Source organism: Halonatronomonas betaini (assembly GCF_015666175.1).
Classification (GTDB): domain Bacteria; phylum Bacillota; class Halanaerobiia; order Halanaerobiales; family Halarsenatibacteraceae; genus Halonatronomonas; species Halonatronomonas betaini.
In genome coordinates, this window is the sequence record NZ_JADPIE010000003.1 from 1 (window position 1) to 57,671 (window position 57,671).

Consider the following 57,671-nt stretch of genomic DNA (forward strand, 5'->3'; position numbering starts at 1 on the left):
AAACAGCAGTATGATATAATTATATTAAGGGAAAGCGAGGAAGCTATGCCTGAGAAAATTACTGATGGTAAAGTTAAAAAAGGTTATGCAGTTGATGATGGTGATGTTCAAGAGTCCATAGAGTTTTATCTGCATCTTGTCCAGGAAGAAGAAAAGAATAATTATCTTGAGAATGTTGAAGATGCCAGCAATGATGAAGTTACAAGCAACATTGTAACGCCAACCAATACTAAAACTCCAGGAAATGAAGATGTTAATAAAGCAGAGGTTAATGACTCAGGGGTCAAAGATCCAGCAACCGTGAAAAATCCCCATGACAAATTATTCAAAAATTTATTTTCAAGTCCGGAATTTTTCAAAGACTTCTTGAAGGTAAGTGTTGGTGAAGACTTTGCAGATAAGTTGGTTGCTGGCAGTTATGCAGAGGCAAAGACAGATTTCATCGGCAGAGATTTGCAGGAGTATTACAGCGACATCATATATACAGCCAGAGTAGGGAAGACCGAGTATCAGTTCGCATTTTTAATCGAGCACAAATCCTATCCAGATAAGCAGGTAACATTCCAGATCTTAAATTACCTCCAGAAGATGCTTGAGAAAAGCTGGAGCCAAAAGAAATTCATCCAGCCAGTACTGGCCTTTCTTGTCTATCATGGCGAAGGCAGCAGCAGACTAATAGATTTCGATGCAGAATACAGCCATCTCCCAGAAGAGATAAAGTGTGATCTATTCGGCGTAAAAATCAGAGAAGTTAATATAACAGAGCTGGACCCCAATGCGATAAGCAATAACCTGCTCTATATTTCTTATCTGCTGGTAAGTATCAACCGTGCAGAAGATAAAAGACATCATATCGAGTTCATCCTAAAGCAGATGGGCAATAGCAAAGACAGGAAATTAAGTGAATTCGCCAAAGAGAAATTAGATATAGTATTATATTACCTCTTTAACATGACCGAATTGCCCTATCAAGAGCTTAAAGAAATTATTGAAAAATATTTTACCGAGGGGGTAGATGAAATGAAAACAACAGCTGACCAATTAAGAGAAGAGGGAAGAGAAGAAGTAAGGGGAGAAGAATTAATAGAATCAATTAAATTAATGTATGAAATGAAATTTAACAATAAAATTTCAGATGAAATAATAAAAGTTCTTGAAAACCTAAGTGTGAGTGAATTACAAAAAGTAAGAAACATGATACCAGAAATGGATTCCCAGGATAAGTTTGAAGAATTTATAAGAGAATAAACCTCCACCCTAAATCATCAGGCCAGAGCCCCAGCCCTGGCCATTTTTTTATGCCAGATCAAATAAATTTTCAAAACCTAAATTATATATAGCAGATTCAAACTAAAACCTACATTATATATAGCTATTAAAAGTATTCCTACATTATATAAGATAAATAACCTGGTACCTCCACAGCAGCCAGATCCAGCAACACACCTCTAATCTTTCACCTCCAATAGCATATCTCCTATATCAGATCGCCAGGCCCTTAATTATTAATTCCAATCAACCCACCAATCACAGCCCTGGCCAGCTTTCTAAAATAACCCCCATCCTCCAGCAACTCCTGGTCCCTGGTGCCAGTCAGAAAGAGAGGCTCAATCAACACCGCGGCCATCCTGGTCGCCTGCAGCACATGAAACCTGTCGCTGGTCTTAACGCCCCGGTCAGGCAGCTTCAGCCGATCAACCATCGCCGACTGCAAGGCCCTGGCCACAACCTCCCCGGTCCCACTCCCGGGGAAATAAAAACATTCAGTCCCACTGGCCCCGGCGCTAGCCGCCCCATTATGATGCACAGATAAAAAGAGATCAACGCCATAGCCATTGGCCAGCTCAGTCCGCCTGCCCAGGGCCATATCATAATCGCCGCCCCGGAGCATATAAGCATCCAGGCCAGCCTCAAGTGCCTGGCCAAAAATCTCCGCCCCGAGCCTGAGGTTCAAATCCTTCTCCATTATTTTATCGCTTTCAGGCCTGGAAATAACGCCGCCGGCTCCAGTATCGGCCCCGGTCTCACCACCTGACCTTATATTACCGCCAGCCCTGGCCACAGCCCCAGGATCACCGCCCCCGTGGCCAGCATCAATCGCAATCGACCCAATCAACCGCCTGCCCCTCAACTCATCGCCCTGGCCCATAATCCCATTAACATTTCCATCCATTTTACCGCCTCCTAAAAAATTTTTTAAAATCCAGCAAAAAATCATTAAATGCACCCACCCCCTGTATTTATTCCAGCCAGAAGGTGATAGAATTAAAAAGTAAGTTAAAAGACCTCCAGAATCTCTCGCCCCGGGGCAAGGTCTATAGCCAGCCAGGCTATCAACCACCACAGCTACCCCAGAGAGAGGAGGCAGCCGCATGGAGGAGATCATCGAACTCTTTGTCAACTACGGGTTCCCGGCAGCAATCTGCATCCTCCTATTAACCAGGGTAGATAAAATCCTTATCTCCCTGGTCGAATCTGTCGCCACTGTAAGGGCCATCCTGGAAGAACGCTCGGCCAAAAAGTAAGCCGGCCAGGTTAAGGTTACGGCCAGCCTCATCGCTAGCCAGGCCAGAATTGACCGCCAGCCCTGGCCAAAGTCACCAGTCAGGAGCCAGGCTTATTTACGGCCAGAACCCCTCAACCAGGAACCAGCTGCACCGGCAGAAGCTACCGCCAGTCAGGCGCTAAGCCATCGCCGGCCAGCTGAAAGAACCACCGCCAGCAGGCCAGCTCACCGGCCCTGGCCATCATCACCGCAGGCAAGGCCAAAAGCAACCGCAGCAGGGAGCGCCATCCCAAAGTCAGCCGGATTCCAGGGAAGAACGTCTGGCAAGCGCACACCAGCCGGATTCCAGGGAAGAACGTCTGGCAAGCGCATCGCCAGCTGGATTCCATGGAAGATAATCCAGCAAGCGCACACCAGGCAGGACTCCACCAGAACCAGGCGAGATTCCTGGAGAGACCACCTGGCAAGCGCACACCAGGCAGGATTCCACCAGAACCAGGCGAGATTCCTGGAGAGACCACCTGGCAAGCGCACACCAGGCAGGATTCCACCAGAACCAGGCAGGACTCAAGGGTCACCAGGCCAGATTCCACCAGAACCAGGCCAGAATCAAAGATCACCAGCCCACTCCCTGCTCAACAGCCAGCGGCTCAGCCTGCACCACCCAAAAAAGGAGAGGATCACCATGGCAAAAGTAACCGCACCACTCTTTTCAATCGAGGCCTCAGGCAAATTCGGAGACTCCATGGTCTTCGGCAAATGGAAAGGCATCAACTATGTAAGAATGCATACAAAGGCCAACCAGCCCAACACCAGAGCCCAGATCGCCGTCAGAGACAAATTCCGCCAGGCAGCCGCACTCTATCAGCGCCTGTCCGGTAGCGACAAAGCCGCCTGGAAAAGAAAAGCCGCAGGCCAGCCGCTAACAGGCTACAACCTCTTTATCAAAAGAGCCAAGGCCATAATCAACTCCATGCCCGTCTTTAACCTGATCTCAGCCGTCGAAATCGAAGAAGAAGCCACAGACAGCTGCACCATCAGCTTCATGGTCGATAAAGACGGCCCGGTCGAAATCAGATACGGCAACACACCGACAGCCCTCCATAACAGCACAACAGTTATGGCCGCAGCCGGCGAAATCAACTTCGCAGATCTAGAAGACCTGGATCCAGAATCAAACTACTACTTCACAATCGACCAGGAGACCCAGTATCTATTTCCACCGACCACAATCGACTCATATACAGTCGGTGCCGAAGGCGCCAACGCAGTCCTATATGCCGTAACAGCGGTCATCGCCGGCAGGGAGACAAACCCCAGCATGGCCCACATGAGCTCAGTCCCGGACTTCGACGTCTTCGATGACGACAACTTCGTCGAAATCAACTGGCAGCCAGTCGATGGCGCCGAAGAATACCGCATCTACCGGATGGAAACAACCGGTGACCATCCAACAGGTCTGGTGGCCATCAACCAGTACTCCAGCTTCCAGGATACCGGCCTTACACCAATCAAACCAGACATCATCCCGGCCAAAGAAAATACCGCCCGCCACTTCGCCGGCGAGGCCGGAATCTACAGCTTCCAGACCATCTAACCAACATCTAACCAGGCACTAACCAGACTCTAACCACCAACTAACCAAACCAACCAGATAACTATCCCCTGAAGAGCCTGGCAATCGCCAGGCTCTTATTACGTTAAACCGCCACCAACCCTACACCAACCCTACATCACCACTTCCCCCCCTCAATCTGATAGGCTGCCGAAAACCCACAGCCGCCATCCTCCTCCAGCATAAACCAGTACCAGGCCTCCTTATCCAGGCCATCAATCATAAACCCGCCAGCACCGGTATCAAGAGTAAAAGCCTTCTCCAGCATCAAAATCCTGTTATAGCCACCACCGACCCCCCCAATCTCCCTGTCGGCATAACAGGAATAATGGCCCCCGCCAAAGATCACATTATAAGTCGCCGAACTCTCGCCATAAAACCCCACATCCAGCAGCCGGCCACCCTCAACCCTCAGACTATCACAGGTATGGATATCAACCCCATAAACCGGCAGAAACTCCTGGCCGCCATAAAGCGCCTTCATCGCCTTCTTCATAAAAAGGTTATGGCCATTAATAGCCAGCCCCGCCGTCATCTGATTATAGGCCTCCCTGTCAGCTTCAGTCAACAGCCTGGAAAGCCCGGCCGCCTCCCTGAAAATATTCCTGCTCTTTTTCACAGCCTCACTATTTCCCCCATCATGTTTGACATAACTCCTCACCAGCTGCCTCCCATTCCGCTGAAAAAAGACCACCTCGTCATTTAACTTACCACTTGCCGCCATCGACATCAGCGGCGCCTTAACCTCTGCCATAAAAATCATCTCCTCTCATAATTTAAAGCCATGCCTCAACCAGCAATCCTCGCCTCAACCAGCAATCCCAGCCTCATCTTAAGCTAACTCTCGCCCCAACCAGTCACATCATAGCTTCGCCTCAAACCAACTCCCGCTCCGGGATCCCGGCTAATCGCATCAAGCCCCAAGCCCCAGCGCCTCGGCAATCAACTCCGCATCCGGCACCATCTCCTCAAAACTCCCGACCAGCTCCAGCTTCCCACCATTAGCCCCGCAGATACTGCAAACTTCAGCCTCCAGCCCGCCCTCGCCAACAATCAAAACCAGCTGATTCCCACAGCTATTACATTTAACAATTATCACCATCATCAATTCCCCCTTATCATAATTTAAAAAACAAGATCCCTGCCCTCGGCACCGCAGATAACACACTGCAAATCATAAAGATCCTCGCCATCATAAAAACCAAACTCACTGAGCTGGCCGCAGTTCTCACAGTAAATCCCCTCAAGCATCCCAATCACCTCCCTTCAGCCATAACCAACCAGCAAAGCTATCCACTAACTAAATTATACTAACCATCTGCCTGGCAAAAAAGAACCACCGGGAGCATTGAATGCAAAAACTTAAAAAAATAAATAAATTTATAAAAATAAATAAAATTACAAAAAACCACTTGACACAATTTATAGAATATATTATAATTAATTAGTTTACTTTGAGAATAACTTCTAAATACTAGATAAAAATACCATGTAAAATATAATAACCAACAAATAAAATATAATACCCATAATATTCTTCAGAGCAAACAAAAAATTATCAGCAGCATAAGCCCCGGGTCACCGGCAACAGATGCCCTGGGGCAAAAACATGCCTGAAATCAGAGAGAGGAGTGATCATAATAACAGGGAAAAATAGGAGGACAGGCTATAGATTCACAAATAACCAGCTCCAGGATTTCTTCAAAGGCAAAGCATTAAAACTCAAGCGTCCACCCTCCAAAAGGGAGATAGACGCCGATCCAGAGCTACCATCGTACTCCACCTACCTCCGCCGATTCGGCGGCAAAAGCAATATCTGCAATATTTTGCAGATAGATAATATCCCGGCAGATATCCACCGGCAGCTCTGCCAGGACTGTACCCTAAACCCCACAAGCTGCAACCAGGACCCATTTGACTGCGCCAGCGAGGCCAATCTCTATTACCGGTCCACAAACTCAAGAAAACTAATATAGGTAGCTGGTACCCCCCTTAAACATCGCTAATATTAGCAGCACCAACAGTTGACACCAGTTATCAACAGGTGCCAGGCACCTAAGGCATAACCACGAACCACCTGGCCAGACCGATACGCCAGGGAGGGCATAACCATGCCAAAAGTTGTGATATATAACACAATCATAAAATAAAAGATTAGGAAAAAAAGGAAGAGGTGTATAAAATGACAACAAAAACAGAGACCAAACCAGCAGAAAGAGAGACAAAACCACATATCAACCCGTTTGTACAAATAGACAGTAGAGTGGCCAGAGACCCGAAGATTCCGGCAACACAGAAGGCCCTCTATCTCGTCCTTAAAAGCTACAGCTGGCAGGATGGCCACTGCTATCCCAGCCAGGAGACCCTGGCCAGTGATCTAAATTTTAGCGACAGGACAATTAGAACCTGGCTTAAAGATTTAGAAAAATATGGCCTGATAAAAATCGTCCATCAGGGGATGAATGAACCAAATATCTATTATCTAAAAGATATAAACTCGATTTACAAAGAAACCGACCGGAAATCTCAGGTAAGTGAAAATAAAACCGACCGGAAACCACAGGTAAAACCGACCGGAAGCGGGTTTCCCCCTACTAATAAGCACTTGACTAATACTCAGTATATATGCCAGCCAGAGGCTGCAAATCAAAACCAGGAGACCCCGCCGGCAGACTCTCGCACCGAATCAGAATCACACCAGGGGCCAGAATCACCGCCGGCCTCAACAGGCCCATCAGCGGACCAGCAGTCATCGACGGGCCTGGACCAGGCCCCAGCAGAACCAGGAGCACCACAGGATCCAGCAGGATCATCAGCGGCCGGATCAGCAACAGAACAAGAATCACCGCCGGCCTCACCAGACCCATCAGCGGCCCGGCAGATCAAAAAAGCCAGGAAGATCCCTGGCAAAAGAGGCTACAAATACCCGGCCCAGTTCGAAGAGTTCTGGCAGGCCTATCCCAGGTCCAACGGCAAGCGGCCAGCCTATTTAAAATGGGAGAAGCTGGTCATCAACAAAAAGACACCGCCAGAGGAGATCCTGGAGGCAGCAGCCAATTACCGGGACCTCTGCCAGCTAGAGGGCAGGAGGCAGAAATTCATGCTCCACCCCAGGACCTTCCTGGGCCCGTCAGACCACTGGGTCGATTATCTCAACTCCGAGCTGGAGGCAACAGGCCAGCTGGCAACCCTGGAGGCCGCCAGAAAGAGGAATCAGGGCCAGGCAGGCCGGTCTTCAGGCAAGGCAGGCCAGAAAGCAAGAAAGCCAGGCCAGCAATCAACCAGGCCAGCCAGCCCGGCCGGAGCTAAGAGCCGCCGCAACACCAACAGCACCTCAAAGAGCAGGGCCAGGGCAGCAACTTCAGCCTTCAGCCTGCCGCCAGTCAGGGCCATGCCGGCAGACTTAGCCAGGGAGATCGACCAGGAACTAATCGAAATCATAAAAAGCAAAAACCAGAGCAACAACAAAAATCAGAGCAAGACGCCGAAAGGGGCAAAATAAAAATGGAAACTAATATGAAAATGGTAGAAAGAACAGTCATCGGAATCTGCTTAAACGACAGAAAGAACGAAAAAGGCCTGATCTCAGAGCTGATGGTCGAAATGAAATCAGAACACTTCACCGACCCGGCCTCAATCAGGATCTTCAACTATATAGAGGATAACTTCGCAAAGGGCAAGCCAATAGCCATAACCAGAATGCTCTCAGAGATCGAGATCCCTGAAAGCTATTTCGACTTAGGCTTCCTCCAGGTCGAGGAATTCGATGGGCTCCTGGACAAGCTAAAAGATGAATATGCCAGGCGCCAGCTTAACACCGCTTCCAGCCAGCTGGCCCGGCTGGCAGCAGAAAATATGTCAGCCGATCAGTACCGGTCGAAGGCAATCGAGACCGTTTTTGCCTGCACCGATAACACCTATGGCAGCAAGGAGATCTACAGCTTTTCCCAGGCCTTAGGCCTGGTCCAGGCAGACCTCACTAAAACAGCTGAGGGCGAGCCACAGGGCATCAAGACAGGCTTCTATAGCTTCGATAAGACCTTTGGCCGGCTCAGCCCCGGCTACCTGGTTCTGCTCGGCGGCCAGACATCCATGGGAAAATCTGCCCTCGCTCTCAACATCAGCTACAACGCAATCGCCAGCGGCAAGCGGGTCATGTATCTCTCCCTGGAGATGACAGCCAAGGATATCAGCCAGCGGCTCCTTTCCAGGCAGGGCAAGATCAAGGGTTCGGTCTTCCATTCAGATAAAGTCAGCGAGGCCACCCTCAAAAAGGTCGAAGAGTCAATCGACCAGATAGGCGATTACCCCCTCTATATCAGCGACAAGCGAGGGCTGACAGTCGCCGAGATCAAAGCCCAGGCCATCAGGGCCAAAAGCCGGTACGGCCTGGATATGCTGGTTATCGACTACCTCCAGAATATCGACCATGTCGAAAGGGGCAATATTGCCATCTCAGTCGGCGAGACAGTCAAGGCACTAAGAGACTTTGCCGGAGATTTAGAGATCCCGATCCTGCTCTTATCCCAGGTCAACCGTCAGGTAGATGGCCGCCCGGAGATGAGCCACCTCCGGAATTCAGGAGTTTCAGAGGAATCAGCCGATATCGTCATGTTTATTTACAGGAGCGACTATAAGGAGGAGACCAGGCTCCAGCATTCCCGGGAGGTCCAGGAGGCCGAGCTGATCATAGCCAAGGGCCGGACCAGAGGCGTCGGCTATATCCCCCTATACTGGTATCCCAACTACCAGCTCTTTAGGGACAAGCACGAGGTAGATGCCGAAGAAAAATACAGACAGTCAATCTCCTAGTCCCATTATGGAGGAGATTTCCAATAGAAATAGTATTATAGTAATAGAGGTTAAAGAAAATTAGCACAATTTACTCACAAAGGCCTGACCTGAACTCTAGCAGTCTACCAGGTCAGGTCTAAAATCAAATTATCCTAAGGAGGAGAAATAATAAGATGTTAAAATTTTTAAAAGAAACAAAGGAACAGGTCCAGGAGGAGCTCAAAGAAAATTTCAAGGAGAGAGCCGACGGCAGGAATATTAGCATGTTACTGGAGAATAAGGTCAAGGGCAAAGAGCACCAGCAGCTGGCCGCAGAAAATAACCTGACCAGGACCAGGGTCAGCCAGCTCTGCAAACCAATCGATAGAAAGCTAGGCCGGATACTCCCGGCCAGGGAGATAGAGATAGTCACCTGCCTCGATGAGATCTTAGGTGAGGATAAACTACTCTACCTGCCAGAGGCCTTAGGCCAGGCCAGGCCTGGCAGTAAACCAGCTACTTCAGCCGGCCAGGCCCAATCCGGCCAGGCCCAATCCAGCTCAGCTCAAACAAGCAAGGCCCAACCGAGCCTGGACCAGGAAAGCCTAAAGGAGCTGACAGAGGTCATCAGGCTCTATAACTTCTGTGCAGGCCGCAAGCTCTACCTCATCGCCGATCTCTTTATCAGCCGGCTCAAGCAGGCCGAGGTCAGGGAGCTGCTGGCGGCTAAAATCAGCAAGGGAGGGGCCGGTCTAACTGTTAAAAGGGCAAAGGTAGCCCTGGGCAGCAGAGGGCTCAGCCAGGCCGGTTTTAAGGCCCTTATGAGCTGTTTCAGGCATTTCCAGCCCTATGACGGCAGGGTCTATCATGCCCTCAATAAAAATGAGGTGGCCGCAGCTATCCTCTGGACCTATTTTCCAGATGGCCTCAGCCTCAGGGACAGCCAGCAGATGCAGGAATTCAGGGAGATCTTTGCAGACTTCATTCAGACCACCGGGCTCAACCATACCAGCAACTCCATGGAGACCCTCTTTAAGAACGATCAGCAGTATTCTATCAACATAGGCAACCTGGTCTTTATCCATAAAGACCGCCTGGAGGTGAACGAGGAAGCCTTAGAGGAGGTCAGGGCCTTCATCGAAGCCGACCTTGAGGTAATGGAGGAGACCAACATCCAGCGGCTCTACCCGGAGTTCAAGGGCAGGCCAGGCTTTGATTTTATCAAATCGGAGACCATGTTTTTTGCAATCCTCAGGGAACGCCTCGGCGACCAGTTCGTCTTCCATAACCGGGACCGGATCCTGCCAGATAAGATGCGGGGCAAAAAAATCAAGTCCAAGGGCCAGCTGATCAAAGAATATATCGAAAGCCATGGCGGCACAGTCAAACAGAAGCAGACCTGGAGGCATTTCGCCAACCAGTACGGCTGGCATTACCCCCAGTGCAGCAAACAGGTCTCCATGAATGACTCAATCGAGACCAACAAAGACCTGGGAGTCAAATACCTGGTGATCAATTAAAGCCTGCTCAATTAATTGCCTGCCTATTAAATTAAGCTTAAAGAACAGCTAGCCCCTGGGTTAAAAAATTAAGCCTGGGGGCTATTCTGATTTTATAGGTCTATGTTTTAATTATGTAAAAAATCATAAAGTTTCTAGCTTAGTCCAGTTATCTATAAGTTGTCTAAAAATAACTAAAGTTTTTTAAATTATTTCGAAATATATGCAGGAAGTATTAAATTTACAGAGAAATAGATTAGGGAAGCCTGGAATTATTCTAGTAAAAGTATAAAAATAAGGGAGCTGAACTAATTGCGGAAAAAATTATTATTATTAATCTTTGTTGGGTTGTTGGTCTTTAGTCTATCCGCCTGTGATAATGGCCTTGTAGATGAAATCAGAGAGGATAGCGAGGAAAACAACGAATATATTGAACATGAAGATTATGAAATTGTTGAAGGTTCAATAGTCGGAGGACTTTCAAGTCATTACTTAGCAAGTTCAGCTAATATTTCATCTCAAAATAATGGAAACCCTCATAATTATATTGCAGATGAGATCTGGGCATTCCCGATTATTACTGACGATTATGGCTTTGCAGATCTATCATTTTTGCAGTACAAAACTATATTCCCGATAAAAAATAATGGCCAGTTTAATATTGAATTAGATAATCTTCCGGATTTTGATAGATTCTTATTTGTACTTGCTGATTCTGAAGCAGAAGACCGAAGAGATAGAATTATAGATTTTGTTTCAATTAGAGGAAATAATAATTTAAGAACAATTCCAGCCAGAGGAATTACCGAGGGAATAGCTTTAGGAAACTTAAATAGAAATAATGATGAAGCAGTTAGCAGCGTCAGACTTGAAGAATTAAGAGACAGATTTACAAATCATTCTTTAGAAGAGCTGGAAATTATTGCAGCTACAGATAACGCCCTAAAAGCCCTGAAAAACTATTATGTAAACTACAATGATGAGACAGGAGAAGAATTTTCTTTTAGCTTTTCATATGGTGGTCATGGTTATATAGAAGAAATTAATAATAACTATATCGATGTAGATTTATACGAGTGGTCAAATCCATTATTTCATGTAAGGACAAATATGGGAGATGAGAATCCTAAAAAGCTTATTCCTCCTGCTGGCAGTAGCAATAGTACCCTGGATTTAGGTATCAGTCATGATGGAGGCAGCTATTACTCTTATTTTGGAACCTTCCATGAAGAAATCTCTGAAGGTTTCTGGACCCTTAAAGAAGACAACGATGAATTAGGATATTTTGATTTTTCTTTTACATTAGATTTTGATGATAACGATGTACCTTTAACTATATTGCCATCAGTTAAGTTAAACACGGAAGATGAAATTGTTAAAAGTATTTCTATTAAATGGTATATCAATAGTTCTGAGGGTTTAACAGAAGTTAGGGATATTGATATTTTAGAAGAACTTGTAATGGGAGCTTTTGTTCAATTTGATAATGGCATTACTATGCCAGTTGAGGTAGGACAGGATATTACTGAATTTAACTCTGAAGTTGAGTTTAGAGATCAAATTGACTGGGAAGGTTTGCATATGGACAACTTCCAGAAACTAGATTATAGTTTATTTGGTATTTCATTTGAAATGTCTTTTCAAGCAGAACATTAATTTGTAACTATTAATTATTTAAATTTTAATAGTTATTTAATATCAAAACATGACCCTGCCAGGGCTTTTTCTGGCAGGGTTTTAATTGGTTATTATTTTATTTTTAAGATAAATAACATCCGATTGATTTTTCTTAAAATTACTACTGCAAAATTTTCTTTGATATTTCCAAATAATGCTTGACAAATACAACTCAATTTAATATCATTAGGTATGTCAGTTCAAAAGTTGAACAAGGTGATATAATAAGATTGGAGCTATACATAATGCAGGAACAGGAATACACAATTTTAGAGGCCTTAAAGGAGCTTGACAGCCCCAGTCAGAGGCAGTTAGCCGAGGAGACAGATCTCTCTCTAGGCAAGGTAAATGCCATAATTAAGAGGCTGGTCAGCAGAGGGCTCTTACAGGTCGAGCGGCTCAATACCCGCCATTTTAAGTATATTCTGACCCCAGGTGGGCTAAAGGAGCTGACAACCAGGTCCTTAAATTACATAAAGAAATCCTATCAGGCAGTCCAGCAGCTCTCAAAGGTGATCAGAGCCCATGCTCTCAAAGCCAGGGAAGCCGGCTGGCAGCTCTACCTCTATGGCCCTGACGATGAGATCGGCGAGCTGGCCCAGAATATCCTCAGTGAAGAGGGGATTGATTACACCAGGCCGGCAGAGATCGCTGAGATAACAGGCGGTGAATATGCAACTGTGCTTTACTGGCTGCCAGATGATCATATTCAATTGCTTGAGCAGTTTGGTGATTTTGAGACTGTTAATTTAGTTAATGTTTTGAGATTAGAATAACTCATTACTATTAAATTTTAACTTGATTAAAAAATAATAAATTTGGGGTGATTAAAAATTAAATTAAAACAAAATATCAAAAAAATTAGACCGAATATAATATTTAAAATAACAATTCTTTTTTTATTGCTTTCATATATTTTGACTTATTTGATTGATGCCAGAAATATATTTGGGTTACAGGATTTTTTAATTAATAATCTAGATACTCCATTTTTTTGGTATCATTGGTTTTTAACGCCAGTTGAAGAACCTTTACAATGGTATATGCTAGGAGCAACATTTTTTGTGTTTTCATTTATAGCTGGAATTGCTTTTATGAATAAAGATAAAAATACATTTAAATTTTGGGGTTTAATGAGTTTAGGTTTATTATTTATGTTAGTAGAAGATGCCGGTGATGTCAGGCATACATATAGAGCTATTATAACTAGAATATTTGAAGCAGAAGGCTATGGTTTTATGGGGACAATTTTTGAACTAGTTTATTTTTTAATAATTGGACTAATCTTATTGTTTGCAATTTATAAATATTATTCAGTATATAAAGATTATAAAAATACTAAATTATATCTTGGTCTTGGATATGTATTTTATGGTTTAGGAGTTTCGGCTTCTTTTGTTGGTTCAGCTTTTAATCCAATTTTAGGATTTAGTGTTTATGAAAGAATTGGTGTAATTTTTGTTGAAAATATTTTCTTAAATAATCAACAAATTATTGATGCCTATATATTAGCTACTGAACAAACAAATATTAATTTTATGTTTATGGATAGAGTTTTCGAGGAATCTTTGGAGTTGCTTGGTGCTGCAGGTCTTCTATGTTCAGGTTTATATTTTTTAATTGCTTACCTTAATAAAAATGAATTATTAAAATAAGAAGTAATAGTGGTGGATATTATGGCAGAAAATAGAGAAGTATAAAGCTAGCTAGTGATAACTGCTGAAGAGAAAAGTCTTTCTTTTAGCAAGTTAAATGCCATAGTTAAACTGCTTAGTAGTCGATGGATATGTGAATCGAGCGGCTCAATACCCGCCATTTTAGGTATATTCTGACCCCAGGTGGGCTAAAGGAGCTGACAACCAGGTCCCTAAATTACATAAAGAAATCCTATCAGGCAGTCCAGCAGCTCTCAAAGGTGATCAGAGCCCATGCTCTAAAGGCTAAAGAAGCCGGCTGGTAGCTCTACCTCTATGGCCCTGATGATGAGATCGGTGAGCTGGCCCAGAACATCCTCAAAGAAGAGGGGATTGAATATAGCAGGCCGGCAGAGATTGATGAGATAGCAGGCGGTGAATATGCAACTGTGCTTTACTGGCTGCCAGATGATCAGGTTGAGTTGAGTGAGCGGTTTGGTGATGATGGGGTTGTGAATCTGGTTAATGTTTTGGGGGTTTAGTGATTTGTAATAAATAAGTTATTTTAAATTTATATAGAGGTGAAATATGTCAAGAAATTTAAAAGATAATACGGTACAAGGAGTAAACTGGAGTTTTCTAAAAGTACTTACTACAAATGTTTCACAATTTTTGGTTGGAATTGTTTTAGCCAGATTAATTGCTCCAGATAAGTTTGGACTTATAGGTATGGCAATGATATTTATAAGTTTTGGAAATATATTTTCAACTTTTGGTATTAAACAGGCAATAGTTCAAAAGAAAAATTTACTAAAAGAAGACATAGCTACTGGTGTATTATTGTCTTTAATACTAGGGCTATTAATATATTTAATTACATATTTTTTAGCGCCATTGATAGCATTATTCTTTAATGAAGATATTGTTACAAATTTAGTCAGATTTTTAGGTTTGACATTTCCGGTAAAAGGATTAACTGCTGTTGGTTTGGGTTTATTAATGAGAGAATTCGATTTTAAAAAAGTATTTATAGTTTCTTTTACTTCATATATATTTGGTTATGGAGCGGTTACCGTTCCTTTAGCTTTTTTTGATTATGGTGTCTGGGCACTAGCAATTGGAAGTTTATCTCAGGCAACATTACAGACTTTAATAGTATTGTTTATCACTAGAAATAAAGTCTCTATAGGTTTTAATCTTCAGTCAGCTAAAGATTTATTATTTTTTGGAGGCGGAGTATCAGGAGTTAGCATTTTTAACTCAATATCTGGAAAAGTAGATTACTTAATAGTGGGTAGGTTTATGTCAGCAAATCATGTAGGTTTATATACAAAGGCTTTTAATTTAATGCGAGTTCCTTTAATAGCCTTTTCTCATGTTTTAGGAAATGTTTTATTGACATCATATAGTTCAATGCAAGATGATAAAGATCTTTTAAGAAGGTCTTATTATAAATCAATTGAAATTATTAATTTATTATCATTTCCACTATTAACAGGGATGGCAATAAGTTCTTATTATATCATTGTTGGACTTTATGGGGTTGAATGGGTAGGAGCTGTTCAGGCTTTTAGAATTTTATGTTTTGCCGCATTCTTTAAAGTAACTTTACATTCATCTGGAAGTGTAGCTAAGTCGCAGGGATATGTTTATGCTGAGGCATTAAGGCAGATGTTTTACGCCATAATAATAACTGTCGGTGTTTTAATTGGAGCTCAATTCAACTTGATAACAGTAAGTATTGCAATTGTAATTGGTTCATTAAGCTTTGCAATAATGATGTTTAGGTTATGCTTAGATATAGTCGATGGTGAATGGATTGATTTATTAAAAGCCAGTAAAGGTGGTATTGTCTTAAGTATACCAGTTGCTTTATCAAATTTTATTACTATATATATATTTGATTTATATGGCGCTCCTTATAATTATACTATTGGATTGTTTATATTAATTTTAGTTTCTGCAATATCATTATTTATGGGAGTTATATTAATACCAAGTAAATATAAAGGTAAAGGTTTGAAATGGATTTTTAATTTATATGGGAAATATTTACCTGATAAAATTAATGATATAATTTTAGGGTTTTTATAAGGAGGACTATATATGAGTGATTTTATATTAAGTAATGAAATTGGAGATGCAGAAAAGTTTTCCGATTATATAAAATCTATTTACTCGAATAAAGATATTATATGGACAGGGTAATTTTCTTTTTGAGTAAATAAGTTTGAATTTCAAGCGGCTGGTGAGTCGTGGGCTGCTGCAGGTTGAGCGGTTGAATAATCGGCATTTGCGGTATATCTTAACGCCTGGCGGGATAAAGGAATTGACTGCGAGGTCGTTGAATTACATAAAGAGGTCTTATAGGGCTGTGCAGGAGATTCCGAAGGTTATAAGGCACTATGGGTCAGGAGTCCAGGGAGGCTGGCAGAGAGCTTTGTATATATGGGCCTGACGATGAGGTTGGCGAGTTGATAGGTAATATACTGAGCGAAGAGGATATGGCCTATTCCAGGCTGGTTAATATTGAGAAGATTGAGACGGATGATGGGGTGGCGATACTTTACTGGCTGCCTGATAATCGGCTGAGTTGAGTGAGAGGTTTGAGGATGATGAGGCTGTGGTGCTGGTTAATGTTTTGATTGGTTAGTAAGTTTAAGATTATAAATTGTTTCAATAATATAAAATATATATGAGAATAAGTGAGGTTTTGAGATAATGAATTCTAATTTACTTTTTGGAATAGTTGGTGGTATGGGACCAGAATCTACTAATAATCTGTATAAAAAAATTATAGAAAATACACCAGCAAAATATGATCAAGAGCATATAGAATTATTGATTTATAGTAATCCTAAAATACCTGATAGAACTAAATCTATTATTAATAATAACTCTGATGCATATAATTATTTATTTAGTTCCTGTGAAAAATTAGTTGAAGCAGGGGTTGATTATATTGCGATAGCTTGTAATACAGCACATTATTATATAGAGGATTTAAATAATTCATTTAATACACCTTTCATTAATATGGTTGAAGATACTGTAAAGAATCTATCTCAACGATTAAATGAAAATAATAAGGCAATATTATTAGGAACTAGAGGAACAATAGAATCAAAAATTTATCAAAGGTTTTTAGAAAGAGATAATATTAACTATAAAGCTCCTCATAACGAACATATAAACAGTTTAATGGATATAATTTATTCAATAAAAAGTAAAACTTATAAAAACAAGAAGGATTTCATTAATATAATAAATGAGATATTAAATGATTTAAATTATTGTAAAAATGATATAGTTATTCCAGGGTGCACAGAACTATCATTAATTTTTGATCAAATAGAAATTCATAATATAAAATACATAATTCCAGAGGATATTTTAGTAAAAAAAATTATAAAAATTCATAAAAAGGTTGGGAATAAAATTGAAGCAATTTATTAAAAATTTCATAAAAAAGTATGATTTCCTTTACAGTGCATATAATAAAATTAGAAACAAATATATAAGATGCATTTATATACCATTAGAAAAATCAACGAATTATAAAAATGAAAAAAAAGTCTTTGAAAATAAACATGGATATAAATTAAATTTAAAAGATCCCAAAACATTTAATGAAAAAGTGGTTTGGAAAAAACTATATAATCGAAACAAATTATTGACTATTACGCAAGATAAATTTCTTTACAGAAAATATATTAAAGATAAATTAGGGTCTAAAAAGGCTAATGATATATTAGTGCCATTGATTCATAGTACTAAAGAACCTGAAAGTATTTCATTTAATTCTTTGCCTGATGAATATATTATAAAACCTAATAATGCAGCTGGTAGATATTTTATTAAAAGAAAAGAAGATAAAATAAACAAAGAAACAATTATAAAAAATTGTAAAGAATGGCTTAGCAAAGTGTATGGTATAAAACTGCATGAATGGGCTTATAAAGATATTGAACCTAGAATTCTAATTGAAAAATTAATAACTGATGAAAATGGGTCGATTGCTGATGATTATAAATTCTTTTGTTATAATGGGAAATGTAAATTTGTTCAAGTGATTTCAAATAGACATGTTGATGAAAAGCGTTCAATATATACATCTGATTGGGAATTTTTAGATATTAAATATAAAGGATATAGATCTGTACCTGGAGTAATAAAACCTAAAAATTATAATAAAATGATTGAAATTGCTGAAGTTTTATCTAAAGATTTTAATTTTGTTAGGATTGATATGTATAATATTAATGGTAACATCTTTTTTGGAGAATTTACACATTATCCAGTTTCAGGTCATGGGAAAATAGAGCCTGTTGATTATGATTATGAGTTTGGTAAGTATTGGGATATAAATAAAGATGAAGCAAGAAAGTAAGATTAAAAGAAAATACAGTTCAAGGTGTTAATTGGAACTTTTAAATGTACTTACAAAAATGTGTAACAGTTTTTAGTAGGAATTGTTTAAGCCAGATTAATTGCACTAGAAAAGCTTGGCGTATTTATCATTTAATCTGGAGGAAGAATTTTTTGCAGAAATACAATTAAGTAGCTATCTCAGTTTGTATCTGGCAGTAGTTACCATTTTAGTTTCTGGGATTATCGCTTATTTCCTTTACCAGGTAGAAATACAGCAGAAAAAAAGGAAAAGCAACAACAATTAAATCAAAATAAAGAGATGATATTTTTCTTTTTTGATAGAGCTATTGAGTAGGCTTTTAAAAGTCAGCAGGAAACATTCTGGAACAGTTTTGATTTTGTAGATATCAATGAAAATATCTTTACCAGAATAAATTCTATAAAGAATCTCTTGAATAATGAGCAATTTATGCTGCTGAATAAGATAATGGATAAGCTCAAAAGCTTATCTGAACTGGAATTGGTTGATAATTATCCGGTTATTAGAGATGCGGTTGCTGACTTGATGAAATTAATTACTGTGCCTGAGTATTCGAGCTTTCAATTTCAGCTTAAAAAAGCGGAAACAGTCTATGATCTTTTTAATGAAAGAGCTATTGTAATATATAATATTCTTGCACCTGATGATAGGCAGCAGATTTATTTTAAAGATAAGATTTTTGATCAAAATAACAATCTAATATTGGAAAGAGATGGCGACAAAACTAAAATTTTTAATTCTGATGGCCGCCAGATATGTGATGCCGTATTTGATAGTCAGGGAATTGTTAAAGGTAATGCTGAGATTTTTGATTATGAAGGCAATTTAAAATTTGAGGGAGAGTTTGAAAATCATCAGTGGAATGGCCAGGGAGTCGAATATCTTTATGATAGGATAAAAACTAAAGAAGGTACCTGGCAGGAAGGTGAGCTCGTTGATGGAGTTATTTATAATGTGCTGTTAGAAGATGAAGAAACATTATTTACAGACGAGCCTCAATTTCTGCATCAGTCCGAACATCTTTTTTCTTTAGCTGACACTGATAATGAACTTTTAGTTGGCCATTTAAAAGTTAATGATGGAGATTATCATATTATGCAGAATAGTTTAAAAAAGGCCAAAGAGGCATTGGAATCATAAATATTGAATCGTCAAAAATTAATAATACAGGCTGAGTTGTTTGCCAGGATATGAAAAATAGCTGAAAATCTTTGACAATCAATGGCAAAATATAATATAATTGAGGTCGTAGTTTAAGTTGTAAACAGAGGTGATTTGAGGTGGAATGTGATAGTTAGGTTTTGGGAGTTTTGTTCCCAGTTTATATTTTGTGGGTTAAGTTAAAATTTTTCTATTGTAATGAGAGCAGGTGTAATTTAATAATGAAAGAAGAACCTTTGGTAAGTGTAATAATTCCTACATATAAAAGGCCTGGTATGCTTGGTAAGGCTATTGATAGTGTTTTGAATCAGACTTATGATAATATTGAAATTATTATTGTTGATGACAACGATGACAATGAGTATAGAATTGATACTGAGGAGTTTATGGCAGATTATTTAAGCGAATATGATAATATTAGGTATATTAAACATGAAAAAAATAAGGGTGCTTGTGCTGCTAGAAACACTGGAATAAGAAAGTCTAAAGGTAAATATATTACTTTTTTAGATGATGATGATCGTTATTATAGAGATAAAGTTAAAAAACAGGTTAAAGCATTAAATAAATCAAAGTGTAAAGTTGTATTTTGTGCTCATAAAAAATTTTATATAAGTAAAACCAAGGATATTATTTCATCAATTCAAAAACCTTTTTTACCGGAGTTTAAAAAAGAAAAATTGTTTTATAAAAATATTTTAGGTCCAACATCTGTAATAATGATTGATTCTTCTGTTTTTGAAAAAATAAATTATTTTGATGAAAAATTAAAATCAAGACAGGATTTGGATTTATATATTAGATTATCTCAATATTTTGATTTTGAGTTTATTGAAGAACCTCTAGTGAAGATGTATATACATGATAATGAAAGAATTTCAAATAATACCAAAGGTAAAATTGATGCACATGAATATTTTTATAATAAATATCATAAAGAGATCAATGAAAACAATAAAATTAGAAGTTCTTATTTGAAATTACTAGGTGATTTATATTATCAAAATAATGATTATGTAAATTGCAGAAAAAATTATATCGCATCTTGGAAATATAATAAAATGAATATAAAGTCATTGATATTGTATTTAACAGTTTTAATAAATCCTAATTTTAGAAATTATATAACTAATGTAAATAAAACAATTAATGATAAGTTAAAATGATTCAAGTATTAAAATATGATCACAATAAGTTTAAAAGTATTAAATAAACTTACAATCAGAAAAATTGTCATTTGTTTGGTAACTGTAAACGCTACGATGATAATTTCAAGAAAATTATTGTTGATCTTTATCATTCAGGCAGTTCAGTATCTGACCTGGAAAGTGAATATGGAGTAACAAAAGTAACAATATATAAATGGATCAAAGAATACAGTGAAATAGAGATTGATAAAAAACACAACAGTAACTAATAAAGAAATGCTAAAGGTTTAAAAAGAAAATGAAATGTTTAAAGACTTAATTATGAATATATATTTAGAAAGCAAAAAACGTTATGGTGCTCCTAAAATAACTATTAAGCATAAAAAATTAGGGCACAAAATTAGCGTTAAAAGAGTCCAGAGACTGATGCGAGAACTAAATATTAGATCTATTGTAAAGAAGAAATACAAACATTACAGCAGCAAATTTAATTTTAAAAGAGGCATAAACCTCTGAAAAAGAGATTTTAACGCATCAGGAATTAATAAAAAATGGGTGACCGATATTACATATATTCATACTTTAAAAGACGGCTGGTGTTATCTTGCCTCAGTAATGGACCTATTTACAAAAAAGATTGTTGGATACTCATTTTCTAAGACAATGGATACTAAAATAACTTTAGAAGCTTTAAATAGAGCTTATAACAAACAGAAACCAGAAAACAAAATCATTATTCATTCAGATAGAGGCAGTCAATATATATCAGATATTTTTAGAAATAAAGCTAAAAATCTAGGTTTTATTCAATCCTTTAGTTCTAAAGGCAATCCATATGATAATGCAGTAATAGAGTCATTTCATGCAATTCTTAAAAAAGAAGAAGTCCATCATAACAAATATAGAGATTATCATGATGCCTCTTTAGCTATATTTCAATTTATTGAGGGGTGGTATAATAGAAATAGAATACACAGCAGTATTGATTATATGACTCCTAATGAATTTGAAAAGAAAGCATTATCGGTATAACAGAAAGTTAAACTATTTGTGTCCAGGTTATTGACTTAGTTAGATCCATGTTTATTAAGATCTTTATTATTTAAAGCCTTAGTTTTTTATGAATTTAATTTAAGTGTAAAAACGAAAAATACAAGAAAACGTTTGATTAATAGTATTTTTTATAAACTTATTATTTATAGGACGTGTTAAAATGAGAATTTTATATATAATTATTGTTTTTTTGGGATTTACATATTTTTTATTTAAAAAGAGATATTTTGATATTTTTTCTTTAGCTTTTTTTAGTTATTTTATATATTTTTTACCAGCATTGTTTGGATATATTAATTATCCTGAAGGTAGTCAAGGTGAATTATTAGATGAAACTTATTTAGTTTATATTATAGTTTTAACTTCAGTAATAATAGGAGCTACTTTATTTGATATTTTTAATAAAATTAGTTTTAAAAAAATAAAAATAAATATCAATAATATTAAAAACAAAAAATATTATAATTGTTCAATGTTTGTGTTTATTATCTTTTTTTTGTTGTTCATTTACTTGAATTTTAATGAGTTAATATCACCAGGAAAGCCAAGTTTTGGTCGAACACATCATATGTTTACATTAACCATTAGTATAAGTATTTTGATTACATATTTATTAAATAGAAAGAGAACCACAATTTTTTTGTTGGTTTTATTGCTTATAGATGTATATGGCGGTAATAGAGAGGCTTTTGCAACTGTTTTTTTGTCTTTATTCGTGATTTATAACTATAAAAATTATGGAAAAGCAAAAATGGGATTTAACATAAGCAACTATATATTAGCCATGAGTTCTGGGGTTTTTTTATTCTCTTATAAACATATATATCAAGCTGTTTTAAGAGGAGATTGGGATTTAGTCTTTAATAGAATTACTTCGTTTGAATTTTACATTAATAGTATTACAGATTCTGAACCATTTATTACTCAAATGATATTAAATAAGACTATAGAAGAGTCTTTTGAAATTGGAATTGAGTATTTATTTAGTTTTATTGTAATTATATTTCCATTATCAAATTATTTATTTAATATAGATATTTTCACATTTAGCTCTGAATTTACTAAAACTTTTTATCCAGATATAAGTTTTGGTTTAGCTAGTAATGTTTTTGCTGAAATAATTGCTTTGAATGGATTTTTTTCATTATTTATTTTTATTATAATTAATTTAATTATAATATCTATTGCTTCATACTTTCTAATTTATATTGATAATGTTTTGATTAAAAGTGTTTCGATTTTAATGTCAAGTTATTGGGTGTTTTTTTTAAATAGAACAGGTTTGCTTTACCAACTTACTATTCAAAGAAGGCTTATATTTTGGTTTATGTTAATATTAATAATTTCATATTTTACTAATTTAATAAAATTTAATTTTAGTTTGAATAATTAGTTCAATTTATCATTGCAATTTAAGAAAAAGAAAAATTATTTATTTCTTCAGTTATAATTTTATATTTTATTTTAAGGTATTCTAATTATATAATTGGTAATAATCGAATTATTCCTTTTGAAAATATCTTGTTTTAAGGGTGATGAAAATAAAAATAATATTCTTTCTATCAAATCTTGATGGTGGAGGAGCTCAAAGAGCTGTTGTCAATGTTATAAATAATATTAATAATAACTTATTTGATATAAAACTGGTTTTATTAAATTATCATAAAGATCAAGCTTATTCTAACTTAATACCAGAATTTGTTGATATTATTGATTTAAATACTAGAGGAAGATATTCAGTTTTTAAAATTAAAAATTTAATTCAAAAAGAAAACCCAGATATTTGTGTTGCAACTTTACCTCAAGTTTGTAAAGCGGTTATGATAGGACATTTACTTTCCAATCATAATTCTAAAGTTATTTTTAGAGAATCAAATTATAGACCTAAAAAAAATATGAGTTCAATTAATTTTTACTTAATGAAGATGACATATAAATATTGTGATTATGGAATAGCATTAACTAAAAAATTAAAAGATCAGATGATTAATCAATATAATATAGGTCATGAGAAAGTAAAAATAATTCATAATCCTATTGATTTAAATTATATTAAATCACAAATTCAAAATAAAAAAATAGAAATCAATAAACAACACTTTAATTTAGTAGCTTGTGGTAGTTTAATCAAACAAAAAAATTTTTCAATGTTAATTAAGTCAATAAAACTAGTAAAAAAAGAAGATAAATATAATAAAATTAAATTAAATATTTTAGGAACTGGTCCATTAAAAAATAAGTTAGAAAAATTAATTAAAGAAAATAATTTGATAAATGAAGTGAGTTTATTAGGATATAAAGAAAATCCACATAAATATATGGCAGAATCTGATTTGTTTATTTTATCTTCATTTTATGAAGGTATGCCTAATGTTATATTAGAATCTATGGCTTGCAAAACTCCTGTTTTATCAACGGATTGCCCAACAGGACCAAAAGAAATTTTAGGAAATAATAAATACGGGTGGATAGTTCCTAATAATGATATTGAAGCTATGGCGAACAAAATTAAATATTTATTTGAGAATAGAGAAGAATTAATAGAAATGAAGGAAAAATCAAATGAGAGGATTAAAGACTTTGATGTATTGAAAATAGCAAAAAAATATGAAGACTTATTTTTGAGTTTTAAGTAATTATGCTCTTGTTATTATTATTAATTTAGAAAGGGTTTAAATATGATTAAAAAGAAAATATGTATTATTAGTACAGGATTAGGTTTTGGTGGAGCTGAGATGATGCTTTATAGACTATTAAAAAATATAAATAAAGATAAGTATGAGTTTTTAGTTATATCCTTACTTGATCGTCCTGGAGACTTAGAGGAGAAAATAAGAGATTTAGGAATTGAAACTATTAACTTAAATATTAATAACAAAATTCAGTTTTATAGATTAATTAAATTATATAGAATTATAAAAGATTATAATCCAAATATTTTACATACTCAGCTGTTTCATGCTAATATTGCTGGCAGGATTTTTGGCAAACTAGCAGGGGTACCATATATAATATCTAGTATAAGAAACAACAAATTTAAAAATAATTTAAGATATAAAGCGATGGCATTAACTGATAAACTTGCTGATGTCACAACAGTCGTAAGTGGGAATGCTGCTGATGATATGATAAATGCTGGGGCTTTATCTGAAGAAAGAGCAAAAGTATTATATAATGGGCTTGATGTTGAAGAATTTTTAAGTTCAATTAATACTGATAATTTGGAAGATGAATTAAAATTGGAAAAAGAAGTGCCTACTATAATTTCTGTGGGGAGCTTGACTGAACAAAAGGGTTATGATGTTTTATTGGATTCTTTACATACCTTAGATGATAAAGAGTATAATTTTAATTATATAATAGCCGGAGAAGGTAATAAGAGAGAGTTCATTGAGCCAAAGATATCAGATTATAATTTATCTGAAAAAGTCAAATTATTAGGGAGAAGAGATGATGTTGCCAGTTTATTATCAATATCAGATATCTTTGTTTTATCTTCAAAATGGGAAGGCTTGCCTGGTGTTGTAATAGAGGCCATGGCTGTAGGGTTGCCTGTAATAGCAACTGATGTTGGTGGAGTTAATGAAATTATTGATGATGGGGAAGATGGGTTCGTTGTTCAACCTAATGATCCAGAAGAAATTGCTAATAAAATTATTGAAGTTTTGAGTCTGTCTGAAAAAGAAAAAGATTTATTAAGTGAAAATGCAAGAAATAAGATAAATAATAAGTTTCATGTAGATATAATGGTTAAGAATTATGAAGATTTATATGATTCATTTAAGTAAGGGGGAATTTATAAATGAAATCAAATAAAATTAAGAATACAGCGATAATAGGTCTCGGCTATGTCGGCCTTCCATTAGCAGTAGAAATGGCTCAATCAGGTTACAATGTAACAGGAATAGATATAGATGAGAATAAGGTTAATAAATTAAATAATGGTGAATCTTATGTTTTAGATGTATCAGATAATGATTTGCAAAGTGTTTTGGACAATGGAAAATTTATAGCAACAACAGATTACAGTAAGATAAGTGAGGCAGATGCAATCAGTATCTGTGTGCCAACACCTTTGAGGAAAACAAAAGACCCTGACACATCATTTATAATATCAGTTGTTGATGAACTGATAAAATATTTAACAAAAGATACTTTAATAATACTTGAGAGTACTACATATCCAGGGACAACTGAAGAATTGATCCAGACAAGAATTGAAGAAGAACTTGATTTTAAAGTCGGTGAAGATTTTTATCTCTGCTTTTCACCTGAGAGAGTGGACCCAGGTAATAAAGAATATAATACCCAGAATACACCTAAGGTTATTGGTGGCACGACTGAGAAAGGACTTGAACTGGCTGTTGAGTTATATGGTTCTTTTCTTGAGAAAATAGTTCCTGTAAGTTCAACCCAGGTTGCTGAGACAGTTAAGTTGCTTGAAAATACCTTTAGAAGCGTTAATATAGGGTTGGTAAATGAGATGGCTATGATGTGCGAGCGAATGGGCATTGATGTTTGGGAGGTAATTGAAGCTGCAGCCACCAAACCATTTGGTTTTATGCCGTTCTATCCAGGGCCAGGAATTGGTGGCCACTGTATACCGCTGGATCCAATGTATTTATCCTGGAAAGCTAAAACCTATGATTTTTATAATAAATTTATTGACTTAGCCAGCGATATCAATGGTAATATGCCAAGATTTACAGTCCATAAGATAGGTGATATCCTTAATGAAAGAGCAAAGGCTATTAATGGCTCTAAAATATTAATTTTAGGGATGGCCTATAAAGCAGATATTGATGATTTAAGAGAGTCGCCAGGCTTAGAATTATATCGTTTACTGGAAGCTAAAGGGGCAGAGATAGATTATCATGACTCCTATGCAGAAAGCTTTTTAAATGGCGATGAGAAGGTTTATACGATAGATTTAACAGCAGACACTCTAGAAGAATATGATTGTGTTGTGCTTTCAACAGATCATAGTAATTATGATTATGAATGGATAACAGAACATGCTGACCTAATATTAGATACCAGAAATGCCTTTCATGGAATCAGCAGCGATAAGATTTATAAACTTGGAGCACCGATAGATGATAATAAGAGAGTTAGTCCGCTTTTTAGATAATTATATAGAAATGGAGTGAATTGATTTGGCAGATAAGATATTAGTAACTGGAGCAGCCGGCTTTATCGGCTTTCATACAAGCAAGAGGTTATTGGAAGAAGGCCATCAGGTAATTGGCCTTGATAACTTAAATGATTATTATTCAGTCGAATTAAAGAAAGATAGGCTTGATATCTTAAAGGATAATGAAAGGTTCACTTTTGTTAAAGGTGATTTAGAAGATAAGGAATTGGTTGAAGATGTCTTTGAGAGTTATAAGCCAGAGGTAGTTATAAATCTTGCAGCCCAGGCAGGAGTACGTTATAGCCTTAAAAATCCACATGCCTATGTGGATTCTAACCTTGTTGGTTTCATGAATATTTTAGAGGGCTGTCGCCATCATGATGTTGAGCATTTAATCTTTGCATCTTCCAGTTCAGTTTATGGTTCAAATGAGAAGGTTCCATTTGCAACCAGCGACAATGTTGATCATCCGGTAAGTCTTTATGCAGCCACCAAGAAATCAAATGAATTGATGGCTCATAGTTATAGCCATTTATATGATCTTCCTGTTACAGGTTTAAGATTCTTTACAGTCTATGGGCCCTGGGGCAGACCTGACATGGCGTTATTTATCTTCACCAGGCTAATGCTAGATGACAAGCCAATAGAAGTATTTAACCATGGCGATATGAAAAGAGACTTTACCTATGTTGATGATGTCGTTGAGGGTATCTATAAATTATGCTCACAGCCTGCCCAACCAGATGATAGCTGGGATGGGAAAGATCCTAACCCTGGAACAAGTAAAGCACCATATAAGATATATAATATAGGAAATAATAGCCCGGTTAATCTGATGGACTTTATTGAATGTATTGAGAATGAGCTAGGAATGGAAGCTGAAAAAGACTTTAAACCGATGCAGCCAGGTGATGTTAAGATGACCTATGCTGATGTTGAAGATTTAATGGAGGATATCGGTTATAAGCCGGAGACATCGCTGGAATATGGTGTGAGGATGTTTATTGATTGGTATAAAGAGTATTATGGAGTGTAAGTGATGTCTGAGAAAAAGATTGCTATAATTGCCAGTTATGCCAGTTCTCTAATAAACTTTCGTGGAGAATTAATAAAAAAATGGGTTGAGATGGACTTTAAAGTTTATGCACTGGCTCCTGATATAGATGATAGCACAAAAAATGAATTAACTAATATTGGAGCTATTCCTAAAGAAATAAATTTAAACAGAACTGGACTTAATCCATTAAATGATTTAAAAACCATCTATAATCTATATAAAACTTTAAAAAAACTTGATGTAGATATAGTCTATTCTTATACTATTAAACCTGTAATTTATGGTTCTATAGCCAGTAAACTGGCAGGAGTTAATTCTATTAACTCTTTAATAACTGGACTTGGCTATACTTTTATCGGGGAGACTTTGCCAGAGAAAGTTATAAATAAGCTGGCTCAATCACTATATAAAGTTGCATTAAGTGCAAATAATCTGGTTTTATTTCAAAACCCAGATGATCAGAGATTATTCATAGAAAAAAGACTTGTTAAAGAAGAAAAAACAGGAGTTGTAAATGGATCAGGAGTAAATATTGATCAGTTTGATTTTAGCTCTCCAGGGGCTGAACATATTAGCTTTTTAATTATCTGCAGACTGCTAAAAGCTAAAGGTTTATATGAATATATTAAAGCTGCTGAATTAGTTAAGGATAAATACCCTGAAGTAGAATTTGATATAGTTGGACCATATAATCCAGATAACCCTGACAGTATAGAAGAAAATATATTAAATAAAGCTATTGATAAAGATATTGTGAACTTTCATGGCAGAGAGGATGATGTCAGACCATATATTAAGGATTCCAGTGTTTATGTATTGCCCTCATATAGAGAGGGTACTCCTAGATCAGTCTTAGAGGCAATGTCGATGGGAAGACCTATAATTACCTCTGATGCTCCAGGCTGTCGAGAAACAGTTATTGATGGTAAAAATGGTTTTCTAGTGCCTATTAGAGATCATAAAAGTCTTGCTAAAAAGATGATTTATTTTATTGAAAATAGAGATGAGATAGTTAAAATGGGGCATGAAAGCAGGAAAATTGCAGAAGAAAAGTATGATGTACATAAGGTTAATGAGGATATTGTTGAGAAGATGGGGTTGTAGGTTTTAACCTTTGTGAAATTTGTTAAGAGATACCGACGGTTAACCGTCGGGTATATGGCAGGTGGTTATATGAGAAAACTACAATTAATAATAAAAAGAATACTGGATATAGTTTTATCTGTGCTAGGGCTGGTGGTTTTAAGTCCATTATTTATAATTATTTCGATAATGGTTTATTTTAAATTAGGCAGTCCTGTTTTTTTTGTTCAGAGGAGACCTGGTAAAGATGAAAAGATCTTTGATCTAATAAAATTCAGAACAATGACAGATGAGCGAGATGATAATGGAGAATTATTGCCTGATAGAATTCGTTTAACTAAGTTTGGTAAGTTTTTAAGAAGCACCAGTATTGATGAACTGCCAGAGCTTATAAATGTTATTAAAGGTGAGATGAGTTTAATTGGTCCCAGACCATTACTGGTTGAATATATCGATAGATATAACGAATTCCAGGCTCGGAGACATGAGATGAGGCCAGGAATAACAGGTTTAGCCCAGATAAATGGCCGTAATGCCTTAACCTGGGAAGAAAAGTTTGAGTATGATATAGAATATATCGATAATTATAGCTTATTGCTGGATTTTAAAATTATTATTAAAACAATTATTCAGGTCTTTAAGAGAGATGGAATTAACCAGAAAGACAATGTAACGATGACTAAATTTAAAGGGTCAGAGAACAATAATTCTTTAGATTAGGAGAATTAATATGAGTAAAACATATATAATCGGTGCAGGAGGACATGGCAAAGTAATCCTGGATATCTTAGAAAGGCAGGGCTATGATATTGCTGGCTTTTTAGATGATGATGAAACTATTCATGGCACAGAGATTAATGGCTATCCTGTTATTGACAGTGTGAGTAAGCTGGAAGATATAGCTGCAGAAACAGTTATAGCTGTCGGCCATAATCCCACTAGAAAGAAATTATTTAATCAAATTAATGAGTACAAGGATATTGATCTAATCAATACAATCCATCCAGAAACTATTATTAACTCACATGTTGATATAGGGTCTGGAAATATGATTGTTGCCGGAGCAATAATTAACTCAAATACAGTTATAAAAGATAATGTAATAATTAATACCGGAGCTACTGTTGATCATGACTGCTTGATAGAGAGTCATGTTCATATCTCACCAGGGGTTAATCTCGGAGGCAATGTAACTGTCAGAGAAGGCTCACATATAGGGATTGGAGCATCAGTTCTGCCAGGGATTACAATCGGTGAGAATGTAACAGTTGGAGCCGGGGCAGTTGTGATCAGCAATCTGGAAGCAAATAGCGTATATGCTGGGGTGCCAGCAAAGAAGATAAGAGATTTATAATAATATAGTTAGGGTTGATATAATATGCCTATTAAGTCAATTGAATTCAAAAATTGTAAATCATTAAAAGACATTTTTCTGGATATTGATGACATAAATCTTCTTATTGGAGAAAATGGTACTGGTAAAACTAATGTAATTAAAGCATTGGATTACTTTTATAGTAATTTGACAGAAGATAATTTTAATGAGGATTTTCATGATAAAAATAATCCCTATAGTCAATATTTTGAAATTTCAATTGAATATGATTTGAGTTTGATTGAAATGGAAAGCCATAGCATTAAGGATAATATTTATATTAATAGATTAATGGAATTTAAGGATGATAATTTAAATGATGATTCTTTCAAACTTATTTTAAAACAGTATAAGAATGAAAAACCTGAATGGAATTATGGATTTAAAATAAGACAGGCTGTGAAACATATTTATCCTTTTTATTTGTTTAGGTCAAATAACATACAGGTTTCTGACTGGCAGCTATTATGGGATATTATTGGAGATTTAAGTAGATTATCTGTGGAATCCAAAGGTGATATTAGAAACTATATAAAAAAAGAAGTCTTTAATACAGAAGATCAAACTGATAAAGGTATTATTAGTAAAGAAAATAAAGATGTTGTTGAATTTTTAAGCAGTATAATGGATAATAGGGATATTGATGTTAGAGGATTTAATACTAAAGAAGTTTTCATTAATCTCTCTCAGCTATATTTAGGCGGCAAAAATTTAAAAAGCGGGGATAAATCATTTGATTATTATTCTGATGGTACCAATTTATTTAAATATTTTAATGTTATTATAGATTTAGTTTATAAAATTTCTGAGAAGAAACTTGCTGAACCATTAATACTTGTTGATGAACCAGAAATGAGTTTACATAACTATTATGTAGATAAATTATCAAAAAAGATTGTTCGAAATGCTGTAACTGATAAAACAAAAAGCAAAAGTTTAAAATTTATTATTGCAACTCATTCCCCCAGGTTTACGAAACATATAATAAAAAAAGATAATGCAAATTTATTTCATTTTAGTTTTAAAAAAAATTACACTTCGTATTCTAAATTAAAGACTAAACAAGTAAAAAGTAGCTATAATGTTATAACTGAAACAGAAGCTAATTTGTTATTTGCCAGGGCAATTGTTTATTTAGAAGGGGATTCAGATTTAGAGTTGTTTTTAAATCAAAATATTATTGACTTATATCCAGAAATAGATCAGGTAGAGTTTTATCATAATTTATCAAATTCTAAAAATGATGTTTTATTGATTCCTAAACAATCTTCATATTCAGTTCCTTATTTATTTGTGGTTGATATGGATGAAATTATAGAATATAATTATAAACAAAATAAGATATCAATAAAAAATAAACAATTAAATCCACTTGGCACTAAAAATAATGATAATGAAAGTGATAAAAAAACTTTAAGTAAAAAAGAAAAATATTATTATGGTGATGAAAGAGAAGAGATCAAAAAAATACATGTTTCTATTCAGAATTTATTAGATAATAAATTTTCTTTTAAAAAGATACTTCATGCGGATGAGAAATATAAAGACTTTATTGAACTTAAAAAACTGATAAAAGAATACTGTTTGCTTTATAATATTTATGTTAATGAAACGACAATAGAAGGAATTTTGATTAATAAAAATAATTATGAAATTTTCCGAGAATGGCTATTAAATTATGACTTTAAAAAAGAAGATGATTTAAATTATTTAATTGATTTATATCCGGAGAATGAAGAATACAAAGTCACTTTATATAGGTTAATTGTTGAAGGAAAATTAAATTCAACTTTAAAATATAAATATTCTAACGATAAAATTGACAAATTAGCAAATAAATATAATGTGAATTTTAATGAGTATGATCAAAAAGAAATTTTAGAAAAAATTAATAACATATCAAATAATATAGAGAAGACTGAAGGTTGGATAACATCATTTTTAAATTATTATTTTAATAATCATGATAATTTTAATGATGATTTTCCAGAATTGAGTGAACTATTAAGTAAAATTAAAAATATGGTTATTAAATAAGCTTATAAAATAGGGTGAGTAGGAATTGCCCATTGTGGCACCCTGATGTATGAAACATATATTAGAATAGCTGACATTAATAATGAGTGGCGATCATTATTGATGGTTGAGTGTTATTTTAATAAAGCCAGGGGAGTTTAATTTACAAGTAGCTTTGTTATTTGATTTTACAATGTGTCTTCACAAAGCTACCGGGACCGCATTCGCGTGTCTTGAGAGAGTACTCACTCTATTTTATTTTATATTTTTTTGGGGTGGTTTTTATTAAAATTTATAGTAAAGACTTTTTTTATAAATATATTATTGAAGATAAAGAACAAGACGAGCTAGCAGAAATCATTTCAAATAAAATGTACTCATATTTAAGGTTTGAATATGAGAAAAAGAATGGTTATAGATTTATTTATAGTATGAAAAAAGATACTGGCTTATATGAAGTTCAAACTAAATTAAAAGATAATTTTTTAAATGAAATACCAATTGCTGATCATGTATATGGTTTTGTAAGTGGTTACTCTTATAAGGATTTTCTTGTTAGACATTGTTATGAAGATAAGAATAAAACAACTTATTTTTTAAGGCTTGATATTCAGGACTTTTTTGAATCGATTAAAACAAAAATGATTAAAGAGACATTAGAGTATTATATTAAAATTAAAGATGAAGATAATCCAACTGTATTAGATTTAATTAATGATTTAGTTACGATCAATGACTTTTTACCTCAAGGAGCCATAACTTCTCCAGTATTATCAAATATAGTATTTAGACAATTAGATATCAGGTTTCAGAAATATTGTAGGAAAATAAATATTAAGTATAGCCGTTATGCTGATGATTTATTATTTTCTTCAAAAGAATCATATTTGCATAAAAGAAACTTTACAAATAAAATAAGACATATATTAAAAGATAAAGGATTTAAATTAAATTTTACTAAAACTATAAAATCTCAAAATGAAATATCATTAAATGGGTTTGTAGTAGGTAACAATATTAGGTTATCAAGAAAAAGAAATCATGATATTTCTATGATTTTGTATTTATATGATAACCAGTCTGTAGATGAATTTATTAATATATTAAATAAAGAAAATTTTATTTATAGAAATAAAAAATATGATATGAAAACCAATGATGAAAAGTACTTTATAAACCAAGATGATTTAATAAATTATTTAGCTGGTTATCGATCATTTTTAATTGACTGGATACCAATAAAAGACGGAAAACATAAAGAAAAACACATTAAATTAATAAAAAACTTAGAGGTTTTATTAGAAGATTTATCAGATATTAATAATGAATATAATTATAAGGGTGATAAAATGTCACAAAAAGAGAACATACCACTATCAGTACCGAACCTCTCAAAAGACATCCTCCCAAATATAGAGGAGACCATCGAATCAGGCTGGGTATCGACTGGCGGTAAATTTATAGATCAGTTTGAAGAGAAGCTGGCAGATTACGTTGGAGTCGATCAGGCGGTATCATGTCAGTCAGGTACAGCCGGGTTGCATCTGGCCATGAGGGTTTTAGGAATAGGGCCAGGTGATGAGGTTATAGCTCCGACTGTAACTTTTATAGCTGCAGTTAACCCGATCAGATATATGGGGGCAGAGCCGGTATTTATAGACTGCGATAGCGACGACGGCCCCGCTGGGCCTAGTGCTGAGCCGACCAATGCGTTTACCAATGAAGGCTCAGTGAACATGGACCTTGATAAGCTTGAGGAATTCCTGGAAAATGAATGCGAATTAACTGATGGCAGGGTGATAAATAAAAGCAGTGGCAGGGAGATAAAGGCGATAAATATTGTCCATGTCTTTGGCAACCCGGTCAATATGGAGCGACTGATCGATATCGCCAGGGAATATGGCTTAAAGGTGATAGAGGATGCGACTGAGGCTTTAGGCTCGTATTATACTGAAGGCCGGTATGCTGGCAGGTATTGCGGGACTATAGGTGATATCGGTGTCTATTCCTTTAATGCCAATAAGATAATTACGACTGGCGGTGGCGGAATGATTGTGGCCAGGGAGAGTGATCTCTTAGAGGAGGCTAAGTTTCTTTCGACCCAGGCTAAATCTGACAGGCTCTATTACCGCCATGATGAGGTTGGCTATAATTACAGAATGACTAATATTCAGGCCGCTTTTGGCACCGACCAGATCGACCGGCTAGAAGGGTTTATAGCGACAAAGATTGAGAATTATCGCCGGTATAAGGAAGCTATTGCTGAGATAGATGGGCTTGAGCTGATGGCCTTTAATGAAGGCTGCCGGCCAAATCACTGGTTCTACTCAGTGCTTGTTGATCCTGATCTTTATGGCATCGACCGGGATGAGCTGCTGCAGGAGCTTAATGCTGTTGGGATCCAGACCCGGCCGTTATGGGGACTGATCCATCAGCAGAAACCATATCTCGACTGCCAGGCTTACAGGATAGAGCAGGCTCCTTATTACCAGCAGAATTTGATTAATCTGCCCTGCAGCAGCAATTTAACCGCCGAGCAGGTTAAGACAGTGGTTAGGTATTTGAGGGAGTTTAAGAGCTGATTTAGGCTTATTAAGCCGGTACCTGGCACCTCACTAAATGTTTGATTTAGTTGGTATATGAGGCTTTGTGTGAGATAAGTACGGTGCCAGGCACCTGGATCGGTGTGGCCTCCGGTGTATATTTATACATCAATAATGCTAAAAAGCCAGGGTATTACGTATTATTAGTCTGGTTTGATGTATATATTGATGAACGTGGTTTTAAATTGGATCTAGGTCGATTGGGGGACTGCAAAAAGGGTTATAAGCTGGATGTTTAAAGAAGCCCTATAAACCAGGAACCAGTGATGTTAATCTTCCCTAAAAGAAAAATTTTAGGTAAAATAATCTTTTAATTTTTTTTGTTTTCTTGCAGGAGATTTTTAGATTAAGGAGAAGTATATAAACAGGTGTTTGATTTTAATAAATTAAATATCTGGAGAGATTCTAAATGACTATAAAACTGGATAATAAAGAAGTTGTAACAAATGAACATAATCGTTATTATGGTTTTGACTTATGTATATCTTTAGATAATGAAGCTGAAATTAATAATTTAGCTAATAAAGTTAAAAAGTTTTATACTGATTTAGAATCTTTATCTGAAAAATTGCCAGTGACTGGGCCCCTTGAAACCGTTATGCTAGAAAATTTAATTAAACACAGAGTACCTGAATGGTCTGATAATGGAATAGATAATTTCCAGGTAGTAAGATCAGAGTTTGGAGAAATAATTGCCCAATTAACATTAATGGATTATTTTGAGACTGAGTTCCATTTAAATAGATTAAAAAGAAAAGAAATACCTATGCTGCCAACTAGAGGTATTGATTTTTTAGGTATTGAATTTGATAATGAAATTCCTGTATTGGTTTTAGGTGAAGTTAAAGTTTCAACTGAAAAGAGAAATCCACCTGGAGTAGTTCATAATCCAGGTGACGATGGTTGCCTTGAGATAAGAATTCCTCATTTACTTTCTGATCAAGAGAAAATAACATCTGAATTAGCATATTACCTTGAAAATGTTTCTGCTGATAAAAAGGAATTGTATATTGATATTTTCAATAGACTTACAAATGAAGAAAGTACTTTAGTGATTATTGGCAATCCATTTTTATTAAGAGATGCAGAAGCTTATAGTATTGAAGATCTGGGAAACTTATTAGAGTATGATTCTAATGAATATCAGAAAGTTAGATTTGTTATTGTCAAAATAGCTGAAGACATTAATAAACTTTCTAAGAAGGTTTATGATATGGCTCGAGGGGAGTGATATTTTGGACTCTAAATTACAGATAAGAGATAAAAGTAATATTATTTATGAAAGATTAAAAGAGAAATTCACTCGGAATTTAATGAACTTTGATGATTATGAGATTGATGATAATTTGAGTGAGTTTGCAAATATCTTTTCTCGGTTTCTTCATGCTATGTATAATTCAGATTCTGGTAGAAATAAAAGTGATTTTGATACATCATATTTTTTGAATTTTACTGATCAATATTTAAGTAGGCTCTCTAAAGATGATTTATTTAACTTTTATAATCAATTGGTTGCTCTTTCATCAAAGGGTTTAATTAATGGGAAAATAAATGATATAAAACTATTATTATCTGAAATAGATCTTACTGACTTTGATTATTATGACTATAATTGGTTAGAAATTTTATACTTGGAAACTATGAGATTATATTTATTAATTGTTCGACAGGGCAATAATTTTGAAGATATTGATAAAATAAATTTAAAAATTGGGCAACTTAAAAATATTCAAGAGAACCAGGAAAATATGATGCTTGAAGATAAACCACTTTCTCAAATGGAAATAGCACAATTAGTTGTTTTATATAATATAATTGCAGCTTTAAATGAAGTTAATAGTTTTTTGGAGAAGGGTAAACCTGCTCAAATTGAGGTAAAAATTGAAAAATTTCATGATAATATTAGAGATGTTATGAGCCATGGACTTGATTCTATGTTTCAATATTCTATTGAAAATATTATTAAAGGTCTTGAATATTTAATAAAAAATAGTATATGGAAACAACTTAAAACTGGAACTAGAGCTGATATATTTATTGAAGAAATGGTAGCCAGAGGTTCTGAAAATCCTATTTTTCAATTATTACCATCACAAGTTGAAGCTTTTAATAAAGGTATCACTGATCCTAGAAAATCTTCTATTGTTGTTCAGATGCATACTAGTGCTGGAAAAAGTTTTTTAGCTCATTACCTGATTGCTCAGGCTTTACAATATAATAGAGATACAGAAATTGCTTATGTGGTCCCTACAAGAGCATTAGTTCACCAATCATTACATGATTTAAGGAATACTTTTAAAAATATGGATTATAATATTGAGGCTACAATTCCTGCTTATGAGCTTGATAAAGTGGAGGAGGAATTATTAGACGAAAAAATTGATATTCTAGTGACAACTCCAGAGAAATTAAATTTACTTGTCAGGTCTAATCATGAATCAGTTAAAAGGTTATCTTTTGTAGTTATAGATGAGGCCCATAATATTTCAGATGAAAATAGAGGAATTGCATTAGAATTTCTTTTGGCTACATTAAAGAGGAAGAATGATTTTATTAGAACTGTATTATTAACTCCTTTTATAAAAGGCGATACAAATAGAGAATTGATAGCTGATTGGCTTGGTGGAGATAGAGGTTTACCAGTTTATAGTAAATGGAGACCTACCCGGCAGTTGATAAGCATTTTAAATAGATTTAAGCCTGATGGAGAGAGGTATTATAATTTTGAACTAGAGACAATAAAGCCAGAACAAAGTGATGAAGATTTTGAGTATACAGAATTTAAAGAAGAAATAACTTTTTCTACTCCAAAACCAGATAATTATAAGACCATGGCTACTAAAATTGCAAAAAGATTTATTGATAAAGGAGCCGTAATGATCCTGGCAGAATCTCCATTTCATGCTGAAATGCAAGCCTGTCATCTTGCTAATTCTATTGATCTTAAAAAAGATTTAAGTGATGACATGAAAATATTTATTAAATTTATTAAAGAAGAATTAGGAGATGATCATGAGTTAATTAATTGTTTGGAGAAAGGGGTAGCTTTTCATCATAGTGGTTTATCTGAAGAAGTTAAGATTTTAATAGAGAAATTTATTACCAGGGGAGATATAAATTATATTGTTGGAACTACTACGCTTGCCCAGGGTATGAATTTTCCGATTTCTACTGTTGTTTTTAGAACTATATTTTTCCCTCGAGCATATCAAGCAAATGAAGAAATGGATCCAGATGTTTTTTGGAATATTGCTGGTCGGGCTGGCAGAGTTTTTAAAGATTACGTTGGGAGAGTAATCTTTTTAGTTGATGATTCTGAAAAACGTTATAAAGAAATAAAAAGTTTTATTAATAAGCAGGGTTCTGGTATTAATTCTGCTATATTTGAAACAATAAAAAATCTTGATGAATTATCAGTAAGATTTAATAGAGATTTAGTTTCTGATAATCAGGCTTTGTCCCAGCTTCTTCAATTTATATCATCAACGTTAAATATTATGGATATTTCAGAAGAGATCAGTGATTCACCGGAAGATGTAATCGATGAATTATTAAGGTTGAGCCTTGCTTATAAACAGTTGTCAGAAAAAGGGGAAGCAGAAAGAAGAAAGTTATTAGGTTTTGCAAAAAAATATTTAAATTATTTGCAGGATAAAGATAACTGGAAAAGTATTGCTGATTTAGTTGATAAGACAGGTTTTAGTTCTATGACTGTTGATTATCTCTTATCGCAGAAGAATGATTTGCCAGATTTCAGAAGAATAAATTTGGACAATATAGTTTCAAAACCTGAACAAATGGCAGGTTTGATTAAAATTTTATCTGGTGTTCCGGAAATAAATTTAGGATTAGGAAAAACCGGTGACTTTAATTCTGTTCTTGTTGCTCAAATTACTAATGCATGGATTAATGGTCATTCTTTAATTGATATTCATAATAATTTAATAAAAACAAGTAATATTGGAAAAACTAATTTGAGAAAAACTATTAGGTATATATATCAGACTATAACAGGTAAGGTTTCATGGGGTGTAGGAGCAATGCAGTCAATTGCTCTATCTGATGATGAGGAAACTGATGATATTTTAAATTTGCCTAGTATGATTTATTATGGGGTTCCAGATGATAAAGGTGTTGCTTTAAGAATGGCTGGTTTACCTAGAAGATTAGCTGTTAATTTCAGCAAAAAAATACCGGATAGCGAATTTTCAATAAAAGAAATGAAACTTTCTGGGACTCGTAAATGGTTAGAGACTCTTTCTTTAGACAAATGGCAAAAATATAGTAGAGGGACTGGTCTCGAGGGTAACGAATGGAAAAGAATTTGGGAGATTTTAGAGTAATTAATAATTTTAATAATTAGATTTTTGATAAAAACTTTGTGAAATTTACTCATAGATACAGCTTGGTAACCGTCGGGTAACCGGAGGGTCCTCTGGTTAAATTATAAAACTGGAGTGTAAATTAATCCAGAGAGATTGACAAAGAGGTTTTAAAGAAGCCCTATAAACCAGGAACCAGTGATGTTAATCTTCCCAAAAGAACCTCTGTTTGATATTCATGTTAATTAAAAGATATTTATGATATAATTAAAACTACAAAGAAGATATTTATCAACTTGAAATATTAGGGGTTGTTTATATATATGTAAGAGAAAAATGAACTAACTAAGGTCCATGACAAATATTTTAGGAAAACATTTGGTAGAAATAGGAATACTATTGATCTACTAGAGAATTTACTACCACCAGATGATTTAGAAAGAATAGATCTAGAAACTCTCAATACAATTGAAGAAACCTATGTTGACAGAGATTTTGATGAACACAGAACAGATGTAATCTTTAAAGCTAATCTTAAAGAAGATGAGAGAACAGATAATATTGATCTTTACTGGATTAAATTTAATGATTACACTGATACTTTGAAGGAATACTATGACACACTAAGTAAAGAAGAACAGAAAGGGCCTTTACTTGCAGATGAGATACTTGCTTTATCATTAAAATATGTAATGTATTGCAGTCCTGCTGATTATGTTGATGAAGCTAGTGATGTATTAATTGAAAAAATTCCTGAAGGGAGTGAGAATTTTATGCAAGTTAAAGATAGTTTTTATACCAGGGCTAAAGAAGAAGGTGAAGAGAAAGTCAGGCAATCAATGCTGAAAACTGTAAAAAAGCTTTTAAAAGAAGAATTAGGGACTAGTCTTTCTGATGTTCTTACTAAAAGATTAAATGATTGCAACTATGACAAACTGAATGAGATTCTTTTAAATATTAGGAGCATTAGTAGTGAGAGTGATGTCTTTCAAATTTTAGATTAGTAAAGTTTAGCTCACTGATAATATATTAGATCAAACAGTTTGTTTTATTGGCTCCCTTTTTGGGAGTCTTTATTATTAAGTTAATTTTGTAGAGTGTTAACTTTCTAGCTTTTATTAATTGATACCAATTACTTTAGAAATTTAAGGCAAAATACTTTGTGAAATTTGCTCAAAGATACTACCTGGTAACCGTCGGGTAACCGGAGGGTCCCCTGGGATCTGGAGAAAATAATTTGAAATTTTTTATTTTCTTGCAGGAGAATTTTGGAAGAGGGCGAATGATGTAAACATAAGAATGTATTTTATAATACGTTTTAGGGAATTAATTATAGGTAAATGTGTTTTAATTAATATTTTTTTATTTTAAGTGTATTAATTAATACATTTAATTGACTATCTCGTATTAATAGTGTATTATTGACTTATAGATAATAGGTATATTGGAAGGGTGGTCATGTGGCAGAATATAACCCAAAAAAATATACTGATTTCAGTAAAAAAGAGATAAGAGATTATCTTAAAAATATTAAAATTTCTATAGTTAAGGAAACTTATTATATTGCCATAAACCGTGATGAGAATAAAAAATTTATGGAAGATTATAATTTGACAACGAAAAAAATAGAAGAAATCATTTTACGTTTGTCAGTGGATAATTTCTGTTATGCTGCTGATAATGTCAAAGAAGAATATAAACACGAAATATTATATGTCTTTTGTATAGATGAAGTACTCAATTATTTTGGAGAATTTCTGGATGTCGATATTTATATTAAATTTAATTTGATAAGGGAGAATGAGTTTTTGTATATTATATCTTTTCATAAATTACAAAAACCAATTAATTTTTTATTTAAAGAGTAATTTCAGATTTAAAGGAGGGGATTCAAATGCAAATATTTTGCCCTGAATGTCGAGAAACCGTTGAATATGAAGTTAAAGAGAATATTGAAACTAAGACTATTCGTGGGCTTCAGTTTGAGTATACAAATAAGACTGCATATTGTGGAAATTGCGGCGAGGAGATTTTTGTTTCAGAACTCCATGACCAGAATTTAAAAAGAATTGATCATGCCTATCGTAAAGAGGCTAATATTATTACTGTCGCTGAAATCAGAAAAATAGTCGAGCAATATAATGCTGGCAAGAGACCGTTATCTTTAATGCTTGGCTGGGGTGAAACGACTCTAACTCGTTATCTCGAAGGTGATATCCCCTCAAAGGCTTATTCTGATATATTAAAGAAGATTAAAAATGACTATAAATATATGGAATCTCTATTATATTCTAATCGGGATAAGGTTTCTGAGCAGGCTTTTAATAAAGCACTTGAAGCTATTAAAAATTTAAAGAATAGTAGCGATAATCCTGAAACTATAGATAAAATAGATGTTGTGATAAAGTATTTATTAAGAGGGCTTGGTGAGGTTACTCCTTTAGCTTTACAAAAACTATTATATTATAGCCAGGGTTTTTATAAGGCCTTTTATGATGAATTTTTATTTGATGAGGATTGCGAAGCCTGGGTTCATGGACCAGTTTATAAGGAAATTTATTTTAAATACCGTGATTATGGTTATAATCCGATTGAAAACAATTTGGAGATTTCTGGTGATTTAGGGTTAACTGATCTTGATGCCGAGTTCCTGGAAAACATCATTGACAAATTTGGCTGCTATAGTGGAAAGACGCTTGAACGGATGACTCATGCTGAAGAACCCTGGCGCTTAACCAGGAAAAATTTGAAACCAGATGAAAAAAGCAATCAGATTATCAGTAAAGATTTGATTGCCAGTTATTTTAATTCCGTTAAGCGTAAATATGATATGTTAAATATTGAAGATATTGATGAGTATAGTAAAGAACTATTTGATAGGATACACTAAAAAATAGGCTTTCAAATTTCAAAGCCTACAAAGAAATGCAAAACCCTTTATAATTTTTTTCGTTCTTTGCAGGATATTTTTGGATAATAGAGAAGTATGTATATTGGCATCTATTTTATTAAAATGACTCTATTGGTTAGGCTGAATTTGTAACACTAAATATTTAAGAGGTTAAATAGCATAAAAAAGGGAGTTTATATTATGAAAGATTTTATTACTAAGATATATTCGAAAAGAATTCTGATTTTAATCGATATGATCCTGCTTAATTTAGCATTATATGTTAGTTTTGTACTTAGATTTGATACAGTTGAACCCTGGAGATATCAGTTTGGCTTTATTCCTGTGATTACAATTATCGGGATTGGCTCCTTTTATATTTCCAATCTCTATAATCGGCTCTGGAAATACGCTTCTATCGGTGAGTTAAAGTCTATCGTTAAGAATGCTGCCTTTATTAATATTTTATTTATGACTTACACATATTTTTTCCAGATTGATCTACCTAGATCAATTCCCTTAATTAATTTTATGCTTATAATCTTTACTCTTGGTGGGTTTAGATTTGCCTTAAGAATTCTTAAGGATTATCTTGACCATTCCAGGGAGACTCAGCCTGAAAGCAATGTCTTAATTATTGGTGCTGGAGATGCAGCTGAAATGATTATTAGAGAGATGCATAAACATCCTGAGTTAAATAAACATATAATAGGTTTAATAGATGATGATCCTGAAAAGAGGAACCTGGAGATTCATGGGATAGAAGTTATCGGTAACCGCTATGATATCCCTGATGTTATTTCTAATAATAATATAGATGAGGTTATTATCGCCATTCCTTCAGCTCCTGGCAGTGATATCAAAGAGGTCTATAAATTAGCCAGTAGAGATAGTTCTGTCTCTGTTAAAACTGTACCAGGAATGTATGAGATCTTACAGGATGAGGTTAATATTAGCCAGCTTCGTGAGGTTAAGGTTGAAGATTTACTCCGGAGAGATCCTGTCGAGCTTAAGACCGATAAGATCAGCTCTTACATAGAAGGCAAGCGGGTTTTAGTCACCGGTGGCGGCGGTTCCATCGGCTCTGAGCTCTGCCGTCAGGTGGCAAGATTTAACCCCCAGCAGGTCATCATTTTTGATATTTATGAGAATAATGCTTACCTTTTGCAGCGGGAATTAAGAGAGCGGTATCCAGAGCTTAATATATTTACTGCGATAGGCGATGTTAGAGATCCTGACAAGCTTAATTATCTCTTTGCCCGCTTTAAACCAGATGTGGTCTTCCATGCCGCTGCTCACAAGCATGTGCCTCTCATGGAAAATAATCCTGGTGAAGCTGTTAAAAATAATATTTTTGGCACCAGAAATGTTGCCATGATGGCTGATAGATATGGAGCAGAGAAGTTTGTTTTAATTTCTACTGATAAGGCAGTAAACCCGACTAATGTGATGGGAGCGACCAAGCGGGTTGCCGAGATGGTTATTCAGGATTTCGATAATAGATCGATGACTGATTTTGCCGCTGTTAGATTTGGCAATGTTCTCGGTTCCTGCGGCAGTGTGGTGCCTATTTTCAAGAATCAAATTGCTGAAGGTGGCCCGGTAACTGTCACCCATAAAGAGGTTACCAGGTATTTCATGACTATCCCCGAGGCTGTTCAGCTGGTAATGCAGGCCGGCTCTATCAGCGATGGCGGAGAGGTTTTCGTCCTTGATATGGGCGAGCCGGTAAAGATTATTGACCTGGCCAGAGATCTGATCTCCCTCAGTGGCTTAGAGCCTGAGGTTGATATTGATATAGAAATTACCGGCCTCCGCCCTGGAGAGAAGCTCTATGAAGAGCTAATGAGTGATTCTGAGAATAATCAGGCTACCGAGCATCAGCGGATCTTTATCTCCAATCTGGCTGAAAGGCCTGACTGTAAGCTGATGAATGAAATTGATAAATTCTGTGACTTAATTGACCGGGATAACAATAATAAGTTGATTGCTATGCTAAAGAGCCTGGTTAAAACATATGAGCCCAATAGAAGTAATGTCCAGGAAGTCATCTTTGATGAAAAGTTCCAGCAGGACATTAATAATTAAAATACTTTCCATTGAGATAGCATCTTTATTATTTAGCCAGCTATATTAAAAACTTCAAGAAATTTGTTAAGAGAAACCGTTTGGTAACCATCAGGCAACCAGGCGGTTCTCTAATTAAACTTTAAAACCGGAACAAAAACAACTTAAAATTTTTTTATTTCTTGCAGGAGAATTTAAGAAGAGAGCGAATTATATAAACAAGTGTTTGTTTTGATTGATAATTAAATAAAAGGTATAATTATTTCAAATAATAAAGTTTTAGTTATTTGAACCTTGTAATTTTGATTTTGAGAGGGGAGGGTATTTATGAAAGTTAACAGTAGACATGAATTATATACTAATTTTAATGACATAATGAATAATGTTTATGTTAATAGACGTGATAAAAAAGAACAAAATTACAATCAAAATTTAATTAAAACTTATTTGGTTGAAGGACATATTAATAAAATTAATGAACCCTCCCATGATGATTTTTTAAAGTTTTTTGCTGAAAAGAATAAAAAAATAGAGCATAAATTAGAAATGAAACCTACAAATGATGAATATTTATTTAAATTAAACTATAATGATATAGAGTTTTTTTTAGATGCAGCTAATGATAAAAGATTCTTCTTACTTCATACATCTGAAAAATCAGCTGATACAGATAAAGTAATTTCTCAAATGATTAGTCGGGTATCTAGTTTAGATAATATTTGGTTAACTAAAAAATTAATGCAATTCACAAAAAAATATTCTTATTGGAGGAGTATTTCTTTAAATCATAATGATATATCTATCGAAAGTAAAGATTCTGAATTAGGAGAAGAAAAAGATAATGTAAATATTAAAGTTGATTCAGGTGAGGCTAAAATTAAGAGTTTAATTGAAATGTTAAATGATAATAAAGATTTTTCATATTTAACTGGAATATCTCATCTAAGTCTTTTAATCAAAGAAGATGATAATTCAAGAATCTTAGATGACCTTAGGTATGATGGGAAGTTTTCTACTAGAGGAGATAGTTTTAATAAGCATTTATGGCTTGTTAATAAAATATATGATAATTACAAAAAAAGAGTATATAATATAGAGGAAAATTATACGATTGGTCTTTCAAATACTAAGTTTAGTGGCCTTCCTATAAATATAGAATTTTCAAGGAAAGATTTAAAATTAGATTTTATTATAAAAGTCATTTTTTCTAATAAAAAGCCTTTTAAATTGTGGGGGTACCCGGAGAAAATCAATGATGATTATTATAAAGTTCATGCAATAGATCTTCATAGTGGAAATCAAGGTAATAAAATGACATTTGAAATCACCAAAGATTTTATAACATTATATCTATCTAAAAACAATTGCGGTAACACTGTAGCCAGGTTGATATGCAATATTCAACAATATCTCGATTCTGAAATTAAAGTATGGGGTGGGGATGATAATGAACTATTTTAGTTATCGTGATGAAAATGAATTATTAAATATTATAATTGGTTTAACTTTGCCAAGAACTGGCTTTCCTTCCCCCTTTTATGATCTTGGATATAAAGTTATGGCTATAGAACAATCTTTTGTTAATGGCAAAGGAAAAACAGTAAAGCCTGATATTATTATTGCTAATCAAGATAAGAGTATTTTAGTTTTATTTGAAGCTAAGTCATGCAAAAATGCTGAATTAGAACAACTTGATAATTATTATAATATTAAAAGTAAAGATTTAATCAATAATGCAGGTTTTAATAGAGAACTCTTTGATAAAGGGTTTAATGTTTCATATTTTTGTTATAAGTTGACTTTTATAGATGAAGAAAAAGTTTTAGCCTGTGAGAATTTAATTAAAAGTATTGAAGATAAATATGATTATCCAGTTATAATGTTTAATAAAGAAGATGGTTTTATTTCACTAATATTAAATGAGTATATTGATGATGAATTAAATACTTTATTTAATGGAATTCTTGAAATCCCAACAGATAAAATACCACGTCTTTTAAAGTTTGATCAACATACTACCAAACAAGAAATTAAAAATGAATATATTTGAAATATAGCTTAAATTAGATATAATTTATAAATGCATGTAATTTAAAAATATACTAATTTGGAGGTTATTAATCATGAAAAAGACTTATATCATTGGAACTAGCGGTCATAGTAGAGTTGTGCTCGATATTTTAGAAAAGAGAGGCCAGGATATTGCCGGCTTTCTCGATGAAGATGAGGCTACCCACGACACGATGATTAATAATTATCCAGTTATAGGTTATGTCAGCAAGCTTAAAGAGCTTGAGGCCAGTGTGATTATTGCCATTTCCCATAATCCGACCAGAAGGAAGATCTTTAATCAGCTAAGCAGTTATAATGTCCAGCTGATTAATGCGATCCATCCTGATACCACCATCAACTCCCACGTTGATTTAGGTACTGGCAATCTGATCGCTGCCGGTGCAGTTATTAACTCCAATTCAGTTATCGGTGACAATGTAATCATTAATACTGGCGCCACTGTAGATTATGAATCTAGAATAGAAGATCATGTCCATATCTCACCTGGAGTCAATCTCGGCGGCAATGTGACAGTTAAAGAAGGCGCCCATATTGGCATTGGTGCATCAGTTCTCCCAGGTGTCACTATCGGCGAAAATGTCACTGTTGGAGCCGGCGCAGTCGTTATCAATAATCTTGAAGCCAATGCTGTCTATGCCGGGGTACCTGCTGAGAAAGTCCGGGATATCAATTAAAGTATTTTAAACTAGTTAATAGCAATTAAGATTAAATAACTGTAAGATTAAATGCCTGTATAAATTGATAGAGGAGAGTCTTTTACATGTATCCATTAAAATTTAAACCGATCTATAAAGAAAAGATCTGGGGCGGCAGGAGCCTGGCCAGAAAGTTTGCCAGGGAGCTCCCGGCCGGCCCTATTGGTGAGAGCTGGGAGATTAGCAGCCATGGCGATGATATCTCTATTATCGCCAATGGCGACTATGCCGGTCTCTCACTCCTGGAGCTTATTGCTAAAAAGAGGCAGGAGGTTTTAGGAAGAGAACTTTCAGGTAAGAATAGAAAATTAAGCGAAGATAACCTCTTTCCCCTGCTGGTCAAGATCATCGATGCCAGGGATAACCTCTCTGTCCAGGTCCATCCAGATGATGCCTATGCTGCTAAAAATGAAGCCGGTGGCAGCGGCAAGACCGAGCTCTGGTATATCCTGAATGCCGAGCCAGGAGCCAGCATTATCTATGGCTTAAAGGATGGTGTCACCAGAGACCAATTTACTCAAGCTGTTGGCGGTCCTGATTTCCTGGATCTCCTAAACTTTGTCCCGGTTAAGACCGGCGACTATTTTTACATACCTGCCGGCACAGTTCATGCTATCGGCAAAGGCGTTATGCTGGCCGAGATCCAGCAGACATCAGATCTAACTTACCGGCTTTATGACTGGGATAGAACCGATGATGCCGGCAACTTTCGGGAATTACATATTGATAAAGCCATTGACGTCATTAATTTTAATCATAACCAGCCTGGCCATGAGCCGCTAGCCTCTGGCAATCAGCACCAGACCAGGCAAACCCCTGGCAATCATCGCCAGACCAGGCCAGGCAATTTACTTATCGATAACCCTGACCACCAGGTCAGACAGCTTAAAAACTCAAACTTTTTTAATGTTGAGCTAATCAACATATTTAAGCGCTATACCGGAAACACTAAAAATAGAAGGTTCTATATTTATATGAATCTAGGCAGCGAGGTTAAAATCAATTACAGCGATGGTTCTCTAAAAGTTGCTAAAGGCGAGAGCTTTCTAATCCCTGCCGCCCTGGGTCATTACGAAATTGTTGGCCAGACCAGACTGCTTAAAGCATTTTTGACTGATTAAAGCCTTTATAACTGACTAATATTACTGATAAATTATTATTTTACTTATAGATCATTACTTTACATAGGAGTTGTTTTTTTATGGAAAACAATAATAAAACCTACCTGATCACCGGTGCAGCCGGCTTTATCGGCTTCCATGTGGCCAGGCGTTACCTTGAAGCCGGCAGTCAGGTTATCGGCTTGGATAATATAAACGATTATTATTCTGTTCAGCTTAAAGAAGATCGCCTCGATCTTCTTAAGGACTATCCAAATTTCACCTTTGTAAAAGGCGATCTCAAGGATAGAAATTTAATCGCCACCACATTTACAGATTATCAGCCTGAGATTGTAATTCACCTGGCAGCCCAGGCCGGTGTCAGATATAGCCTGGAGAATCCCCATGCCTATGTAGATTCCAATCTTGTCGGCTTTTTAAATATCCTGGAAGGCTGTCGCCATAATAATGTAAAGCACCTGCTTTTTGCCTCCTCAAGTTCTGTCTATGGAGCCAATCGAAAGGTGCCCTTTGAGACCTCTGACAATGTCGATCATCCTGTCAGTCTTTATGCAGCCACCAAGAAATCCAATGAGCTGATGGCCCACAGCTATGCCCATCTTTATGATCTGCCAGTAACCGGGCTCCGTTTCTTTACAGTCTATGGCCCCTGGGGCAGACCGGATATGGCCTACTTTATCTTTACCAGGCGCATCGTCAATGATGAGCCAATCGATGTCTTTAACCATGGCGATATGTCCAGGGATTTCACCTATATAGATGATGTCGTTGAGGGCATCTATAAACTGAGCAGCCAGCCTGCCAGCCCTGATAAAAGCTGGAACGCAAAGGATCCTGATCCCGCCAGGAGCAAAGCTCCTTACCGGATCTATAATATCGGTAATAACAGCCCTGTCGACCTAATGGAATTCATTAAAACCATCGAAAAAGAACTGGGCCAGGAAGCCGAAAAGAACTTTAAACCGATGCAGCCAGGCGATGTCAAGACAACCTATGCCGACTGCACCGATCTCATAGAAGATGTCGGCTATGAACCAGACACCCCACTTTCTGAAGGCATCAGCAAATTTATCAGCTGGTACCGGGACTATTATCTATAATTTCTGCATGAGAATTAATCTCTTAGCAAAATCATGGAAATATTTTTAAAAATTCATTGAGCTTCGGCCTTTAATTTGTTAGAATAGAATTGGCTATTAATATATTTTTCACAAAATGATTATTTACAATAAAAATTAGGTTAGCTACCTGCCTGGAATATTATCCTTTAGGTTATAAATTGAAAAGCTTAAAAGAGAATAAATTATAGTAAAGACTGGTCCAGGTTTGGTAGAGAAATAGGAGGAGACTATTGAATGTACAAGAATAAGATCAGTATTATTGGAACAGGTTATGTTGGTTTAGTTGGCGGAGTTTGTCTTGCAGATTTTGGTAACACAATTATCAACGTCGATATTAACGAAGAGAAGATTGAGCAGCTCAAGCGGGGCGAGGTCCCAATTTATGAGCAGGGCCTCCAGGATATGCTTGATAGAAATATGGAAGAGGGCAGAATCTCATTTACAACTGATGTTGCTGCCGCAGTTGAAGAGAGTGAGGTTATCTTTATCTCAGTCGGCACCCCACCAGATGAGGATGGCAGCGCCGATCTCACCGCAGTTCTCGAGGTTGCCAAAACTATCGGCCAGAACATGAATGGTTATAAGGTTGTCGTTGACAAATCAACAGTCCCTGTCGGCACCGGCCGCAAGGTTGCAGCCACCATCCAGGAGCAGCTTGATGAACGTGGCGCCAACTTTGACTTTGATGTCGTCAGTAACCCAGAATTCTTAAGGGAAGGTAAGGCAGTCCATGACTTTACCCATCCAGATAGAATCGTTATCGGTACTGAAAGCGAGCAGGCCAGAGAGATCTTAAGCGAGGTTTACAGGGCACTCTATCTAAATGATGTACCATTTGTATATACAAACCTTGAAACTGCCGAGATGATCAAATATGCCTCCAATGCTTTCCTTGCCACCAAAATCTCATTCATCAATGAGATGTCAGTTCTCAGCGAGAAAGTTGGAGCTAATGTCCAGGAGATTGCCAGAGCAATGGGCATGGATGGCCGGATCAGCGATAAGTTTTTACATAGTGGTCCAGGCTATGGCGGTAGCTGTTTCCCTAAAGATACCAGAGCCATCGTCAGAATAGCCAATGAGCACGATGTCGATCTCAAGGTTATCCAGGCCGGCATCGAGGCCAATGAGTATCAGAAAAAGCATATGGTCGAAAAGATCACCGGTCGCCTCGATGATCTCGAAGGCAAGACCCTGGGCGTCCTGGGCTTAAGCTTTAAGCCAGAGACCGATGATATGCGGGAATCACCGGCATTAACTATCTTACCAGAGCTAATTGAAGCTGGAGCTAAAATCCGGGCCTATGATCCCCAGGCCATGGAAGAATCAACCTGGCGCCTCAAGGAATACGAGCAGGATATTATCTATTGCGCCAATGAATATGATACCATGAAAGGTTCAGACGCCCTGGTCCTGGTCACCGAGTGGAATCAGTTCCGCCGTCTCGACCTCCAGCGGGTCAAAGACCTCCTGGCCAACCCGGTCTTCTTTGACCTCCGCAACGTCTATAAAGAAAAAGAAGTCGCCAAATATGACATCGACTACATCGGCGTCGGAGTTTAACATTTACACTAAAATTATATAGCTATATATACTAAAACCAGGAAGTCTGACCGGCCTCCTGGTTTTCATTATTATATTTATTCTTTGCGGAAAACTAATTATCTATATCATTTTCAATAACTTTTTTAGCTTTAAATTTTAACTCATTCAAATTATCTTCAACCAATTCATTTTTAGCCCTATTTTGGATATAATCCCAGTCGATTCCATCATAATTTAATATCATCATTCCTAATATCCATTCTTCCTGCCAGTTTTCTTTCCAGTGGGCATAGGCATTCAATCTATCAATTAAAATATCTTCTATCCCAATAAAATAGGCAGTATGTCCATTAGGTGTGTGAACTTTAGTTATACGCTCTTTATCCCCGGCCAGGGGGCCTGATGGAACTTCAATTGCTAATTCAAGTTCCTCATCATCATAAACCCAATATTTTTGATCTCTTGTAAATCCTAAATTACTTAAGATCTCATCAATATCAGCTATTGAGCTTTCACAGATAATGTCAATATCCATTGTTGAATAACCGCCAGTAGTATAAAATTCTACTGCCTGATCGCCAACAACAACTGGTTTAATATTTAAATTTTCTTCAATAGCAGAGGTGATGATTGCAATAATTTCTATCTTTTTATCTAACTCATCCTTACCAGATGAAAGAACTTTTTTTATTTCTTTTTCATAACTCATTAATTTCACCCCTGTGATTAGTGCTTATTCATTATCCAGTAACCTGTACTCACTATCAGAAATCTTCTTAAACTTTCTCTTTTTTGCCTTAAGCGCAAGTTTATATAAGAGAACCCTTTTTTCCTGGGAGCGATTTTTACTGCCAGAGCGATCACTATTTTCATCCCTGAGCCGGTCCCGAATTTTTAACATCTTTAATTTCCGTTCCCTCTTACTTTTATTATATTCTTCAAGGTTTATTTCTCTCATAGTTCTCACTCCTTACAAGAATTATAACATAATAGCTTTTACACTGCCAGAACCAGTTTTATTGACTGGTATAATGTGTTAAAATAAATTTATGGGTAAAATTCGCCCTTTTTTACTCATGTTAATGCAATACATGTAACGATTACCCATAAAAATTCACCTTTATACAGGTGAAATATGAGAATTCACCGCTTTTAAGGTGAACAAACGGAAGGATGAATCTAATGCCAAAAATATATATAATCCACGAAAACGACGAATGGACCGAACCTTTAATTAGTGCACTCAAAGAAAAGAATCTGCCCTATGAAGACTGGCACCTGGACCAGGGCATGCTGGATCTTACAACTGAACCACCTGAAGGCGTCTTTTATAACCGGATGAGTGCCTCATCCCATACCAGAGGCCATCGCTATGCCCCTGAATACACAGCAGCAGTCCTTGAATGGCTCGAAAACCACAGGAGAACCCTGGTTAATAGCAGCAATGCCTTAAAGCTTGAGGTCAGCAAGGTGGCCCAGTATACCGCTCTTGAGGCTGCTGGGATTAAAACTCCCAAGACTATTGCAGCTGTCGGCAGAGATAATATCCTTAAGGCCGCAGAGAAATTTACAGGCCAGTTTATTACCAAGCATAATCGGGCCGGTAAAGGCCTCGGCGTTAAACTTTTCAACAATGCTGCTAGTCTGAAAGACTATCTCGATAGTCAGGAATTTGAGCAGTCAATCGATGGAATCACCCTTATCCAGGAATATATCGATTCTCCAGATAATTATATCACCAGGTGCGAATTTATCGGTGGCAAGTTTTTCTATGCAGTCAGGGTCGATACCTCCCAGGGCTTTGAACTCTGCCCGGCAGATGTCTGCCAGGTCGGCGATCAGTTCTGTCCCACCACCAACCATAAATTCGAGATCATAGAAGATTTCACCGAAAACCAGGATGCCATTAGCAGACTTATAGCCAGATATGAACAGTTTCTCGCTGAAAACGACATCCAGATAGCCGGCATCGAATTTATCAGAGATAGCGACGGCCAAATCTACACCTATGATGTCAATACCAATACAAATTACAATCCACCGGCAGAGGCCAGAGCCGGAATGTTTGGTATGAAGAAGATAGCCGACTATCTTGGCAGCCTGCTGTAGCCTTTGCAATATGACTTGAACAATGAGAGCAAAAAGTTAAACTGCCAATTTGTTTTAATCTCCAATAAATAGTATAATATAATTTGTGGTTAAATAATGGAATGTCAATTCAAATGAGGTTTTAACTTATGCAGGATATCAGTGGCACAATCTATTATAATAAAAAAATTGATGACAGCAGAGAGGCCAGGCTTGCCATCCACAGGGACAATCCTTTAGATTTCGAGAAATATCTGGCCGAAATACCTGAAATCTTTAAGGAAGGCACCAGTCTGGTCTATCAGAACTCCAGAAATACAATTAAAAAATTCCAGACTGAATTTGGCCTCGATAACCCCCTTATAATCAAGAAATTTGGTCAGCAGGGGTTATATGACAATATTCGATTTAGAGTCAGTAAATCACGTGCTTTCAGGTCTTTTAGGGCGGCTAACTGGTTGGAAGAGCTCAATATTTTAATCCCGCAGCCATACCTGGCCATCGAATACAGAACAACCGGCAATAAGCTGATAAACTCTTATTATATCTCTGAATTTGTAGAATTTGATTTTGATTTATATAAAGTCTACCGAGAAAACCCATTGCCAGGCAAGACCGAACAGGTAATATCTGAGCTTGGTAAAATGGTTAGTAAGATTCATAACCATAATATAATATATGGTGATCTTCATCCTAATAATATTCATTTTGTAAGAACTGACAGTGACAGCTATAAATTTTTCCTGATTGATTATAATAGGATTAAAAAGTCCAGTAATATTAGTTTAAAACAGCGAGCTAAGGATTTATATAGATTAAGAATACCTGATAAATATGCCTCAGCTTTTTTTGATGGTTATGATTATATCGGTAAGGATACTAAACTGCATAAATACATAGATAAATATTATAATAGACATCACCTTTTTAAGCAGGTTAAAAAGAAAATTAGAAATTAATTCATTAGTAATTAATTCAATGGAGTTGAAATTTTAATGTCTCAGACAATTGCAGCAGAAAAAATAGATTACCCAAAATTAAATAAAGTTTTCGTCGCTGGCTTATACATATATGCTCTCGGTTCCCACCAGGGAAGATCGTTAATAAGCCTTGGGGTTGGCCTGGTCTTATTAACCTGGCTAATCAAAGTCATCGGTTATAGAGATATCAGTTTAAATAAGTCTGTTAAACACTGGCCAATCTTTGCCCTGGCTTTAATCATGATCTTTTCCAGAAATGATTTCTGGGATGTCCTGGGTTCAGGCCATGTTTATAGCGTTATCTTTCCCTTGGCGATTTTAAATCAACTCAAAGATAAGAAATTGATCTATAAAATCCTTGGAATATCTCTAGGAGTTCTCTTTATATCAGGCATTGTAGCCAATTATCAGCATTTCATAGAAGGGATGCGGAGAGCTGAAGGTCTTGCCAGATTTTCAATAACCTCTGGTAATGTTTCTGTCATGGGTATAGGCTTATTACTGCCATTTTTATTTAGAAAAGGCAATAAACCCTGGCATTATATTGTAGCTGGCCTTGGAATTCTTGTTTATACAACTGCAGTAATATTTTCAATGACCAGAGCAGCCTATTTTGGTCTAATTGTAGTTTTATTTTTATTTACCCTTATTAAAAAACCAAAATTCATTCCTGTAATCATATTATTAGTCGTTTTAGTCTTTAATTTTCTCCCAGGAAATGTCCAGGATAGATTTTACTCCAGTTTTGACTTAGAAGGAAGATGGATACAGAGTAGACTCCTTATGTGGAGGGTTTCTGTTGATGCTGCCCTGGAAAATCCAATCAGGGGGATTGGCTATGATAATTATGGAGATTATTATCTTGAAAAGGATTATACTGAAGGTAGTAGAAATTTTACCAGCCCACACAACAATTATTTTCTGTTTTTGGCTGAAACAGGCTTTACAGGATTCTTTATTTTCTTATATTTAAGTTTTTATTTAATAAAATTATTTTATTTATCATATATTAAGATACCAGATGAAAACAGTATTGATAAAGCTTTGTTTTTAGGGATTTTACTTGCTATAATTGGATTTTTCGTTACAGGCTTAACTGAGACAAATATCGGAGAATCTCAGACTAGAAATTTCTTCTGGCTATTAGTTGGATTTGGATTTTCACTTAATTATTTCACTTTTTATAAGCAGAATAATATTGATGAATCTAATAAAAGTACGAGCCTGGAAAGTGAATAAACTATGAAAAAAATAATTGAAAATATTAAGGGGAAAAATTTAGTTAAAAAGAATATTTTTTATGTTCCAGTTGATAAAGTTTTAATTGGTTTTGGCGGTATAGGCAGCTTTACATTAAGTAATTATAATCCTTATGTCTGCCAGGTTAAAGAATTAATAAATAATCCAGAAATTAATTATCAGAAATCATTAAACAAAAGAATAAGAAATAATATTAAAAAATTGATTGATAATAAAGAGTTTGGTGGTCTTTTAGGTAAAGATTTACAAGAAGAATTAAAAGAATTTGTCCCTAAAAATATACCCAAAAAAATTAAAAATAAAGAGAATATAATTTTTATACCATATATTAGTTGGATAACAGCTCAGAGTAAATCAAATGAGTTAAAACAATATATTCATGGATATTCATTAGGACAGGAAAAATTTTATCCTCGAATAAAAGATTTTCAAGTATTAAAAAAGGTCTATAAAAGTATTAATAAAAATGGTTATAAACCTGATGAATATGCATCTATTAATTCCAGTTTCATTCAGGGAACTCTTTTAAAAGATGGTTGGGACTTTAAATGTCATATTTCTAGCGGAAGACATAGGGCAGCAGTTTTAGCAGCCCTGGGTTATAAAGAGATCCCAGTAATATTTTATGATAATAGAAAATCAATGAATAAACTAAGAACATGTAATTATCATCATATTTTAGACACAAATAATACCGAAAACTGGTTGGCTGTAAAGCATGGAATTTATCCAGAGTATTTCATAAAGAAATTATTTCACTTACATTTTAAGCCAGAAGAAAAACAAAAAGCCGAAATGCTTGGCATCAAACAGGGAGATAAAAATGGAAACTAACAAAAAAATCATCTATAACCATAAAGCCATAATAGAAAAAGACCGTGAAGTCATTCCTGAAATCTTTGATTACCTGCTCAATGACCCGGCTAAGCTTGAGCTAATTAAAAGAAAAGGCAGCAAAAACACCGCTGTCTATTATTATAATCATGAGGGCAGGGGCTATTTTATCAAGCATTTCTATTTTAGAAAGTGGACCTATGCCTTAAAAGAAATTATCGGCAGCCCGATAGGACTGACAAGTTACAGAAAATCAATTAAAATGCTTGTTAATCACATCCCTGTAGCCACTCCGTTGGCAGCAATAATTTATGATGGTACCAGGTCTAAAAAAGATAGTGTATATATATCACAGGAGCTTGAAAATAGTGTCCTTGTCAATGACCTCATCAAAGAAAATAAAGTAAGAGATATACCTAAAGAAAATATGGAAAGCCTAACTCTTCAGATGGCTGATATCTGGGCTAAAATGCTCAATAATAACTTTATCCATAAAGACCCAAACTCAAAAAACTTTATGATCACAGATTTAAACGGTGAGCCTGAAATCTATTTAATAGATATCGCAGATATTTTTGCTCTGCCATATGCTCCGGAATTTCTTAAAATTCATTCTATGGCAAGGTTCTTTGGTAAATTTGCTAAGTCATTTATCCAGTCTGAAGCTGAATTTGATAAAAAGTATTTCGATATTTTTGAAGAAGAGTTCTCCAGAAACTATAACTTTAAAGGCTCAAATGAGAAATTTATTGCTAAAGTTAAAAAGCTTACTCGCAAGAAATATCAGTGGAGATTAGATCGGGATAGGAGCTGATTTTAATGTCAATCGGCGTACTTGTAATAACTTACAATGAAGAGGAAATGCTTGCAGACTGCTTGGATTCTGTAACCTGGGCCGATGAAATAGTCGTTGTTGATTCTGATAGCAAAGATAAGACCAGGGAGATAGCTAAAGAATACACCGATAAAGTATATATCCGGGAGTTCGATAATTTCTCCAACCAGAGAAACTTCGGCCTTGATAAGCTGAAATCTGACTGGATCCTTGTCCTCGATGCAGATGAAAGGATAACCACTGAACTCCAGGCTGAGATCGAAAAGAAGATTGCCACAGGAGGTTATGATCTCTACCAGATCCCCAGAAAAAATTTCTTTCTCGGTAAATGGATAAGATATGCAGGCTGGTACCCTGATTATACCGATCGCCTCTTTAAAAATGATCAGTCTATCAGATATGCCGGCGATGTCCATGAGTGCCCGACCTTTACTGGCAAAAAGGGCAGAATGGACCAGCCTATGATTCATTATACATATCAGGATATCGCCAGCTATATGGAGAAGGTCAACCATTATACGACACTAAGCGCCAGAGAGAGCAGTAAGGATCCATCATTATTTTATGTATTCATCAGAAGCTTCTTTGAATTCTTTAACTTTTTGCTATTTAAAAAAGCCTTCCTGCTTGGCAGGGAAGGCCTGGTTTTAACTGCAATTTCAACAGTTTCAAAGTTTTTAAAATATATTAAAATCTGGGAGAAAAACAGAAAAGATTAAAATATATATTATTCATTTAATCTATCAATTCTTCATACTGATTAACCATCTTCTCAATCGAAAAATTTTTCTTTACATAATCTCTGGCATTACTGGCATAAGTAGTTCTCAAATCATCGTCCTTAAGCAACTGGTTGACTTTTTCAGCCAGGTCTTGAGGATTTTCTTCTTTAGCCAGAAGACCGACCTCACCATCCTGAACAATCTCCGGTATATTACTTGCAGCAACTGCAACCACAGGTAATCCAGTCGCCATAGCCTCAACCAGAACCAGCCCAAAACCTTCAATTCTTGCTGAATGGACCATTAAATCTGCCTGAGCCAGGTACTCATCTACATTATCCACAAAACCTGTCAGATAGACCTGATCATCTAA

At 35.4% G+C, this 57,671-nt stretch carries 50 protein-coding genes and 3 pseudogenes (1 of these 53 running past the window's edge); 46 read left to right on the top strand and 7 right to left on the bottom strand.

Features of this window, described 5'->3' with window-relative positions; all coding sequences use genetic code 11:
* On the top strand, positions 1-1,248 hold a 1,248-nt coding region (locus tag I0Q91_RS05475; RefSeq protein ID WP_270453410.1), incomplete at its 5' end, for an Rpn family recombination-promoting nuclease/putative transposase.
* Positions 1,249-1,498: 250 nt separating this feature from the next.
* Here I0Q91_RS05475 and I0Q91_RS05480 read toward each other — a convergent pair.
* Positions 1,499-2,173, bottom strand: coding sequence for an N-acetylmuramoyl-L-alanine amidase family protein (locus tag I0Q91_RS05480; RefSeq protein ID WP_270453411.1), 675 nt, complete (start codon positions 2,171-2,173; stop codon positions 1,499-1,501).
* Between the two features lie 199 nt (positions 2,174-2,372).
* Between I0Q91_RS05480 and I0Q91_RS05485 the strand changes: the two genes are divergently transcribed.
* Positions 2,373-2,525 (top strand): hypothetical protein, encoded by a 153-nt coding sequence (locus I0Q91_RS05485; RefSeq protein ID WP_270453412.1) that lies wholly within the window; start codon positions 2,373-2,375, stop codon positions 2,523-2,525.
* 666 nt (positions 2,526-3,191) lie between these two features.
* Complete coding sequence (locus I0Q91_RS05490; RefSeq protein ID WP_270453413.1) at positions 3,192-4,103, top strand: hypothetical protein; 912 nt, start codon at positions 3,192-3,194, stop codon at positions 4,101-4,103.
* 136 nt (positions 4,104-4,239) lie between these two features.
* Here the strand turns inward: I0Q91_RS05490 and I0Q91_RS05495 are convergent, their stop codons facing one another.
* The 3 genes from I0Q91_RS05495 to I0Q91_RS05505 form a co-directional block, all read right to left on the bottom strand.
* Positions 4,240-4,875: a hypothetical protein gene (locus I0Q91_RS05495; RefSeq protein ID WP_270453414.1), complete on the bottom strand. Its 636-nt coding sequence runs from the start codon at positions 4,873-4,875 to the stop codon at positions 4,240-4,242.
* A 159-nt stretch (positions 4,876-5,034) separates the two neighbouring features.
* On the bottom strand, positions 5,035-5,229 hold the full coding sequence (locus tag I0Q91_RS05500; RefSeq protein ID WP_270453415.1) for a hypothetical protein: 195 nt from the start codon (positions 5,227-5,229) through the stop codon (positions 5,035-5,037).
* A 17-nt stretch (positions 5,230-5,246) separates the two neighbouring features.
* Complete coding sequence (locus tag I0Q91_RS05505) at positions 5,247-5,372, bottom strand: hypothetical protein (RefSeq protein ID WP_270453416.1); 126 nt, start codon at positions 5,370-5,372, stop codon at positions 5,247-5,249.
* A 931-nt stretch (positions 5,373-6,303) separates the two neighbouring features.
* Here I0Q91_RS05505 and I0Q91_RS05510 point away from each other — a divergent pair.
* The 37 genes and pseudogenes from I0Q91_RS05510 to I0Q91_RS05680 all read left to right on the top strand — a co-directional run bounded on the left by I0Q91_RS05510 (position 6,304) and on the right by I0Q91_RS05680 (position 50,597).
* Positions 6,304-7,623, top strand: a complete 1,320-nt coding sequence (locus I0Q91_RS05510) for a helix-turn-helix domain-containing protein (RefSeq protein WP_270453417.1) — start codon at positions 6,304-6,306, stop codon at positions 7,621-7,623.
* 2 nt (positions 7,624-7,625) lie between these two features.
* Positions 7,626-8,933: a replicative DNA helicase gene (locus tag I0Q91_RS05515; RefSeq protein WP_270453418.1), complete on the top strand. Its 1,308-nt coding sequence runs from the start codon at positions 7,626-7,628 to the stop codon at positions 8,931-8,933.
* A gap of 155 nt (positions 8,934-9,088) precedes the next feature.
* Positions 9,089-10,414 (top strand): hypothetical protein, encoded by a 1,326-nt coding sequence (locus tag I0Q91_RS05520; RefSeq protein WP_270453419.1) that lies wholly within the window; start codon positions 9,089-9,091, stop codon positions 10,412-10,414.
* A gap of 291 nt (positions 10,415-10,705) precedes the next feature.
* Positions 10,706-12,049, top strand: a complete 1,344-nt coding sequence (locus I0Q91_RS05525; RefSeq protein ID WP_270453420.1) for a hypothetical protein — start codon at positions 10,706-10,708, stop codon at positions 12,047-12,049.
* Between the two features lie 266 nt (positions 12,050-12,315).
* Complete coding sequence (locus I0Q91_RS05530) at positions 12,316-12,846, top strand: winged helix-turn-helix transcriptional regulator (RefSeq protein ID WP_270453421.1); 531 nt, start codon at positions 12,316-12,318, stop codon at positions 12,844-12,846.
* A 141-nt stretch (positions 12,847-12,987) separates the two neighbouring features.
* Positions 12,988-13,725 carry a hypothetical protein gene (locus tag I0Q91_RS05535; RefSeq protein ID WP_270453422.1) on the top strand — a complete coding sequence of 246 codons (738 nt, stop codon included), beginning with the start codon at positions 12,988-12,990 and terminating at the stop codon, positions 13,723-13,725.
* A gap of 567 nt (positions 13,726-14,292) precedes the next feature.
* Positions 14,293-15,798, top strand: coding sequence for a lipopolysaccharide biosynthesis protein (locus I0Q91_RS05540; RefSeq protein WP_270453423.1), 1,506 nt, complete (start codon positions 14,293-14,295; stop codon positions 15,796-15,798).
* Positions 15,799-16,109: 311 nt separating this feature from the next.
* Positions 16,110-16,301, top strand: coding sequence for a hypothetical protein (locus I0Q91_RS05545; protein ID WP_270453424.1), 192 nt, complete (start codon positions 16,110-16,112; stop codon positions 16,299-16,301).
* Positions 16,302-16,425: 124 nt separating this feature from the next.
* Positions 16,426-17,160 (top strand): cysteate racemase, encoded by a 735-nt coding sequence (gene cuyB / locus I0Q91_RS05550; RefSeq protein ID WP_270453425.1) that lies wholly within the window; start codon positions 16,426-16,428, stop codon positions 17,158-17,160.
* On the top strand, positions 17,144-18,094 hold the full coding sequence (locus I0Q91_RS05555; RefSeq protein WP_270453426.1) for an ATP-grasp fold amidoligase family protein: 951 nt from the start codon (positions 17,144-17,146) through the stop codon (positions 18,092-18,094). Before cuyB ends, I0Q91_RS05555 begins: the two co-directional genes overlap by 17 nt.
* 468 nt (positions 18,095-18,562) lie before the next feature.
* Positions 18,563-19,255, top strand: coding sequence for a toxin-antitoxin system YwqK family antitoxin (locus I0Q91_RS05560; RefSeq protein ID WP_270453427.1), 693 nt, complete (start codon positions 18,563-18,565; stop codon positions 19,253-19,255).
* Between the two features lie 242 nt (positions 19,256-19,497).
* Positions 19,498-20,442 (top strand): glycosyltransferase family 2 protein, encoded by a 945-nt coding sequence (locus I0Q91_RS05565; protein ID WP_270453428.1) that lies wholly within the window; start codon positions 19,498-19,500, stop codon positions 20,440-20,442.
* Positions 20,443-20,513: 71 nt separating this feature from the next.
* A pseudogene (locus tag I0Q91_RS05570) lies at positions 20,514-21,456 on the top strand (IS3 family transposase).
* A 181-nt stretch (positions 21,457-21,637) separates the two neighbouring features.
* The gene (locus tag I0Q91_RS05575; RefSeq protein WP_270453429.1) at positions 21,638-22,870 is read left to right on the top strand and encodes a hypothetical protein; all 1,233 of its coding nucleotides are present in this window, start codon (positions 21,638-21,640) and stop codon (positions 22,868-22,870) included.
* A 142-nt stretch (positions 22,871-23,012) separates the two neighbouring features.
* Entirely contained in the window at positions 23,013-24,113 is a 1,101-nt protein-coding gene (locus I0Q91_RS05580) for a glycosyltransferase (protein ID WP_270453430.1), read from the top strand.
* Between the two features lie 42 nt (positions 24,114-24,155).
* Entirely contained in the window at positions 24,156-25,265 is a 1,110-nt protein-coding gene (locus I0Q91_RS05585) for a glycosyltransferase (RefSeq protein ID WP_270453431.1), read from the top strand.
* Positions 25,266-25,279: 14 nt separating this feature from the next.
* Positions 25,280-26,608: a nucleotide sugar dehydrogenase gene (locus I0Q91_RS05590; protein WP_270453432.1), complete on the top strand. Its 1,329-nt coding sequence runs from the start codon at positions 25,280-25,282 to the stop codon at positions 26,606-26,608.
* Between the two features lie 25 nt (positions 26,609-26,633).
* Positions 26,634-27,647: an NAD-dependent epimerase gene (locus I0Q91_RS05595; RefSeq protein ID WP_270453433.1), complete on the top strand. Its 1,014-nt coding sequence runs from the start codon at positions 26,634-26,636 to the stop codon at positions 27,645-27,647.
* Positions 27,648-27,650: 3 nt separating this feature from the next.
* Positions 27,651-28,772: a glycosyltransferase family 4 protein gene (locus I0Q91_RS05600; protein ID WP_270453434.1), complete on the top strand. Its 1,122-nt coding sequence runs from the start codon at positions 27,651-27,653 to the stop codon at positions 28,770-28,772.
* A 69-nt stretch (positions 28,773-28,841) separates the two neighbouring features.
* On the top strand, positions 28,842-29,471 hold the full coding sequence (locus I0Q91_RS05605) for a sugar transferase (protein ID WP_270453435.1): 630 nt from the start codon (positions 28,842-28,844) through the stop codon (positions 29,469-29,471).
* Between the two features lie 10 nt (positions 29,472-29,481).
* On the top strand, positions 29,482-30,105 hold the full coding sequence (locus tag I0Q91_RS05610) for an acetyltransferase (RefSeq protein WP_270453436.1): 624 nt from the start codon (positions 29,482-29,484) through the stop codon (positions 30,103-30,105).
* Between the two features lie 24 nt (positions 30,106-30,129).
* Complete coding sequence (locus tag I0Q91_RS05615; protein ID WP_270453437.1) at positions 30,130-32,163, top strand: retron Eco8 family effector endonuclease; 2,034 nt, start codon at positions 30,130-30,132, stop codon at positions 32,161-32,163.
* A gap of 350 nt (positions 32,164-32,513) precedes the next feature.
* Positions 32,514-33,131, top strand: a pseudogene (locus I0Q91_RS14410) (reverse transcriptase family protein); the annotation flags it as partial.
* Between the two features lie 360 nt (positions 33,132-33,491).
* Positions 33,492-34,724 (top strand): LegC family aminotransferase, encoded by a 1,233-nt coding sequence (locus I0Q91_RS14415; protein WP_345790960.1) that lies wholly within the window; start codon positions 33,492-33,494, stop codon positions 34,722-34,724.
* Between the two features lie 430 nt (positions 34,725-35,154).
* On the top strand, positions 35,155-35,976 hold the full coding sequence (locus I0Q91_RS05625; RefSeq protein WP_270453439.1) for a hypothetical protein: 822 nt from the start codon (positions 35,155-35,157) through the stop codon (positions 35,974-35,976).
* A 4-nt stretch (positions 35,977-35,980) separates the two neighbouring features.
* Positions 35,981-39,088, top strand: a complete 3,108-nt coding sequence (locus I0Q91_RS05630; RefSeq protein WP_270453440.1) for a DEAD/DEAH box helicase — start codon at positions 35,981-35,983, stop codon at positions 39,086-39,088.
* Between the two features lie 344 nt (positions 39,089-39,432).
* Positions 39,433-39,600: pseudogene (locus tag I0Q91_RS14480) on the top strand (Rpn family recombination-promoting nuclease/putative transposase); the annotation flags it as partial.
* 69 nt (positions 39,601-39,669) lie between these two features.
* Positions 39,670-40,071 (top strand): hypothetical protein, encoded by a 402-nt coding sequence (locus I0Q91_RS05635; protein ID WP_270453441.1) that lies wholly within the window; start codon positions 39,670-39,672, stop codon positions 40,069-40,071.
* 456 nt (positions 40,072-40,527) lie between these two features.
* Positions 40,528-40,935: a hypothetical protein gene (locus I0Q91_RS05640; protein WP_270453442.1), complete on the top strand. Its 408-nt coding sequence runs from the start codon at positions 40,528-40,530 to the stop codon at positions 40,933-40,935.
* A gap of 26 nt (positions 40,936-40,961) precedes the next feature.
* Positions 40,962-41,957 carry a type II TA system antitoxin MqsA family protein gene (locus I0Q91_RS05645; protein WP_270453443.1) on the top strand — a complete coding sequence of 332 codons (996 nt, stop codon included), beginning with the start codon at positions 40,962-40,964 and terminating at the stop codon, positions 41,955-41,957.
* A gap of 201 nt (positions 41,958-42,158) precedes the next feature.
* Positions 42,159-44,045, top strand: a complete 1,887-nt coding sequence (locus tag I0Q91_RS05650; RefSeq protein ID WP_270453444.1) for a polysaccharide biosynthesis protein — start codon at positions 42,159-42,161, stop codon at positions 44,043-44,045.
* A 306-nt stretch (positions 44,046-44,351) separates the two neighbouring features.
* Positions 44,352-45,485 (top strand): hypothetical protein, encoded by a 1,134-nt coding sequence (locus I0Q91_RS05655; RefSeq protein WP_270453445.1) that lies wholly within the window; start codon positions 44,352-44,354, stop codon positions 45,483-45,485.
* Positions 45,472-46,074 carry a hypothetical protein gene (locus tag I0Q91_RS05660; protein WP_270453446.1) on the top strand — a complete coding sequence of 201 codons (603 nt, stop codon included), beginning with the start codon at positions 45,472-45,474 and terminating at the stop codon, positions 46,072-46,074. The genes I0Q91_RS05655 and I0Q91_RS05660 overlap by 14 nt, the downstream gene beginning before the upstream one ends.
* A gap of 73 nt (positions 46,075-46,147) precedes the next feature.
* Complete coding sequence (locus I0Q91_RS05665) at positions 46,148-46,771, top strand: acetyltransferase (protein WP_270453447.1); 624 nt, start codon at positions 46,148-46,150, stop codon at positions 46,769-46,771.
* A gap of 86 nt (positions 46,772-46,857) precedes the next feature.
* Positions 46,858-47,913 (top strand): type I phosphomannose isomerase catalytic subunit, encoded by a 1,056-nt coding sequence (locus I0Q91_RS05670; protein ID WP_270453448.1) that lies wholly within the window; start codon positions 46,858-46,860, stop codon positions 47,911-47,913.
* Positions 47,914-47,993: 80 nt separating this feature from the next.
* Positions 47,994-49,013: an NAD-dependent epimerase gene (locus I0Q91_RS05675; protein ID WP_270453449.1), complete on the top strand. Its 1,020-nt coding sequence runs from the start codon at positions 47,994-47,996 to the stop codon at positions 49,011-49,013.
* A 255-nt stretch (positions 49,014-49,268) separates the two neighbouring features.
* Positions 49,269-50,597 carry a UDP-glucose dehydrogenase family protein gene (locus tag I0Q91_RS05680; protein ID WP_270453450.1) on the top strand — a complete coding sequence of 443 codons (1,329 nt, stop codon included), beginning with the start codon at positions 49,269-49,271 and terminating at the stop codon, positions 50,595-50,597.
* Positions 50,598-50,691: 94 nt separating this feature from the next.
* On the opposite strand, the gene I0Q91_RS05685 is transcribed toward I0Q91_RS05680, so the two are convergent.
* A complete protein-coding gene (locus I0Q91_RS05685) occupies positions 50,692-51,288 on the bottom strand; it encodes a hypothetical protein (protein ID WP_270453451.1) in 597 nt (198 codons plus the stop codon).
* Positions 51,289-51,312: 24 nt separating this feature from the next.
* Complete coding sequence (locus I0Q91_RS05690; protein WP_270453452.1) at positions 51,313-51,537, bottom strand: hypothetical protein; 225 nt, start codon at positions 51,535-51,537, stop codon at positions 51,313-51,315.
* Positions 51,538-51,761: 224 nt separating this feature from the next.
* Here I0Q91_RS05690 and I0Q91_RS05695 point away from each other — a divergent pair, with 224 nt between their 5' ends.
* From I0Q91_RS05695 to I0Q91_RS05720, 6 genes are all read left to right on the top strand, one after another.
* Positions 51,762-52,688: an ATP-grasp domain-containing protein gene (locus tag I0Q91_RS05695; protein ID WP_270453454.1), complete on the top strand. Its 927-nt coding sequence runs from the start codon at positions 51,762-51,764 to the stop codon at positions 52,686-52,688.
* Positions 52,689-52,816: 128 nt separating this feature from the next.
* Entirely contained in the window at positions 52,817-53,626 is an 810-nt protein-coding gene (locus tag I0Q91_RS05700; RefSeq protein ID WP_270453455.1) for a lipopolysaccharide kinase InaA family protein, read from the top strand.
* 36 nt (positions 53,627-53,662) lie between these two features.
* Positions 53,663-54,886: an O-antigen ligase family protein gene (locus I0Q91_RS05705; protein ID WP_270453456.1), complete on the top strand. Its 1,224-nt coding sequence runs from the start codon at positions 53,663-53,665 to the stop codon at positions 54,884-54,886.
* 3 nt (positions 54,887-54,889) lie between these two features.
* Positions 54,890-55,741, top strand: a complete 852-nt coding sequence (locus I0Q91_RS05710; protein ID WP_270453458.1) for a hypothetical protein — start codon at positions 54,890-54,892, stop codon at positions 55,739-55,741.
* Complete coding sequence (locus I0Q91_RS05715; RefSeq protein WP_270453459.1) at positions 55,731-56,555, top strand: BUD32 family EKC/KEOPS complex subunit; 825 nt, start codon at positions 55,731-55,733, stop codon at positions 56,553-56,555. Before I0Q91_RS05710 ends, I0Q91_RS05715 begins: the two co-directional genes overlap by 11 nt.
* Before the next feature lie 5 nt (positions 56,556-56,560).
* Positions 56,561-57,295, top strand: coding sequence for a glycosyltransferase family 2 protein (locus I0Q91_RS05720; RefSeq protein WP_270453460.1), 735 nt, complete (start codon positions 56,561-56,563; stop codon positions 57,293-57,295).
* 16 nt (positions 57,296-57,311) lie between these two features.
* Here the strand turns inward: I0Q91_RS05720 and I0Q91_RS05725 are convergent, their stop codons facing one another.
* Positions 57,312-57,671 carry the end of a glycosyltransferase family 4 protein gene (locus I0Q91_RS05725; protein WP_270453461.1) on the bottom strand. The gene runs 735 nt beyond the window's last position, so only the last 360 of its 1,095 coding nucleotides appear in the window; its start codon lies off the right edge, out of view; it ends in the stop codon at positions 57,312-57,314.

What these genes read in the sequence shown, in the direction of transcription:
- I0Q91_RS05605 (WP_270453435.1), top strand. Translation starts at nt 28,842, where the DNA reads ATGAGAAAACTACAATTAATAATAAAAAGAATACTGGATATAGTTTTA.
- I0Q91_RS05675 (WP_270453449.1), top strand. Translation starts at nt 47,994, where the DNA reads ATGGAAAACAATAATAAAACCTACCTGATCACCGGTGCAGCCGGCTTT.
- I0Q91_RS05610 (WP_270453436.1), top strand. Translation starts at nt 29,482, where the DNA reads ATGAGTAAAACATATATAATCGGTGCAGGAGGACATGGCAAAGTAATC.
- I0Q91_RS05690 (WP_270453452.1), bottom strand. Translation starts at nt 51,537, where the DNA reads ATGAGAGAAATAAACCTTGAAGAATATAATAAAAGTAAGAGGGAACGG.
- I0Q91_RS05565 (WP_270453428.1), top strand. Translation starts at nt 19,498, where the DNA reads ATGAAAGAAGAACCTTTGGTAAGTGTAATAATTCCTACATATAAAAGG.
- I0Q91_RS05495 (WP_270453414.1), bottom strand. Translation starts at nt 4,875, where the DNA reads ATGGCAGAGGTTAAGGCGCCGCTGATGTCGATGGCGGCAAGTGGTAAG.
- I0Q91_RS05685 (WP_270453451.1), bottom strand. Translation starts at nt 51,288, where the DNA reads ATGAGTTATGAAAAAGAAATAAAAAAAGTTCTTTCATCTGGTAAGGAT.
- I0Q91_RS05645 (WP_270453443.1), top strand. Translation starts at nt 40,962, where the DNA reads ATGCAAATATTTTGCCCTGAATGTCGAGAAACCGTTGAATATGAAGTT.
- I0Q91_RS05480 (WP_270453411.1), bottom strand. Translation starts at nt 2,173, where the DNA reads ATGGATGGAAATGTTAATGGGATTATGGGCCAGGGCGATGAGTTGAGG.
- I0Q91_RS05515 (WP_270453418.1), top strand. Translation starts at nt 7,626, where the DNA reads ATGGAAACTAATATGAAAATGGTAGAAAGAACAGTCATCGGAATCTGC.
- I0Q91_RS05665 (WP_270453447.1), top strand. Translation starts at nt 46,148, where the DNA reads ATGAAAAAGACTTATATCATTGGAACTAGCGGTCATAGTAGAGTTGTG.
- I0Q91_RS05540 (WP_270453423.1), top strand. Translation starts at nt 14,293, where the DNA reads ATGTCAAGAAATTTAAAAGATAATACGGTACAAGGAGTAAACTGGAGT.
- I0Q91_RS05625 (WP_270453439.1), top strand. Translation starts at nt 35,155, where the DNA reads ATGACTATAAAACTGGATAATAAAGAAGTTGTAACAAATGAACATAAT.
- I0Q91_RS05505 (WP_270453416.1), bottom strand. Translation starts at nt 5,372, where the DNA reads ATGCTTGAGGGGATTTACTGTGAGAACTGCGGCCAGCTCAGTGAGTTT.
- I0Q91_RS14415 (WP_345790960.1), top strand. Translation starts at nt 33,492, where the DNA reads ATGTCACAAAAAGAGAACATACCACTATCAGTACCGAACCTCTCAAAA.
- I0Q91_RS05710 (WP_270453458.1), top strand. Translation starts at nt 54,890, where the DNA reads ATGAAAAAAATAATTGAAAATATTAAGGGGAAAAATTTAGTTAAAAAG.
- I0Q91_RS05490 (WP_270453413.1), top strand. Translation starts at nt 3,192, where the DNA reads ATGGCAAAAGTAACCGCACCACTCTTTTCAATCGAGGCCTCAGGCAAA.
- cuyB (WP_270453425.1), top strand. Translation starts at nt 16,426, where the DNA reads ATGAATTCTAATTTACTTTTTGGAATAGTTGGTGGTATGGGACCAGAA.
- I0Q91_RS05705 (WP_270453456.1), top strand. Translation starts at nt 53,663, where the DNA reads ATGTCTCAGACAATTGCAGCAGAAAAAATAGATTACCCAAAATTAAAT.
- I0Q91_RS05510 (WP_270453417.1), top strand. Translation starts at nt 6,304, where the DNA reads ATGACAACAAAAACAGAGACCAAACCAGCAGAAAGAGAGACAAAACCA.
- I0Q91_RS05590 (WP_270453432.1), top strand. Translation starts at nt 25,280, where the DNA reads ATGAAATCAAATAAAATTAAGAATACAGCGATAATAGGTCTCGGCTAT.
- I0Q91_RS05650 (WP_270453444.1), top strand. Translation starts at nt 42,159, where the DNA reads ATGAAAGATTTTATTACTAAGATATATTCGAAAAGAATTCTGATTTTA.
- I0Q91_RS05695 (WP_270453454.1), top strand. Translation starts at nt 51,762, where the DNA reads ATGCCAAAAATATATATAATCCACGAAAACGACGAATGGACCGAACCT.
- I0Q91_RS05660 (WP_270453446.1), top strand. Translation starts at nt 45,472, where the DNA reads ATGAACTATTTTAGTTATCGTGATGAAAATGAATTATTAAATATTATA.
- I0Q91_RS05520 (WP_270453419.1), top strand. Translation starts at nt 9,089, where the DNA reads ATGTTAAAATTTTTAAAAGAAACAAAGGAACAGGTCCAGGAGGAGCTC.
- I0Q91_RS05670 (WP_270453448.1), top strand. Translation starts at nt 46,858, where the DNA reads ATGTATCCATTAAAATTTAAACCGATCTATAAAGAAAAGATCTGGGGC.
- I0Q91_RS05600 (WP_270453434.1), top strand. Translation starts at nt 27,651, where the DNA reads ATGTCTGAGAAAAAGATTGCTATAATTGCCAGTTATGCCAGTTCTCTA.
- I0Q91_RS05580 (WP_270453430.1), top strand. Translation starts at nt 23,013, where the DNA reads ATGAAAATAAAAATAATATTCTTTCTATCAAATCTTGATGGTGGAGGA.
- I0Q91_RS05560 (WP_270453427.1), top strand. Translation starts at nt 18,563, where the DNA reads ATGGATAAGCTCAAAAGCTTATCTGAACTGGAATTGGTTGATAATTAT.
- I0Q91_RS05680 (WP_270453450.1), top strand. Translation starts at nt 49,269, where the DNA reads ATGTACAAGAATAAGATCAGTATTATTGGAACAGGTTATGTTGGTTTA.
- I0Q91_RS05485 (WP_270453412.1), top strand. Translation starts at nt 2,373, where the DNA reads ATGGAGGAGATCATCGAACTCTTTGTCAACTACGGGTTCCCGGCAGCA.
- I0Q91_RS05715 (WP_270453459.1), top strand. Translation starts at nt 55,731, where the DNA reads ATGGAAACTAACAAAAAAATCATCTATAACCATAAAGCCATAATAGAA.
- I0Q91_RS05655 (WP_270453445.1), top strand. Translation starts at nt 44,352, where the DNA reads ATGAAAGTTAACAGTAGACATGAATTATATACTAATTTTAATGACATA.
- I0Q91_RS05575 (WP_270453429.1), top strand. Translation starts at nt 21,638, where the DNA reads ATGAGAATTTTATATATAATTATTGTTTTTTTGGGATTTACATATTTT.
- I0Q91_RS05530 (WP_270453421.1), top strand. Translation starts at nt 12,316, where the DNA reads ATGCAGGAACAGGAATACACAATTTTAGAGGCCTTAAAGGAGCTTGAC.
- I0Q91_RS05545 (WP_270453424.1), top strand. Translation starts at nt 16,110, where the DNA reads ATGGGTCAGGAGTCCAGGGAGGCTGGCAGAGAGCTTTGTATATATGGG.
- I0Q91_RS05700 (WP_270453455.1), top strand. Translation starts at nt 52,817, where the DNA reads ATGCAGGATATCAGTGGCACAATCTATTATAATAAAAAAATTGATGAC.
- I0Q91_RS05585 (WP_270453431.1), top strand. Translation starts at nt 24,156, where the DNA reads ATGATTAAAAAGAAAATATGTATTATTAGTACAGGATTAGGTTTTGGT.
- I0Q91_RS05720 (WP_270453460.1), top strand. Translation starts at nt 56,561, where the DNA reads ATGTCAATCGGCGTACTTGTAATAACTTACAATGAAGAGGAAATGCTT.
- I0Q91_RS05615 (WP_270453437.1), top strand. Translation starts at nt 30,130, where the DNA reads ATGCCTATTAAGTCAATTGAATTCAAAAATTGTAAATCATTAAAAGAC.